We start from the raw sequence: 56,012 nt of genomic DNA, 5'->3' as shown, positions 1-56,012 counted from the left end.
GGTGCACCGCGCGCACATCACGCAGCGCTCGCGGTCCAACAGCACCTGCGAGGAGACGTTGATCGGCTTGGGGAAGGTCCGCTTGACGTCCTCGAAACGGGTTTCCGGCCGGCCGTTGCTCATGGCCTGGTTCTGCAGCGGGCATTCGCCGCCCTTGTCGCACACCGGGCAGTCCAGCGGGTGGTTGATCAGCAGGAACTCCATGATTCCGTGCTGAGCCTTGTCGGCGACCTCCGACGTGTGCTGGGTGCGTACCACCATGCCGGGTGTGCAGGTGATCGTGCACGACGCCATCGGCTTACGTTGCCCTTCGACGTCGACCAGGCATTGCCTGCACGCCCCCACCGGATCCAGCAGCGGGTGGTCACAGAACCGTGGGATCTGGACGCCGATCAATTCCGCGGCCCGAATCACCAACGTGCCCTTGGGAACGCTGATCTCGACGTCATCGATGGTGAGGTTCACCATCTCGACTTGATCGGCGCCGATACCTGAGTCAGCTGTCTGCGTCATCTACCGACCTTTACCGCTGGGTGAGTTCTTGTGTGCACGTTTCTCACACGCCCGCCCCTTCGGTGGCCATCAACGTCGAGGCGTGCGGGTCGAACGGGCAGCCGCCGTTCAGATGGGCGACGTATTCGTCGCGGAAGTACTGGATCGAAGACGTGATCGGAGCCGTCGCACCGTCGCCCAACGCGCAGAACGCTCGTCCGTAGATGTTGTCGGAGATGTCGAGAAGCTTCTCGATGTCGGCGGCCGTACCGGCACCTGTCTCCAGACGCTCGTAGACCTGGGCGAGCCAGTAGGTGCCCTCGCGGCACGGTGTGCACTTGCCGCACGACTCGTGTGCATAGAAGTCGGTCCAACGGCGAACCGCCCGCACCACGCATGTGGTCTCGTCGAAGATCTGCAGCGCCTTGGTGCCGAGCATGGTGCCTGCACCGGCCATGCCCTCGTAATCCAGTGGCACGTCGAGGTGTTCATCGGTCAACAGCGGGGTCGACGAACCGCCGGGGGTCCAGAACTTCAGCTTGTGGCCCGCGCGCACGCCCCCGGCGTACTCGAGCAGTTCACGCAGAGTGATGCCGAGCGGCGCCTCGTACTGCCCGGGGTTGGTGACGTGCCCGGACAGCGAATACAGCGTGAAGCCAGGAGATTTCTCCGTGCCCATCGACCGGAACCAGTCCACGCCGTTGAGCACGATCGGTGGCACGCTGGCGATGGACTCCACGTTGTTGACCACGGTCGGGCAGGCGTACAACCCGGCCACCGCGGGGAACGGCGGACGCAGCCGCGGCTGACCGCGTCGGCCCTCCAACGAGTCGAGCAACGCGGTCTCCTCACCGCAGATGTACGCGCCCGCGCCGGCGTGCACGATCAACTGCAGATCGAATCCCGAACCCCCGACATCGTCGCCTAGGTAGCCGGCCTCGTACGCCTCGGCCACCGCGGCATTGAGCCGGCGCAGCACCGGAACCACCTCACCGCGCAGATAGATGAACGCGTGGTGCGCCCGGATGGCATACGACGCGATGATCGCACCCTCGATCAAGAAGTGCGGTGTCGTCAGCATCAGCGGAATGTCTTTGCAGGTACCGGGTTCTGACTCGTCGGCGTTGATGACGAGGTAGTGCGGCTTGGCACCCGCCCCGGTGTCGTCCCCGGCCGTCTGGTCGCTCGGCAAGCCTCGCTCCTGCGGAATGAACGACCACTTGGTGCCGGTCGGGAAGCCCGCGCCGCCGCGACCGCGCAGGCCGGAGTCCTTCACCAGCGCGATGACGTCGTCGGGGGGCATGGCCAACGCCTTTTCGAGGGCGCGGTAACCGCCGTGCCGTCGATAGGTGTCCAGTGACCATGGCTCCGGTTCGTCCCAGTACTTGCTGAGCACGGGTGTCAGTGCGGTCATTTCTGCGAATCCGTTGCGTCTGGGTTGGTTTCAGCGGTGTCCGGCTTGGGTGGGACCGTCGCTGCCGGAGCCGGCGCCGGAGCGTCTTGCGTCGCTTCGGCAGCCGCCTTCTCGTCGTCGGGTGCGCCGCCGGGTGCGGCCGCGGTGTCGGGGTCGGGGGCGGCCATGCCGCGTTCGTGCGCCACGCGCAGACCCACGAGCGTGGCGTCGCCGGTCCGGTCGCCGCCGGTCCGCGAATCGGGCAGGCCGGCCAGCGTGCGTGCGGTCTCGCGGAACGTGCACAGCGGTGCGCCGCGGGTGGGCTCCGGCGGATCTCCCGCGCGTAACCCGTCGACCAGGTCGCGGGCCGAAGCCGGTGTTTGGTTGTCGAAGAACTCCCAGTTGACCATCACGACCGGCGCGTAGTCGCAGGCGGCGTTGCATTCGATGTGATCCAGCGTGACGCGGCCGTCTTCGGTCGTCTCGCCGGCGTGCACGCCCAGATGATCTTGCAGCGCATCCAGAATCGCGTCACCGCCCATGACCGCGCACAACGTGTTGGTGCAGACGCCGACCAGATACTCACCCGTCGGCGTACGCCGGTACATCGTGTAAAACGTGGCCACTGCGGTGACTTCGGCGTCGGTGAGCCCTAACTGATTGGCGCAGAAAGTGATGCCCGCCGAGGTGAGGCAGCCGTCCTCGGACTGCACCAGGTGCAGCAGCGGCAACAGGGCCGAGCGCGACTGCGGGTAGCGCGCGATGATCTTCTCGGCGTCAGCGGCCAACCGCGCCGTGACGTCGTCGGGATATGTGGCAGGACCGTGGATCGGTGGGCCAGGTTCGTCGGGTCGCTGACCTAGCTCGAGAAACACGCTCACCTATCCACCCCGCCCATCACCGGATCGATCGATGCCACCGCGGTGATCAAATCGGCGACCATGCCGCCTTCGCACATCGCCGCTACGGCCTGCAGGTTGTTGAACGACGGGTCGCGGTAGTGCACCCGATAGGGGCGGGTGCCGCCGTCGGACACCATGTGGACACCCAGTTCACCGCGGGGCGACTCGATTGCGGTGTACACCTGGCCGGCGGGGACCCGGATCCCTTCCGTCACGAGCTTGAAGTGGTGGATCAGCCCCTCCATGGAATGTCCCATGATCTTCGCGATGTGCTCGGGGGAGTTGCCAAGGCCGTCGGGGCCGACTTTGAGATCGGCCGGCCACGCCAACTTCTTGTCTTCCAGCATCACCGGGCCCGGCTTGAGCCGGTCCAGACACTGCTCGACGATCTTGAGCGACTCGTGCATCTCCTTGACCCTGATGATGTAGCGGCCGTAGGAGTCGCACCCGTCATCGGTGATGACGTCGAAATCGTAAGTCTCGTAACCGCAATAGGGTTGGGACTTCCGCAGGTCGTGGGGCAGGCCGGTCGAGCGCAGGCAGGGGCCGGTGATGCCCAGCGCCATACACCCGGTCAGGTCCAGGTAGCCGATGCCCTGGGTGCGCGCCTTCCAGATGTAGTTCTCGTTGAGCAGGTTCTCGAGGTCCTTCAGCCGCTTCGGCATCAACTCGAGCAGATCGCGGATCTGGGGAATCGCGTCGTCGGGAAGGTCCACGGCCACCCCGCCGGGACGAACGTAGGCGCTGTTCATCCGCAGCCCGCTCACCGCTTCGAAGATGTTCAGCACCAGCTCGCGCTCGCGGAAGCCGTAGAACATCGCGCTCATCGCGCCCAGTTCCATACCGCCGGTGGCCAACGCCACCAGATGCGACGAGATCCGGTTGAGCTCCATCATCATCACCCGGATGACGCTGGCCCGCTCCGGGATGTCGCCGGTGACGCCCAGCAGCCGTTCGACGCCGAGGCAGTACGCCGTCTCGTTGAAAAACGGTGCGAGGTAGTCCATCCGGGTCACGAACGTGACCCCCTGAGTCCAGTTGCGGAACTCCAGGTTCTTCTCGATCCCGGTGTGCAGGTAGCCGATTCCGCAGCGGGCCTGGATGATCGTCTCACCCTCGATCTCGAGGATGAGCCGCAGCACGCCGTGGGTCGAGGGGTGCTGCGGCCCCATGTTGACGACGACCCGTTCGCCCGCGTGCGTCGCGGCCGCGTCCCTGGCCGCCTGCACGACCTGGTCCCAATCCTGGCCGCCGACAATGACAACCGGTCCGTCACCGGATGCGCCCGAAGGGGTAACTCCGCCCTGTCCGGGCGGGGTGGGGGATGCGCTCATCAGTTGTAGGCCCTCCGCTGATCGGGCGGCGGGATCTCGGCGCCGTGGTATTCCACCGGGATGCCGCCCAACGGGTAGTCCTTGCGTTGCGGGTGCCCGACCCAGTCGTCGGGCATCTCGATGCGGGTCAGCGCCGGATGGCCGTCGAAGATGATCCCGAAGAAGTCGTAGGTCTCACGTTCGTGCCAGTCGACGGTCGGATACACCCCGAACAGCGACGGAATGTGCGGGTCGCTGTCCGGTGCCGCCACCTCCAGATGGATCCGCCGGTTGTGGGTGATCGACATCAGCGGGTAGAAGGCGTGCAGTTCGCGTCCGGCATCGTCGGGATAGTGCACCCCGCTGACGCCAAGAGACAGCTCGAAGCGCAGCCCGGGATCGTCACGCAACGCCTGCGCCACCGTGGGCAACTGCCCGCGGAACACCTCCAGCGTCAGCTGCTCGCGGTACACCACCACCCGCTCGATCGACTCCGCGTAGCCGTCATCGCCCAGCACGGCCTGCAGTTTGTCGACGACGTCGTCGAAATATCCGCCGTAGGGGCGCGGTGTGCCGCCCGGCAGCGCGACGGGCTGGACCAGGCGGCCGTAGCCCGAGGTGTCGCCGGTGCCTTCCACGCCGAACATGCCGCGGCGCACGCCGATGATCTCGGGTACGTCGGCTGAGGCGTCGCTTCCGTTCTCGCTCACCGCAACAAACCTTTGAGCTCGATGGTGGGGGGAATCGCCAGCGCCGCCCGTTCGGCTTCGCGGACCGCTTCCTCGCGGTTGACGCCGAGCGGCATCTCCTGAATCTTGTCGTGCAGCTTGAGGATCGCGTGCAGCAACATCTCGGGCCGGGGTGGGCAGCCGGGCAGGTAGATGTCGACCGGAACGACGTGGTCGACGCCCTGCACGATCGCGTAGTTGTTGAACATTCCGCCTGAGGACGCGCAGACCCCCATCGCCAGCACCCACTTGGGTTCGACCATCTGGTCGTAGATCTGCCGCAGCACCGGCGCCATCTTCTGGCTGACCCGACCTGCGACGATCATCAGATCGGCCTGCCGCGGCGTCGCCGAGAACCGCTCCATGCCGAAGCGGGAGATGTCGAACCGCGGACCGGCCGTGGCCATCATCTCGATGGCGCAGCAGGCCAGGCCGAAGGTGGCCGGCCACAACGAGCCCTTGCGGATATAGCCGGCCACCGTCTCGACGGTGGACAGCAAAATTCCGGCGGGCAGCTTTTCCTCTAGTCCCATGTCAGGCCTCCTCGCCGCCACACGTAGGCGTAGGCCACGAACACCGTCGCCATGAACAGCAGCATCTCTACCAGTGCAAACAGGCCCAGGCTGTCGAATGCGACCGCCCACGGGTACAGGAACACGATCTCGATGTCGAAGATGATGAACAACATCGCGGTCAGGTAGTACTTGATCGGAAAGCGTTGTCCGATTCCGTGGCGCGACGGATCGTCCTGCGGCAGCGGTTCGATCCCGCATTCGTAGGCCTCGAGTTTCGACCGGTTGTAGCGGCGGGGACCGACAAGCAACGCAATGCCTACCGAGCCGACCGCGAACGCAGCCGCAATAGCGCCAAGCACCAGGATTGGCGTGTATAAATCCATACCGCGAAATCGCTCCCTACGTGGGCTGTCGATGTGAGCTTACCCACACCCTAGCGGGCTTTGCGATCAGCGCCACGCCTTTTGGTTAGTATCGCTATTGGCCGCGACCGGCTATGTTGTCGTGCCTTGAATAGGCAAGTGGGACAGCATATTTCGCCGATTCTGGCTACCGCACCGGCGTGCGCAGCAGCGAGGTCACGGCATCGCCCAAACGGATCGGATCGATCGGGTGGGGGACCGCTGCCTCCGCGCGTGACCACCGGGCCAGCCACGCGTCGTCGGCGCGTCCGGTCAGCACCAGGATCGGTGGGCAGTCGGCGATCTCATCCTTGAGTTGTTTGGCGATTCCCATGCCGCCGACGGGGGCGGCCTCGCCGTCGAGGATCACGAGGTCGAACCCGCCCTTGTCCATCTGCCGGATCACCATCGGGCCGGTGGCGATCTCGACATAGGTCAACTCGGGCAGATCGGGGTGCACCCGCTTGCCGAGTGCCAGTTTGACCTGCTCCCTGACCCGTGGATTGTCGCTGTAAACCAGGATCCGCAACGGACGCGATGACTCGACCATGCGCCGATGGTACGGCTAGCCCACGCGCCGGAACACGATGTCGCCCGAGATCGTCGCAATGTCAACGATCATCCCCATCATGTTGCCGTCGACGCCGAACTCCTGGCGGTCGACACGGCTCGACGTGATGAACCGCACCGCCTGCTCGTCGAGCACCGTGACATGAGCGGTCAGCGACAGCGGTTTGACGGTGTCTTTGACCGTGAGTTGTCCGCGCAGGTCGACGGTGTCGCCGCCGGCGGCCGTCAGCTCGTTGATTTCTACGGTGATATCGGGGTATTTCTGCGCGTCGAAGAAGTCGCCGGAGTGCAGATGGGTGTCACGCTTGCGGATACCGGTTCGCAGCGACGCGGCCTTGATGTCGACGCGCCCGAAAATCGTTGGTCCGCCCCCGAGTTGAGCCTCACCGCTGAGCTCGGTGAACCGGCCCTTGACCGGCACCAGACCCCACATCGATTTGACGTTGACAGCGACGGTGGACTTGTCGGGCACGAGGCGCCATTCGCCGGCCGCTGTCGGGTCGCTGAGAAGTTCCTGAACGCGTGTCATGTCAGGTCGCCCTTTCCGGGGTAGGCGTCGCATCGAGCAGCGGGGCGATCTGCGCGGGATCGAAGTACTCATCGATGCGGCGGATCAGGCCGTCGGTGTCCACTTTGATCACGATGCAGACCCGCATGGCGATCGTTGCCCCGTTGCGACCGTTGGCGTGCAGGACGTGCTGCTGCACGAACCCGCCGTCGAACAGCCTGCGCTCGAGGATCTCGTAGCGACGGTCGGTCGTCGTATCCAGGAACCACGTGATGATCCGCAGCGCCCGGTCCTTGTCGCGGTCGCGGTCGGCGACCTTCCAGACCACCACGTCGTCGCTCCACAGCTGCCCGACGGTCGCGGCGTCGCCCTTTTCGATGGCGTCGAAAAGGCGGTTGGCGACCTCGGTGACGACCTTGGAGTCGGCGGCCATATCGATCCTCCCTTGACCTCAACAGCCGTTGAGGTCGAACACTGGCGGCATGGACGTGACACCCACTCTCTCGCTATTCGACGACGCCTACAAGGCCGGGTCCGCATCCGGCGGCTTTGAGGGATTTGTGTGCGTTTAGGCGCGCTCATCGCTCCTTGACGCACACAAATCACCCGTCGGCGTAGCCGGGATGCGCGGCGTCGAGGCGGTGGCGGACCAGGGTGCGCAGCACCGGCAGCACTTCCTCGGCGCGGCCGTCCAACTCGCCGGCGCGGATCGCGGCGGCCAGCTGCGGTTCGTCTTGGTATCCCAGTCCGGCCAGCGCGGCGGTGACTTCGCCGGCGGAGGTGTCGAGCAGTTCGCGTTCGACGATGCGCAGCACATTGGCCGCCACCCGGGCGTGGAAGTTGAGCTGGGCGGCGTCGGGCAGCGCACTGTCCGGACCGGTGGCGCCGCGCACGTCGTTCTCCAGGAACCCGGCTACGGCGGCGACGAGTTCGGCCGCGGTCGGCCGGCCGTACAGCCAATTCATCGCGGGCCACCGCCTTCCAGCAGATCGAGGACATCCCATTCGGTTTCGCTGACCCGACGTCCGATCGCGGCGAGCTCCACCGACTCCGTCATCCCCGACAGGTGGCGTTCGGCCTGGTAGCGGCAGATGACGCCCCAGCGCAGGGTGGCCACGGTCAGCCACCACCGGAACGTGTCCCGGTCCAGCGTCACCCCCGCTGCCGACTCGTAGGCGCACAGCAGGCTCTCCACACTGCCCAGGCCGCCGGCGCCGCGTTCCTCGGGGGCGCCGAAGCGCCACGCCCGGATGCAGAACCAGGCCAGGTCCTCGTAAATCTCGCCGACGTGCACGAGTTCCCAGTCCAGCACCGCGGCCAGCCCGTCGTCGTCGACGATCAGGTTGCCCATCCGGAAGTCACCGTGCACCAACACCTGTGGCGTCGGTGCGGGCCGGTTGCGCTCCAGCCATCGAAACGCCCACTCGAATGTCGCTGTGGTGTCGCCCATCTCGTCGAGGCGGTCGCGCCACTCGGAGAGTTGGTCCGACGGCGGCACGCCGATGTCCTGGTAGTCGGCGCGGTGGATCGCGGCCAGTGCGTGGGCGCACTGGTTCAGCAGCCGCTCGCGTCCGGCGTCGTCCAGAGTGCGGTAGATCCTGCGCACGATCGTCTCGCCGCCGATGGCGTCGCAGATCAGGTAGGGATTGCCCAGCCCCGCAGCGGAGTTGTCGGCGGCCAGAATGTGCGGCACCGGCGCTCCCGCGGCCGCGGCCCGCTGTTGAACAGCGGCTTCCAACTCCATGCTGGCGTGCACGTCATCGGGTGGTCCGGTGCGCAGGATCAGGGCCCGGCGGCGGTCGGTGACCGCGTCGAACGCCCATGTCGTGCGGCTGGCTCCGCCGGTCAGCGGGTGCAGGTTCTCGACGACGACGCCGGTGCCGAGCACCGGCGCGAGCACCTCGGCCAGTGCGCCGGCCAGCTTCGCGCTCAACGCTTACCGAATCCGAACAGCCGCTGGGCAACCCGGCGGATCTGGATCTCCTCGGCGCCCTCGGTGATGCGGTAGCGGCGATGATGCCGGTAGATGTGTTCGAACGGCTCGTGCCTGCTGTAACCGACGCCGCCGAACACCTGCATCGCACGGTCGGCGGCCTCGCACACCAGCCGGTTGGCGCGGTAGTTGGCCATCGACACCTTGTCGGACACCTCCATGTGGTGGTTGCGGTCCAACTCGGTGGCGGCGTAGCGGACCAGCAGCCGCACCATCTGCGCCTCGGTCTGCAGCTCGACCAGCGGCCACTGCACCGCCTGGTTCACCGAAAGCGGTTTGCCGAAGACCTTGCGCTCGCTGGCGTAGGCCACCGCCCGGTCGATGCAGTACTGGGCGGCGCCCAGGCTGCTGGCGGCCTGCCGAATCCTGTTCTCGTGCAAGAACGTCTGACCGACTTCCAGTCCCCGGTCCACCTCGCCGAGTACGGCGTCGCCGGGCACGCGGACATCCTTGAGCTCGACCTCGCCGTGGTCGGTCGGCATGTTGAACGTCCACCAGTAGTACGGCACGGTGAAGCCCGGTGTGTCGGTCGGGACGAGGAACGCCGTGATGCCGCGCCCCTGACCGTCTTCACCCGAGGTGCGGGCGAACACCAGGTCGTGGGTGGCGCGATGGACACCGGTGTTGAACCGCTTGGCGCCGTTGATGATCCAGCTGTCACCGTCGCGCACCGCGCGGGTTTCCATCCAGGTGGCGTCCGAGCCGTGGTTCGGCTCGGTGAGCCCGAACGCCATCGACCGCTCACCGGTGATCAATGCGTCGGTCCAGTCCCTCTTCTGGTCCTCGGTGCCGAACCGATCCATCATGATGACCTGCGGGAAGTTGCCGACGATCGACGACTCGTCCTGTAGGTCGTTGTGCAGCCCAAGCCCCTTGTGCGCCAGATGTTCCCGGATCACCGCCATGTCCAGATTGGTGCCGTCGCGGCCGCCGAACTGCGAGGGCAGGCCGTAGCGCAACCAGCCGGCCTTGTCGGCGCGGCGCCGCATCTCAGAAAGCAGGTCCTCCCACTCGCGCCTGGGGATGCCGCCGTTGTCCCAGTCGGTGCGCGCGTGCTCGCGGCGATGGTCGAAGTACTGGATGTGCTCGCGTTCCAGCGGCTTGATCTCGGCCTCGATGAACGCATCCATCTCGTCGAGCAGCGTCTGAAGGTGGTGGGGGAGGGTGAAATCCACGATGATTCCTTTCCGGTATCTCGTCGAGCGCGCGGTTGTTCACGGGTCTACCCGCGGACCGCGCGCTGGGCAGCCTTGAGCTAGGTGCCATACAGCGTCTTCTTCCAGATCTTCGACAGGGTGGCGATCGCGTCCTCGTCGCCGATCTCGAGGTCCAGACCCGATGTGCCGACGAAGACGGTGGTGAAGTTCTCGAACAGCAGCGCGATGGCCGCGGCGGTGTGTTCGGGGTTGAGGTCCTCGCCGTAGCCCTGCGTTTGGGCGCGCCGCACGGAGGCGGCGACGATGTCCATCCCGAGCCGGCGAAACTCGTTCTGCACGACGGCGAACCGCGGCTGGGTGGCGGCCAGCTGGGCCACCGCGATCATGATGCCGATGTTCTGCTTGAACATGTTCCAGTAGCCGGTCACCACGGAGCGGAAGAACGCGTCGTCATCCGGTGATTCGGGCAGCGCCAGGGTGGACCCCGACGGGGCCACCACGTCATGCAGGAAAGACTCGGCCAGCGTGGCCAACAGGTCTTCCTTGTCGGTGAAGTAGCGGTAGAACACCGCCGGTGACTTGCCTGCCGCCGACGTGATATCGCTCAGCGTCGTGCCGTGAAACCCGCGTTCGGCGAACAACTTCCGGGCCGCCAGCTCGATGGCCTCGCGCGTCTGGCGGCCCTTGGCGCTGAGCGTGGCAGACGGTCCCGTGGGCACGTCGGCCTCAGCCCAGTATCCGGTCGCCGGCGCGCAGCAGGGAGCTGGGCAGCTCATGGCCGACGACGCGCTGCGCCACACCCGCGGCGGCGATCGCGGCCGGCAGGTCGATGTCGACGTGGATCCCGCTGTCGCGCAACAGGTACACCAGATCCTCGGTGGCGATGTTCCCGCTCGCGCCAGGGGCGAAGGGGCAGCCGCCGAGCCCGCCGGAGGACGCGTCGAGCCTGCTCACCCCGGCGCTGACGGCGGCGTACGCGCTGGCCAGCCCGGCGCCGCGGGTGTTGTGGAAGTGCGCGCCGAGGGGGCGGTCACCGACCAGGGGGCGGATCCGGTCGATGAGCTCGCTGACCCGCCGCGGGGTGGTGGTGCCGATGGTGTCGGCGATCGCAAGCCGATCCACCCCGGCTTCGCCGGCCGCGCTGACGATGTCGACGACGCGCTGCGGCGGGGTCGGACCGTCGAACGGGCAGTCCCACGCGGTGGCGATGATGACCTCGACGGACACCGCGCTGTCGTGGGCGATCGCGACGATCTCCGAAATCTGCGCGGTGGCCTCGGCCGTACTGCGTCCGACGTTGGCGCGGCTGTGCCCGTCGGCAGCTGACACCACGTATTCGATGGACGACAGCCCGGCCGCGATCGCCCGCTTGGCGCCGTTGGGGCTGGCGACCAGGGCGGAGAACTCGATGCCGGGGAAGTTGTGCAACTCCGCGGCGAGTTCGGCCGCATCCGCCAGCGCGGGGACTTTGGTCGGCGACACGAACGCCGTGGCCTCCATTTCCCGGACACCGGTCGCTGCCACGGCGGCCAGCAGTTCGAGCTTGGCCGCCAACGGAATCGGTGCTTCGATTTGCAGGCCGTCGCGCAGTGAGACGTCGCGGATGTCGACATGTGCAGGTAGCTTGCTCACAGCACTCCTTCCGACCGCAGCGCGTCGAGTTCGTCGGCGGACTTACCCAGCAGGCCGCGGTAGATCTCGTCGTTGTGCTGACCGGGGGCGGCCGGGCCGGCGCTGCGCACGGTGCCCGGGGTCTGCGACAGCACCGGCACCACGCCGGGCCCCAGCACGGAACGCTCGACCCGTTCGTCCCAGTGCTCGACCAGCATTCCGCGCGCCCGCAGCTGCGGGTCCTCGACAACCTCGGCGACGGTGTTGATGGGTCCGGCGATCACCCCTGCCGCGCTGAGGGTTTCGATGATGTCCTGGGGTGCTCTGTCCGCCGCCCAGTCGCCGATGATCTTGTCCAGCTCGTCCTGGTTGCGGCCGCGGGCCCCGTGGTCGGCGAACCGGTCGTCGGTGGCCAGTTCGGGACGGCCCATCGCCGCGCACAGCCGGCGGAACACGGTGTCCTGGTTCGCGGCAATCACGACCCAGCTGCCGTCGGCGCTGCGGTAGATGTTCGACGGCGCGATGCCCTCCAGCCGGGTCCCCGACGGGCCACGCACCACGCCGCCGACGTCGTAGTCGGGGATGGTGGATTCCTGAACGGCCAGACACGCCTCGGTCAGCGCGGCATCGACGACCTGGCCTTCGCCGGTGACCGAGCGGCGGTACAGCGCGGCCAGCGCGCCCTGCGCGGCGAACATGCCCGCCAGGCTGTCACCGAGCGAGAGCGCCAGCCGCGGCGGCGGACCGCCGGGAAAGCCGTTCATGTGCCGCAGGCCGCTGGCCGCCTCGGCCACCGAGGCGTAGCCGGCCTTGTGGGCTTCGGGACCGGTCTGCCCGTAGCCGGAGACGCGGACCAGGATGATGCCGCGGTTACGTTCGCGCAGGACGTCGTAGCCGAGGTCCCACTTCTCCAGCGTGCCGGGCCGGAAATTCTCCACGATGACGTCGGAGCGCTCGACCAGGTCGAGAAACAGCGCCCGGCCGGCCGGCACCCGCAGGTTCAGCGTCACCGCTTTCTTGTTGCGCGCGTGCACCGTCCAGAAGAAGTGGTGCCCGTCGAGCTCGGCCTGTCCCCAGGTGCGCAGTGGGTCCGGCGCGCCCGGCGGTTCGATTTTGACCACCTCGGCGCCCATGTCGCCGAGCAGGCGCCCGGCGAACGGCCCGGAGATCAGCGTGCCGACCTCGATGACGCGGATGCCGTACAGCGGACCAGTCACGCTCATAGCGAGAAGCCGTGCCTGTGCAGCCAGTCGGTCACGACGCCGACCGCCTCGCGCAGCTTGTCGCGCTGGTCGGCGCCGGCGTAGTAGTGGTTCGCGCCCGGGATCTCGTGCATCTCCTTGTCATGATGCCCGATCGCCTCGTAGAGCCTGTGGGTGTGGCTCGGTGTGCAGGCGTCGTCGGCGAGGTTGCCGATGACCAGCGTCGGCACCGCGACGTCGGGCCCGCACTGCACGGCGTCGCCGTTGGCGTCGTCGTAGCTCCACTGCGACAGCCAGCTGCGCAGGGTGCAGAACCGGGCCAGGCCGACGGGGGAGTTGTTCACCACCTGCGGGTCACCCAGGTAGCAGGTTCCGGGTTTGCGTTCGTTGGGGTCGACGGCCGGGTCCAGCCAGCGCGGGTCTGCCATGGTGCCGTGCACGACGAACGCGAACTCGTCATCGGGCCGCCCGGCCGCCTTGAGCTCGGCGAGTTTTTCTTTGACCCACTTGGTGATTCGACGGTTGCGGTCGATCTGCGCCTGCCGGTAGCGGGCCAGGAACTCCTCGGTGTAGGGCGGTTGGTTCGGGTTGTCCGGGTTGTACAGGTCCAGTTCTGGATCGCGCTTGGATGGATCGGACTCGTCGAGGATCGACGCGTCGAGCCACTCGGTCATGGTGCCGTGGCGGCTGATATGGGCGGCCAGCAGCATCAGCCCGTCGGCGGGGATCAGGCCGAGCTTCGTCAGGTCAGGACCGTCACCTGACGGGCTGGCCGTCACCGTGGGGTGCTGGGCCTGCTGCTGGTAGAAAACCGACAGCGAACCGCCGCCGCTCCAGCCGGCCAGCACCACCTTCTCGTAGCCCAGCCGGTTCTTGGCATCCTTGATGCACTCGCCGAGGTCCTCGATGACCTTTTCCATCAGCAGCGCCGAGTCGGTGCCGCGGAACCGGCTGTTGCAGTAGATGACGTGGTGACCGGCGCGAGCCAACGCGTTCATCATCGGCAGGTACGCGCCGCCGCCGATCGGGTGCATGAACACCAGCACGGTGTCGGAAGGCTTGTCCTTGGGTCGCAGCAGGTGGCTTTCCAGCACCACCAGCTCCGCCACACCACCGTAGACGTCACGTACACCCGAAGTGTTCTGGTAGGCAACGAGATAGGGGATGCGGTCATACTCGTGCTTCACGGCGGTCGTCATCAGTGCCCTCGCTTCTTCGCGCAAGCGCTCATCAGTGCTGCCCGAGGTCGTTGGCGAGAACTTCGGCCGACGGGACCAGCCGGCGCCTGGTATCCACGGCGATCACCGACCAGTCCACCCTGTCGTAGTCGTCGAACTTGCGCCGCGCGCGTTCGCGGGCCTTCTCTGGCGCGCCGTGGTGAACACCTTGTGGCGCATGCGAAATCAGCCCCGGCGGCATCGGGGTACCGTACAGCGACCCGCCGTGGAAGAACGCGATCTCGTCGTAGTCGACGTTGCGGTGATACCACGGCGTGCGTTCGGTGCCTGGCACGCTCTCGGCCGGTTTGGGCAGGAAGTTCATCACGTAGACACCGGTGGCCTCCATGAACAGATGCACGGTCGGCGGCAGGTGCACGCTGTCGGAGGTGACCACGTTGTAGTCCTCGATGTTGAAGGTGAACGCGAAGTTGTCACCGCGCCACCCTTCGACGTCGATCGGATGATGTTGGTAGAAAAGCGATGTCGGGCCGCCGGGAACTGACGGGTGGATCAGCCGAACCTCGTACTGGCCGTCGACCGTCGGGCCGGCCCCGTCGTCCATCGGCGCGGGCTCGGGGAGAGTGGCCTGGGATGGGTCGAACGGAAAGTGACGTCCGAGCTGACCCGGTGGCGGGACGCGGAATTCGTCGGTGGCCTCCACCATCAGCATGGTGGTCTCGGCGTCGGGGACGTGCCGCCATGTGCACGCCTTGGGCAGATACACCCAGTCGCCGCTGCGATAGGCCAGCGGCCCGAACTCGGTCTCCAGCAGCCCGCTTCCGGCGTGCACGAAGCACAGCAGATCGCCGTCGACGTGGCGGGTGTAGAACGGCATGGCCTCGGCGCGCCGGCTCAGCGAGACCCGGCAGTCGGGGTTGGAGAACAACAGCAGCGGCCCGCCCGCCGCGTCGGTGGCGTCGCTGGGTTTGAGCTCGCTGGACAGCACGTCGAGGGGTCGCAGCGGCCCGTTGCTGCGGTAGGCGGTGGGATCGTTGCGGCGATACATGTTCGCCGTGCGGCCGGTGAACCCGCCACGGCCGAGCTCGTCGTCCTTCAGCCCGTCCAGGTCGGCGTGCAACCGCCGCGGTGTTCGGCCTTTGCGCAGGTGGACGAATGATTCCATGGCGACTCCCTCGACGTGGACCGAATAGAACTAAAACTGACTTTAGTTTTACTTCTGGCCGTTGGTCAATCGGTCAGGTCGACGCGCACGGTGAGCAGGTTCGTGCCGAACGTGCGCACGCCCATGCTGTTGAACTGGGGCAGCGACCGCAGCCGCTCATGCGGGTCGTCGTCGGGCATCAGGTGCGCAACGCCGTTGTGCCAGCGGCCATTCAGCCGCACCCGCACGTTGGGGTTGGCTTTGATGTTGCGGATGTAGTGCGACTTCTCGCCGAACTCCGAGACGAACCAGAACTCGTCGCCGACCCGACTGCCGCCCAACGGGGTGCGCCGCGGCTCACCGGTCTTGCGTCCGGTGGTCTCCAGCATGGTTTGGAAGGGCAGCAGTCGGGTCAACCGGTTGGCGACGTTCTTCTGGAACAGTTTGGTGATCCGGTCGCGTAGGTCATCAGACATGGCTTTCCTTCGTTTAGACCATTGCGGTGCGTGACACTTTCATACCAAGTCTGAGGGCCCCGGCGAGTTCGCGGCTGGTGTCATAGTCGAACACCACGTGTCCAGCGATCACGTCGACGTCGCGACGGATGCGCTGCAGCGGGTTGTCGACGAAGTGGGCGCTGGCGCCCGACGCCTCCAGGAGCAGGCCGACCACCGCCCGCGATTCGGCCACGATGTGCGCGGCGGCCAGGCGCGCCGCTGCCCGCTTCGGTCGCGCGATCTCGTCGCCGGCGGCGACGGCGGCCTGGATCTCGCCGACCGTGTCGGCCAGCAGCGCGCGCAGTGCGCGCAACCGCACCTCGGCCTCGGCGAGGCGGGCCTGCGCGATCGGCTTGTCCTTCTGCACCAGGCCCTCGTAGGCCAACACGCGTTCCGACAGCCGCGCGGCGTAGATCTCGGCGGCACGTTCGGCGCTGCCCAGTGCGGGCATCGCCGCCAGCAGGGCCAGCGCGGGCACCATGGGCCACCGGTAGGTGTCGGCGTCGTGCAGGGCGGCGCCGGGTGCGGTGCCGGTGTAGATGTCGACCACCCGCACGAGGCGGTGCTCGGGCACGAACGCGTCGGCGATCAGAACGTCATTGGAGCCGGTGGCGCGCATGCCGTCGGTGTGCCAGACGTCCTCGATGGTCACCGCATCGATGGGCAGCAGCGCCAGCGCGGGATAGATCGCGTCGTCGGGTCCGCACAGTGCGCCGACGATGATCCAGTTGCCGTCCATCACGCCTGTCGCCCACGACCATCGGCCGGTCAGGCGCACGCCCCCTGGCGCGGGCACGCCGCGTCCGGTGGGGGCCAGGGGAGCGGGCGCCAGGAACGGGCGCGTCGCGAAGGCCTCCTGTTGCGCGCGCTCGTCGAACAGCGCCAGCATCCAGTTGTGCAGGGCGTAGAAGCCGATCGTCCACGCGCTCGAGGCGCATCCGTGCGCCATCCGCCGGACCGGGTCCAGGATCGACGGAAACGCCGCTTGTTCGCCGCCGAAGCGCGCGGGCACCAGCAACTCGGTGAATCCCGACGAGGTGAACTCGCTGACCGTCTGCGCGGGCAGCCGCCGCAGCCGCTCGGCCTCCCCGGCGCGGTCGGCGAGTTTGGCGACGAAGTCGCTGGTGATGGCGTCGGCGGCGGAAACCGGTGGCATGCCGCCGGACGCTACCATACTTTTTTGTATGGTCAGTCAGGGTCCTCGGCGCGAACGTTCCTTACCACTCGAAGATCGCCCAGATTCCGCGCGGAAGGAACGTTCGACCGAACGCGGGTCAACTCCGCAACATGATTTCGAGGAACCGTTCCCGCTGGTCGGCGGCCCGGGGGCTGGGCTGGCGACCGGACAGGTGCAGAAACCCGATACCGGCGGCGAAGGTGGCGTTGGCGCGCAGGTCGGCTTCTTCGGGATCGAACCCGTAGTCGAGAAACGCCTGGCGCACCGCGTCCACCACACGCTGATCAGATGCGCGCACACTGGCCGCCACCGCCGGGTCGGTGCGGGCCCACTCCCGCATGGCCCGCTCCAGCGTCCAGTGCCGCGCTGTCAGCAGTGACGTCATCATTTGCGAGAGCCGTGCCCGCGGCGGCATGTCGCCGGCCTCGGCGAAGAACCGGCGGTCCTCGTCGCGCAACTCGCCCCACGCTTGCACCAGCGCTGCGCGATAGCTGGCCATATCCGCGAAATGCCAGTAGAAGCTGCCTTTCGTGGCCCCGACACGCTCGCACAACCGGTCCAGCTTCAGCGCCTTGATCCCTTCTTCGGCCAGGATCGTGTAGCCGGTCTCGATCCAGCTGTCCACCGACAGCCGCGGCGCGCGCTCCTTTGCCATGAAGCGCAGCCTACGGCCCGCACCGCAGGCTCGCGGTCACGTCGAGCACGTCCTTGCCCTCGCCGCGCGGACGGTGTCGGTTCGCGCACGAAACCGGCCGTCGCGGCCGGTCGGGCTTTATCACATCCGGGTCGCGTGTTTTACTGCACACGCGACAACTGAAGTTTCTCGGTCCGCTCGACGGCCCCGGGTCAGTCGAGCGGGCACGACGACGCAGTCAAGACATCGCTGCGCCGTCGATGGCGATCGCTCGATCGCGGGGAATGGCGTGTTAACCGGCATACCGGAAATGGATGGAATTGCAGTATGAGCTTCATTGACAAGATCCGTGGCCCCTGGGCCCGTCGATTTGCGGTGGCCGCCGTAACTGCGGCTGTGCTGCCCGGCGTGGTCGGCCTCACCGGAAACTCCGCCACCGCTGGGGCATTCTCCCGGCCGGGCTTGCCGGTCGAATATCTGATGGTGCCGTCACCATCGATGGGGCGGGACATCAAGGTCCAGTTCCAGCCCGGCGGACCGCATGCGGTGTACATGCTCGACGGTCTGCGCGCCCGCGACGACTACAACGGTTGGGACATGGAGACCCAGGCGTTCGAGTGGTACTACGACTCGGGCCTCGCGGTCGTCATGCCGGTCGGCGGGCAGTCCAGCTTCTACAGCGACTGGTACCGCCCGGCCTGCGGTAACAACGGCTGCCAGACCTACAAGTGGGAAACCTTCCTGACCAATGAGCTGCCGCAGTGGCTGTCGGCCAACCGGGGCATCTCGACCACCGGCAACGCCGCAGTCGGGCTGTCGATGTCGGGCAACTCGGCGATCATCCTCTCGGTCTACCACCCCGACCAGTTCATCTACGCCGGGGCGTTGTCGGCGTTCCTCAACCCGTCCGAGGGGCAGTGGCCGTTCCTGATCAACATGGCGATGGGCGACGCCGGTGGCTTCAAGGCCAACGACATGTGGGGCCCCACCGAAGATCCCAACAGCGCGTGGAAGCGCAACGACCCGATGGTGCAGATCCCCAAGATCGTCGCCAACGGCACCCGGCTCTGGGTGTACTGCGGTAACGGCACCCCCAACGAGCTGGGCGGCGCGAACCTGCCTGCCGAGTTCCTCGAGGGTTTGACGATCCGTACCAACATCACGTTCCGCGACAACTACATCGCCGCGGGCGGCAACAACGGCGTCTTCAACTTCCCGCCGTACGGCACCCACAGCTGGGAGTACTGGGGTCAGCAGCTGCAGGCGATGAAGCCTGACCTGCAGAGCCACCTCGGCGCCGCCTAGCAGTTCGACACGCGAAGGTCCCCGGCAGCTCGGTCTCCGAGCGCCGGGGATCTTTACGTCTGGGCCAAACCCCTGCCGATCGTCAAATTGTGCGACGGGCGTCAGAACCCGTCGGCCACCCGCACCACCGCGCGCCCGGAATACCGCCCGGCACGCACCTCGTCGAGCACACCGCCGACGTCCTTGACGTCGACATCGTGTGCGACGTCGGAGAGGTGCCGGGGCTTCAGCGGACCGGCCAGCTGCTCCCACAGCGCCCGCCGCGGCCCGATCGGCAGCTGCTACCGAGTCGATGCCCAGCAGCGCCACCCCGCGCAGGATGAAGGGCATCACGGTGGTGTTCAGCGCGGCGCCACCGGTCAACCCGCTGGCCGCGACGGCGCCGGCGTAGCTCATCGCGCTCAGCACATCGGCCAGGGTGGCACCGCCGACGCAGTCGACCGCCCCGGCCCAGCGGGCTCTGCCCAGCGGCCGCGGTTTGGCGTCCGGGTCCTCCGGTAGTCGGCCGATCACCTCGGCGGCGCCCAGCGCTTTGAGGAGGTCGGCGGCGTCGGGTTTGCCGGTCGAAGCCACCACGTGGTAGCCGGCGGCGGCCAGCAGATCGACGCTGACCGATCCGACGCCGCCCGACGCGCCCGTCACCACCACCGGCCCGTCCCCGGGTGTGACGCCGTAGCGCTGCAATGCCTGCACGCTCATCGCGGCGGTGAAACCGGCCGTCCCGATGGCGGCCCCCTCGCGTGGGCTCAATCCGCCGAGGTGGACGACCCAGCCGGCGGGCAGGCGGGCATACTCGGCGTAGCCGCCGTGGCGCCCGGTCCCGATGTCGTAGCCGTGGGCCAGCACCGCGTCGCCGACCGCGAACTCATCCGACGTCGACGCCACCACTTCGCCGGCCAGGTCGATGCCCGGCACGATCGGATAGTCGCGCACCACGCCGCCTTTCGGCGTGAGCGCCAACGCGTCCTTGTAGTTCACGCTGGAATAGAGCACCCGGACCGTCACGTCGCCGGGCGGCAAGCCCGACTCGTCCAACGTCTCGACTGCCGCCTCGATCCGATCGTCGACCTGCCGCGCGACCAGCGCCTGAAAGCTCTCCATGGCTCTCGACGCTAGTCGCCGCGCCGGGGCGCTACTTGAGTTCGGCGGACGACAGGCCCAACAGGCGGCGCGCCACCACCAGAAGCTGGATCTGCTGGGTGCCCTCGAAGATGTCCAGGATCTTGCTGTCGCGGGCCCACTTCTCCAGCAGGGTGTGCTCCGAATAGCCTGCGGTGCCTGCCAATTCGACGGCCTTGAGGGTGATATCGCTGGCGACGCGGCCAGCCTTGGCCTTGCCCATCGAGGCTTCCTTGGAGTTCGGAATGCCGTTGTCGGCCTGCCATGCCGATCGCACCATCAACAGGTAGGCGGCCTCCCAGTCCGACTCCATTCGCAGGAACTCGGCGGCCGGTGCACTCTGGGCGTGGGACGGCTTGTCGTAGGAGATCTCTACGCCCGCCTCGGTGAGAATCTTGCGGAGTTCCTCCAGCGCGGCGCGGGCGATACCGACGGCCATCGCCGCCACGACCGGGCGGGTGTTGTCGAAGGTCTCCATGACCCCGGCAAAACCCTTGTCCACGTGGATCTCCGGGCTGCCGAGCAGGTTGTCTTTGGGGATCCGCACGTTGTCGAACCGGATCACCGCGGTGTCGGAGGCCCTGATGCCCAGTTTGTCCTCGAGGCGTTCGACGGTGACACCGGGATGCTCGCGCGGAACGATGAACGACTTGATCGCCGCGCGGCCCAGCGACTTGTCCAGCGTCGCCCACACCACGATGTGGGTGGCGCGCGAACCGGCGGTGACGAAGATCTTCTCGCCGTTGATCACGTACTCGTCGCCGTCGAGGGTCGCCGTGGTCGACACCGCCGCCGAGTCCGAGCCGAAACCTGGCTCGGTGATGGCCATCGCCGCCCAGACGTCCTTGCCGAGCCGCTCCAACTGCTCGGGGGTGGCCACGCTGCTGATCGCGGCGTTGCCGAGCCCCTGGCGCGGCACCGACAGCATCAAAGCTACGTCGCCCCAACTGATCTCCATCACGTTGAGCACCGCGGACATGTTGGCGCCGTTGTTGTTGGCGGCCTTGGGTGAGTCGCCGTCACGGAACGCTTCGGCGCCGGCGAACGCGATGGTCTTGGCCTCCGAGATGCCCTCGAACAGGGTGGCCAACGTATCGAGTTCGACGGGATATTCGTGCTCGCGCAGGTCCCACTTGCGGGAGATCGGGCGCAGCATCTCGGCGGCACCCTGGTGCGCCTTCTCGATGACTGCCTCGAGTTTCTTCGGCAGTTCCAGATTGATTGCCATGGTTAGTCTTTCGTTATGAGGAATGACGGCACGGATGACTCCGGCTAGATGACGACGACGCCCTCGGCGACGCCGATCGCGCGCAGGTCGCGATACCACCGTTCGACGGGGTGTTCCTTGATGTAGCCGTGGCCGCCGAGAAGCTGCACGCCGTCGAGGCCGATCCGCATGCCTTTGTCGGTGCCGAGACGTTTGGCCAGCGCGGCCTCCCGCGCGAAGGGCAGCCCCTGATCGGCACGTGAGGCGCCGCGCCAGGTGATCAACCGCAGCCCGTCGAACTCGATCGCCATGTCGGCGCACATGAACGCCACCGCTTGGCGGTGGGCGATCGGCTCACCGAATGCGTGCCGCTCCTTGACATACGGCACCACATAGTCGAGCACCGCATGCGCGGTGCCGACCGCCAGCGCCGCCCAGCCCAGCCGCGACAGCGCGACGGCCTCCGAGTAATCCTGGTCGGTGGCACCCTCCTCGCCGAGCCTGGCCGAGAGCGGCACACGCACCCCGTCGAGGGTGACCTGGCCGAGGGCCGCGGCGCGGATCCCCATGCTGGGATCGGCGGTCACGCTGATCCCGGCAGAGGCCGACTCGACGACGAACAGTGCCGGTTTACCGTTGAGTTGTGCTGCCACGATGAATATTTCGGCGTTCGCAGCGGCGGGGACCAGTGACTTGACGCCGTCGAGGCGGTAGCCGCTCGGCGTGCGAACCGCCGTCGTCTTCAGCGCCGTCGGGTCGAAAAGCGGCTGCGGTTCGGCGATCGCCACGCAGCCCTGGGGAACGTTCTCGCCGGCGAACTCCTTGAGGTAGGTCGCCTGCTGATCGGCGCTACCCCAATGGGTGAGCGCCGACGCGACACCGGCGGGCGCCAGGATCGGCAGCGCCAACCCCATATCGCCGTAGGACAGCGCTTCGGCGACCAGCACGTTGGTGACCGCAGCCCGGTGACCGGCGATGCCCTCGAATTCCTCGGGCACGTTGATCGCGGTGATCCCGAGTTCGGCGGCCTTACCGACCAGATCCTCGGGATACGACGCCGAATCGTCGGCCTCGCGGGCCGCCGGCCGCATCACCTCGGCGGCGAACTCGTTGACCGTCTCGACGATCATCTTCTGTTCGTCGTCGGGGGTGAGGTCGAAGTAGTCCGAGCCGCTCGTCTTCAGCCGGGTGGGGCCGCTGGCGCTGCCCGACACCCGCTTGAACTGCCGGGTGGCCGCGCCCGCGGCCGAGAACGCCTGTTTGACGCCGTATTTCAGCCCGCGGTTGAGCGGGTCGCGCAACTTGTAGCGGTCGAGGAACTCCTGGCCGACCAGCGGCGTCACCAGGGCCAGACCCAGATCGGTCGCGGTGCGCTTGTGTTTGTGCAGGCCGACGGCGCTCTCCTTGCCGGTGCGCTTGGGCCGTGATCCGTTTTTCGACGGCAGGGTGTTGGTCATTGTCAACTGCCTCGCTATGGGAATTGTCGTTCGCGCTTGCCGAACTGACTCCAGAGTAAGGTATTGGAACTGACTCTTGAGTAAGATCGCTGGCTTTGTCGCGCAACTCACACCGTGCGAAGCCCTCAGGAGGGCGGCGAAAGCCTGGCCAGCACCGCCTTCTGAAGCAACCCGTTGGTGGCCACCGCGCTGCCGCCGTGCGGTCCGGGCTGTCCGGCCAGGTTGGTGAACGTGCCGCCGGCTTCGCGGACCAGGATGTCGAGGGCGGCCAGATCCCACAGCGACACCTCGGGTTCGGCGGCGATGTCGACGGACCCTTCGGCCAGCAGACAGTAGGACAGGAAGTCGCCGTAGCCACGCACCCGCCACACCTCGTCGGTCAACCCGATGAAGTTCTCGCGCAACCCGAGCACCGCCCACCCCGACAGGCTGGAGAACGACAGGCTCGCCGATCCCAGGTTGTCGACCTTGGACACCGACAGCCGTCGCTCGGGCTGTGCGCCCGCCCGCGCGTAGGCACCGCGCCCGGCGGACGCCCACCAACGTCGCTGCAGCGCAGGCGCGCTCACCACCCCCAGCACCGGAATCCCGTCGTCCAGCAGCGCGAGCAGCGTCGCCCACACCGGCACTCCGCGCACGAAGTTCTTGGTGCCGTCGATGGGGTCGACGACCCACTGGCGCCCGGTGAACTCCGCGGTCCCGCCGAACTCTTCGCCGAGCACCGCATCGTCGGGTCGGTGTTCGCCCAGCCGGCGGCGAATCGTCGATTCGACATCGAGGTCGGCGTCGGTGGCGGGCGTGAGGTCCGGTTTGGTCTCGACGACCAGGTCGACCGCGCCGAAGCGCGCCGTCGTCAACGCGTCGGCCTCATCGGCCAACCGCAACGCCAGCGTCAGGTCGTCGGCCTCGGAGTTCATGCTTCGACTCCTCCTCGTTCCGGTCCCCGCCCGTTCCTCGTCCCCTGCCCTTCGGGCGTGGGCCCAGCGATCCTCACTCGTTGTCGTCTTCAGAAATCATGCTGTGGTCCTACCATGTCGGTGTGTGGGAATTCCTGGCGATGCTGCTCATCATCGGTGCGATCGTCGTCATCGCCGGGCCGATGATCATGCGTCGCCGCGGCGCCGGGACGGACTGGCCCGCGGGCACCCTGCTGGTGACCGGGGTCAGCCCGCGGCCCACCGACGTTTCCGGAGAGCAGTACGCGACGATCACCGGCGTCATCAACGGCCCCACCGTCAACGAGCACGTGGTGTATCAGCGGCTCGCGCTCGACGTCGACAACTGGCCGACGATGGGCGCCCTGTTTCCGGTGGTGTATTCGCCGAAGAACCCGGACAACTGGCGGTTCGCCCCGCAGGAGGGCCTCCCGGCGCAGGACCCGCCGCCGTACGCCTGAACCGACCTCAGCCGTGCCCGATGCGCAGCAGCTCGGCGACGCTGGTCAGCTTGACCCGCGGCCGGCCGTGGGGTTCACCCGCTGAGCGCTCGTGCTCGTCGATCAGCTTCCAGTGGTCGTCGGTGACCACCTTGGGCTGGCACTCCACCAGCCACCGCGCCAGCTGATCGGAGTGATCGGCGGCGCGTTCGGCCAACTCCGCCTCGCGCAGATCGGCGATCAGCGTGTCGACGGTCTCCTGTGAGTCGCTCTTGTTGGAGCCGATCACCCCGGTGGGGCCGCGTTTGATCCAGCCGACGACGTACTCGTTGCGGCTGCCGTCGATGCGCCCGGCGGTGTGCGGGATGGTGCCGCTGCGGTCGTCGAACGGCAGCCCCGGGGTGGGCACGCCGCGGTAGCCGACGGCGCGCACCACCAGCTGGGCCGGCAGCTCCTCGCGTTCCCCGGTGTCCTTGGCGACGACGCGGCCGTTGTCGGTGACCAGCTCGTTGCGCCCCAACACGATGGATTCGACCTTGCCGTCGCCCTTGATCTCGATCGGGGAGGTGCGGAACCGGAACACGATGCGCCGCTTGGCGCCGCGGGGTGGCCGCTCGGCGTAGCCGCGCAGCACCTTGATGTTGTTGCGCACGGTCTTGCCTGCCGCGCCGAGGTCCTCGTCGGTGATGTCGGCGAAGTCGGCGGGATCGAGGATGACGTCGACGTCGGCCAGGCCTTCGAGATCGCCGAGCTCGCGTAGCTCCAGCGTGGTGAACGGCGCCTGCAGCGGGCCGCGCCTGCCGATGATCAGGACCTCCTCCACCCCGCAGTCATGCAGCGCCTGCAACGCGTGGTCGGAGATGTCGGTGGTGGCCAGCGCATCGGGGTCGGTGACCAGGATGCGGGCCACGTCCAGCGCGACGTTGCCGTTGCCGACGACCACCGCGCGCCCGGTCGACAGGTCCGGTGCCATCTCCCCGAAGTGCGGGTGGGCGTTGTACCAGCCGACGAAGTCGACGGCGGCGACGCTGCCGGGCAGCTCTTCGCCGGGGATGCCCAGCGGCCGGTCGGACTGGGCGCCGACGGCGTAGATGACGGCGTCGTAGCGTTCGGCCAGGTCAGCGGCGTGCACGTGTTGGCCGACGGCGATGTTGCCGAAGAACCGGAACCGCGGATCGGCTGCGGTCTTGTCGAACTGGGCGCTGATCGACTTGATCTTCGGATGGTCCGGGGCCACGCCGGAGCGCACCAACCCCCACGGGGTGGGCAGCATCTCGAGCATGTCGACGCGCACGTCTGGTCGCTGCCCGGCGTCGTCCTGGGCGTCGGCGAACTTCAGCAGCGAGGCCGCGGCAAAATAACCCGAGGGGCCCGAGCCGACGATCGCCACATGATATGGACGCATACTCAACCTTCTGTAGGCCGTATCGCTGCCCTGGCGACGGGCAAGGGGCTGTCGCGTCGTCGCCGGGCCGGTTACCCACCCGATGCTAAACGTGGAGCAGGCCCGTTGCCGCCAGTGAGGCGGAACCGACACGCCGGTACGCTGATTTCCTGTGGATACCGACCGTCAAGCCGATATTGCAGCACTGGACTCCACCCTGACCACGGTGGAGCGGGTGCTCGACATCGAAGGGCTGCGCGGTCGCATCGAGAAGTTGGAGCACGAGGCCTCCGACCCCAACCTGTGGGACGACCAGGTTCGCGCGCAGAAGGTCACCAGCGAGCTCTCGCACACCCAGGGTGAGCTCCGCCGGGTCGAAGAGCTCCGCCAGCGCCTCGACGACCTGCCGGTGCTGTATGAACTGGCTGACGAAGAGGGCGGTGCCGACGAGCTGGCGGAGGCCGACGCCGAACTCACGAAGCTGCGCGACGACATCGAAGCGATGGAAGTGCGCACCCTGTTGTCCGGTGAGTACGACGAACGCGAGGCGGTTGTCACGATCCGGTCGGGCGCCGGCGGGGTGGACGCGGCGGACTGGGCCGAGATGTTGATGCGGATGTACATCCGCTGGGCCGAGAAGCACGGCTACCCCGTGGAGGTATTCGACACCTCCTACGCCGAAGAGGCGGGTATCAAGAGCGCGACGTTCGCGGTGCACGCCCCGTTCGCCTACGGCACCTTGTCGGTCGAGCAGGGCACCCATCGGCTGGTGCGGATCAGCCCCTTTGACAACCAGAGCCGCCGCCAGACGTCGTTCGCCGACGTCGAGGTGCTGCCCGTGGTGGACACCACCGACCACATCGACATTCCGGAAAGCGATGTGCGCGTTGACGTGTACCGGTCCAGCGGCCCGGGCGGTCAGTCGGTCAACACCACCGACTCCGCGGTTCGCCTCACCCACATCCCGACGGGTATCGTGGTGACTTGCCAGAACGAGAAGTCGCAACTGCAGAACAAGGTGTCTGCGATGCGCGTGCTTCAGGCGAAGTTGTTGGAGCGCAAGCGATTAGAGGAACGTGCTGAGCTCGATGCGCTGAAGGGCGACGGCGGCAGTTCGTGGGGCAACCAGATGCGCTCCTATGTGTTGCACCCCTATCAGATGGTGAAGGACCTGCGTACCGAGTACGAGGTCGGCAACCCGGCCGCCGTTCTGGACGGAGACATCGACGGGTTCCTGGAAGCAGGAATTCGGTGGCGTAACAGACGAGATGACGAATAGCAGCTATATAGCGTTCTCGCCGGCCCAGGGCTGGCATGACTTCTGGCACGGCAACATCGGCGAATGGATCCTCACCAAGGGGCTCCGAATCACCGTGTTGCTGATCGCCGCCGTGCTGATCGCGCGGTTCATCAACTGGACTGCGCACAAGGTCACCCGGCGACTCGAGGTGGGCTTCGAGAGCGGTGACGCGCTGGTGCGCTCGGAGGCGTCCAAGCACCGGCAGGCTGTCGCGTCGGTGATCTCCTGGGTCTCCATCGTGCTGCTCGGTGTGGTGGTCGCGGTGCAGATCACCAACATCGTCAACGTGCCGGTCGGCTCGCTGGTGGCGCCGGCCGCGGTGCTCGGTGCCGCGCTGGGCTTCGGCGCGCAGAAATTGGTCCAGGACCTGCTCAGCGGATTTTTCATCATCACCGAAAAGCAGTACGGCTTCGGTGATCTGGTGCAGCTGAGCATGGTCGGCGCCCCCGAGGACGCCCAGGGCACCGTGGAAGACGTCACGTTGCGGGTCACCAAGCTGCGCACCGCCGACGGCGAGGTGTTCACCATCCCCAACGGCAACATCGTCCGCTCGTTGAACCTGTCCAAGGACTGGGCGCGTGCCGTCGTCGACATCCCCGTGCCGGTCACCGCGGACCTCAACCGCGTCAACGACGTTCTGCACGACGTGTGCGAGGCGTCGATGGAAGACCGACTGCTCAAAGATCTGCTGCTCGATGCGCCGTCGCTGATGGGGGTGGAAAGCATCGGCCTGGACAACGTCAACGTCCGGATGGTGGCGCGCACGCTGCCCGGTAAGCAGTTCGAGGCCGGCAGGCGATTGCGCATGCTGGTGGTCCGGGCGTTGAGCCGTGCCGGTGTCGTCACCCATACCGAAGCGGCACCGGCGGTGGACGCCCTGCCCCGTTCGGCGGCCACGGCGGAACGATCCGATGGCTGAGCGCAGATTTACCATTCCGAGCCACCTGTTCGGTGGGCGGATCCGCACGTCGACGCTCGCGCTGATCGCCGCGTTCGTCGCGGTGCTGTGGCTGCAGCAGACCTACGAGCCGAAGCCGGAGCCACCGGTGCCGGCGACGCAGTTCGTGCCGCCGGGTTTTGTTCCCGACCCCAACTACACGTGGGTGCCGCGCACGAACGTGCGCCGGCCGGTCGAACCGTCGTACCCGACGACCACGACCACGACGACCCCGACGACCACCACCACCACGGCGCCGCCGACGTCGCCTACCGAAGTCACCCCGACCACGACGGTGGAGGATCCCGACGGTCCGGGTCCGCTGGCCCCGCAGACCGAGACCGTCGAGCCGCCGCCGGAAACCTCTGCGCCGTTCGCGCCCTTCGGGCCGCCGGTGACGACGACGGCTCCGCCCAGCTAGTCCCGCTACACTGGCCACCCGTGATCACCCTGGATCGAGTCTCCAAGCAGTACAAGTCGTCGGCGCGCCCTGCGCTCGACAACATCTCGGTCAAGATCGAGAAAGGCGAGTTCGTCTTTTTGATCGGACCGTCGGGATCGGGCAAGTCGACGTTCATGCGGCTGCTGCTGGGGGAGGAGACGCCGACCACCGGCGACATCCGCGTCTCGAAATTCCACGTCAACAAGCTTCCCGGCCGTCACATCCCCGGCCTGCGCCAGGTGATCGGCTGCGTTTTCCAGGACTTCCGGCTGCTGCAGCAGAAGACCGTGTTCGAGAATGTCGCGTTTGCGCTGGAGGTGATCGGTAAGCGCGCCGAGGTGATCAACCGGGTGGTGCCCGACGTGCTGGAGATGGTTGGACTGTCGGGCAAGGCCAACCGGCTGCCGGCCGAACTGTCCGGCGGCGAGCAGCAACGTGTGGCGATCGCCAGGGCGTTCGTCAACCGGCCGCTGGTCCTGCTGGCCGACGAGCCGACCGGCAACCTCGACCCCGAGACCAGTAAGGACATCATGGATCTGCTTGAGCGCATCAACCGCACGGGCACGACGGTGCTGATGGCTACCCACGATCATCACATCGTCGACTCGATGCGTCAGCGCGTCGTCGAACTCGAACTCGGCAGGCTGGTTCGTGACGAGCAGCGCGGCGTCTACGGAATGGACCGCTAGTGCGCTTCGGCTTCCTGATCAACGAGGTCCTCACCGGATTTCGTCGCAACGTCACCATGACGGTGGCGATGATCCTGACCACCGCCATCTCGATCGGCCTGTTCGGTGGCGGCCTGCTGGTGCTGCGGCTGGCCGACCAGTCGCGCGACATCTATCTCGACCGGGTGGAGAGCCAGGTCTTTTTGACCAACGACGTCTCGGCCAACGACCCGACCTGCGACGCCGACCCCTGCAAGGCGCTGCGCGAGCAGATCGAGAACAGGGACGACGTGCGCTCGGTGCGGTTTCTCAACCGTGACCAGGCCTACGACGACGCCATCAAGAAGTTCCCGCAGTACAAGGACGTCGCCGGCCGCGACGCGTTTCCGGCGTCGTTCATCGTCAAGCTGGAGGATCCCGAACAGCACACCGAATTCGACGAAGCGATGGTCGGCCAACCCGGCGTGCTCAACGTGCTTAACCAGAAGGACTTGATCGACCGGCTGTTCGCGGTGCTCGACGGCATCAGCAACGCCGCGTTCGCCATCGCGTTGGTGCAGGCGGTGGGCGCCGTGCTGCTGATCGCCAACATGGTCCAAGTCGCGGCGTACACCCGTCGCACCGAGATCGGCATCATGCGACTGGTCGGTGCGAGCCGCTGGTACACCCAGCTGCCGTTCCTGGTGGAGGCGATGCTGGCCGCGTTCATCGGCGTGGTCATCGCGATCGTCGGGCTGATACTGGTGCGGGCGTTGTTCCTGGAAAACGCACTCAACCAGTTCTATCAAGCCAACCTCATCGCGAAGGTCGACTACGCCGACGTGCTGTACTTCAGCGCGCCGTTCATGTTGTTCCTGGGGTTGGCGATGTCGGGTGTCACCGCCTACGTCACGCTGCGCCTCTACATCCGGCGCTGACATGGCCAAGAAAGCCGACCCGTCCAGGTCCAGCAACAACAAGGTTGTCGCGACGAACCGTAAAGCGCGCCACAACTATTCGATACTGGAAACCTTCGAGGCCGGGATCCAACTGGTCGGCACCGAGGTGAAGAGCCTGCGTGAGGGGCAGGCGTCGCTCGCCGACGCGTTCGCCACCGTCGACGACGGCGAGGTGTGGTTGCGCAACCTGCACATCCCCGAATATCACCACGGCAGCTGGACCAACCACACGCCGCGGCGCAACCGCAAACTGCTGATGCACCGCAGAGAGATCGACCGGCTGATCGGGCGGATCCGTGACGGCAACCTCACGTTGGTGCCGTTGTCGCTGTATTTCTCCGACGGCAAGGTGAAAGTGGAACTGGCGTTGGCGCGCGGCAAGGAGGCCCGCGACAAGCGCCAGGACTTGGCCCGTCGCGACGCGGACCGGGAGATCATCCGCGAACTGGGTCGCCGCGCCAAAGGCATGACCTAACTCTCTTTCGCTTCTGGCGCGAGCGTGCGTAGTAAGAGAGCTATGTCGCGTGTTGTTGGAGAATTTGAAGAAATTGAAGACGTCCTCCTGATGTCGTTGACGGGTTCTAGTCCCAAAGACACCAAGGAGGACGTCATGGCCAAGAGTAATCGTTTGTCGCGCGGTGACAAGCGTCGTAATACCAGGTTAGCTGCGTTGCGGCGACTGGTGCCGGCCGATCACGCGATCGTGGGCATTGACCTGGCTGATAAGAAGCAGGCAGTGGTGGTTTGTGATCATGATTCGCAGGTGCTGGCCCGCACGACAGTGCGGGTGCGGGCCTGGGATATGGGCCCGGTGCTGGACTGGGTGCACAGACAGGCCGCTAAGTATGGTTTTGCTGGTGTGACGGTGGGGTGTGAGCCGACCGGGCACCGGTGGATGGTACTTAATGAGCTTGCCGCCCAGCGGGATATGACGTTGATGTGTGTCAATCCGATGCTGGTGGGCAAGGCTCGGGAGGCCGAGGATTACACCCGCGATAAAAGCGATGACAAGGACGCGATGTTGATCGCGCGGCTGGTGGCCCAACTGCACTGCTATCGCCCTGAGCGTGCTGAGGAAACCTGGGCGCGGCTGCGCCAACTGGGAGCGCGCCGGGCGCGGCTGGTCACTGAGGCCGCCGCCTGTATCCAGCAGCTGCGCGATCTGCTGGAGTGCGCCTGGCCCGGCGTGCTGGAGGCGGCCGCTTCGCCGTTTGATTCCGCGAACTGGTGTGCGGCGCTGGCGGTGGTGCTGGATCGCTGTGATGGCCGCCCAGAACGGCTCAACAAAGGGGGGCTGGCGCGGTTTGAGGCCGCGGTCGGGCGTGAGCTGCCGCGCTGGGGTGGATCGCGGCGCCGACGCGCCATCATCGAGGCGGTATTTGTCGCGCTGGTCGACCCCACCGGGGTGATGGCCCAGCGCCGCGGGGCCCTGGAGCGCGCCCGCTGGGTATTGGGTGACTGGCGCTTGACGAGGGCCCGGCGGGTGCAGGTCGAAGAGCGCATGGTCGAGGTGCTCGACGAGCTGGAATTGACCCAGCTGCTCACCAGCATCGCTGGTCTGAGCGCGGTCGGGGCGGCGGCGATCTTGGCTGAAACCGGTGACCCCGCCCGTTTTGACAGTCCTCGCGCGCTGGTCAAACACGCCGGGCTGTGCCCACGCGACAACAACAGCGGCACGTTTCAGGGCCGGGCACGGATTTCGCGGCGGGGCCGGCCCGGGCTGCGGCTGGCCGCCTGGCGTGCGACCTGGGGGGCGTTGCACCATAACCCGGCGATGGCCGCGCGTTACCGGTATTTGACTGGGCGCCAACATAATCAGCTCACCGACGGGCAAGCTCGCGCCGCTATCGCCGCCGCGCTATTGCGCTGGATCCATGTCGTCGTCACCAAACAGGTGAGCTGGGATGCCGCTATCGCCGGCGCGGAGGTGGTGCCCACAGCCGCCTGAGCAAAGCCACTCGAATAAACACAGTTGGGCCAAGCTCCACGCGTGCCTGAGGCACCACGCACGGTGACCTCGCCAAACACCATGAGCAGGCCCCGCCCCGTCCTGACCAAACTCGGTTGCACGCAGTTGGGTACCAACCCGCTTGACGAACTACGTAGAGACCAGGACCCGGGGCAGGCCCCCAACCCCCTTGACAAAAACCACTTACGAAGGTGTCTGCGGGCAACATGCCGGGCAGCAGCGGCATTTTGCGCACGCTCACCGATGGTCAGCGCTGCCGCGTGTCTGAGGCCGACGGGGGCCAGGAGGGCAGCCCGCCGACCGCCGCAAGGGTTAGGTGATACTGATGACGATTAGTTAGCCGGTCGAATTGTAGGAGCGCCATCGTTGACAGAAGCGACGAGTTCGGCCGAGATGCTTACCCCCGCGTTTTTCGAACGTCGCGGTGAGAGCTTTCACCCGCGACCGATCGCCAGGGGCGGCTGGGGTCCGCTCATCAGCGGTCACGTGGTCGGCGGCCTGTTGGGGTGGGCCGTCGAACAGGTTGTCGACGACCCGGACTTTTTGCCCGCGCGGTTGACGGTCGACCTGCCCAGGCCGGCGGCCATCGCGCCCGTCGAGCTACAGACCCGCGAGATCCGTAGCGGAAAGCGTCTGCGTCTCGTCGAAGCGGTTCTTCGCCAAGACGAGAAGGTCGTTGCCCAGGCGAGTGGTCTGTTCCTGCGTCGCGGCGAGCAGCCGACCGGAAAGATCTGGTCGCCGCAAATCGAAATGCCGCCGATTCCAACGCAATCGGGACCGACTGACAACCCGCTGTTCCTTCGCACCTACGGCTGGGGGTTGTCGGTACAAAATCCCGACGAAACCTGGCCGGGGGAGGGCGGTCCGAAGTACACGTGGTTGAAAATGGTGAAACCGCTGTTCGACGACGAGCCGCTGACCCCCTTCACCCGTGTAGCGATGGCCGCGGATGTGACTGCGTCGCTCGTCAATTGGAGCTCGGAGGGTTTGAAGTTCATCAACGCCGACTACACCCTCACGCTGAGCCGCTTGCCGGCGGGGTCGGTGATCGGGTTGGCATCGCAGAGCCATTCGACCCAGGACGGTATCGCGACCGGTTCGGCGGTCATTTTCGACGAGAACGGCGAGATCGGCAGCAGCATCTCCGTGTCGGTGGCACAGTCCGGATTCGCTCCGCCGTCTCGCTGACCAGCACCTCCTTGGCGCGCGAAGTGCGCGGTCCCCTCGCTTCGCGGTGGGCCCAGAGGGCGACACGCCGGGCAGCAGCGGCATTTTGCGCACGCTCACCGATGGACAGCGCTACGTTTTGCCCCGTGAACACCTCGCGTCCCGTGACCATCCTCGACAAATCCACCGTACTAGCCGGGCTGTTCGCGGTGTGGGACGACATCGCCGCGCTCGCCGCGGGTCTGGACGACCCGCAGTGGCAGGCGCCGACAGCGCTGCCCGGGTGGACCGTGCATGACGTCACCGCGCACATGGTCGGCACCGAGTCGATGTTGCGCGGACTGCCCACACCGGAGACCGATGTCGACGTCTCGACGCTGACCCATGTGCGCAACGACATCGGGGCGATGAACGAACGCTGGGTGCGCGACATGCGCCGGATCAGCCCCGGGCAGCTGCTCGAGGAGTTCCGCGCGGTCACGGCCGACCGACGCGAGGCGCTGACGGCGCTCTCCGACGACGACTGGAACGCCGCCACCATGACACCGGCCGGCCCGGACAGCTACGGGCGTTTCATGCGGGTGCGGGTGTTCGACTGCTGGATGCACGAACACGACATCCGCGACGCGGTCGGACAACCCGCGAGCAACGAGGAGCTGACCGGACCCGCGGCCGACCTGGCGCTGGATGAGATGTCGGCCAGCATGGGCTTCGTTGTCGGCAAACTGGGCGGCGCGCCCGACGGGTCGTGGGTGTCGATCGAGCTGACCGGGCCGCTGGCCCGCACGATCAACGTGGCGGTCACGGGCCGGGCACAGGTGGTCGACGACTTCGGCGACGAGCAGCCCACCTCGACGATCCGGCTCGACGGGCTGCTGTTCACCCGGCTGGCGGGCGGGCGCACCCCGTTGGACCACGACGCCGTCACCTACGGCGGAGACGTGGCCGTCGGCCGGCGGATCGTCGAGCACCTCAACTACGTGATCTGACGCCTCTGGTGCGGTAACCAGCCAGCCGGGAAGATATCGGTGGAGTGCGTCGTTGATCAGGGCGTATCATGAACAGTCCTGCCGAGATGGCGGGGTGATGTTTCGACAACTACACAGGGGCTGAACGGTTTCGACTTCGAGTGTCGAATCAAGGGAAGCGTGCCGGTGCAGGCAAGAGACCACCGTAAGCGTCGTTGCAACCAATTAAGCGCCGATTCCAATCAGCGCGACTACGCTCTCGCTGCCTAAGCGACAGCTAGTCTGTCAGCCCGGGAGAGCCCTCGACCCGGTGTCTGGCATCAGCTAGAGGGATCCACCGGTGAGTCCGGTCGCGGGACTCATCGGGACACCAACAGCGACTGGGATCGTCATCTCGGCTTGTTCGCGTGACCGAGAGATCCAAGTAGAGACATAGCGAACTGCGCACGGAGAAGCCTTGAGGGAACACCGTAGGACCCGGGTTCGATTCCCGGCAGCTCCACAACAGAACAGCAGGTCAGGCCCCGAAGGCGGGGCCTTTCTTGTGTCACCACTCCGTCGACCGGCTGAGTCACAGCTGAACACGGGCATAATCCCCGGCGCCGACGACGACGTGCGGGCCGCCTGGCGACGTTCAAGAACACCAGCACGCAAACCGCGACCGACACCGCGCCCGCACCTGCCCCAGGCGCGAGTTGTCCACAACGGATGGAGGAGTCGGATGATCGGCATTCGACTGCCTGCCGCTGACCGGGCCTGATGGCCGGATGAAGCCCGACAACATCGACAAGGCGCTGACGATGAATCCGAAACTGGCGGACCGTGGTCCGACGACTGCGGCGAGCTGACCGAGGACACGCTATACCGCGCATCGGGCCTATCCCGAGGTCGGTGCGGGGTGCGCTTGCGTGGCGCATGGGTGCGGCGACCCCTAGCCAACGTCACCCGTGCTTTGTGCACCTGCAATTGCATGCTGGGAGACAACCAAGGCGCGGCGTCGGAGGGAATGAAACGCCGAGCCCCTAGCACTCAGGGTCGGTCGAGTCGTTTCCGAACTTTACGTAAGTGTATTGGTACGACTGCAACATCTGGATGTAGGTCACACTGCCGTCTTGCGGGATCTGCCATCTGAATTCAGACTCAGTCGAACTGGGACACCATCTCCAGTCTCGGCGAGGCTGTCCCGGCTTAAACAAATGCGCCATATCGCTTTTCAGCTGCGCCCAGTGTGCCGAGGCGTCGGAAATGTCGACTGTGGCACCCCACACTTCGACGTCGTCCTCCCAACCCTTCTTAGTCAGGTAGGACGGCAGGGAGACGGTCGAGAAGTAGGACGAGGAATTCGGCGCTGCGGTGGTCGTCGGCGCGGCGGACGACTGCGAGCCCTTGGCATCGTCGATGGCTTGATCTACGCCGCTCTCGATAGCGTCCTGAGCGTTGAAGCAACCTGTCACAGTAAGGGCTATGGCGACGGCATACGCCTTCAAGTGAAAGCGCCACGGTCATGGGACCACCTGATTGCCAGTTATGGGACCACCGGCGTGTCGCGTCGGGGGCCGCTCGATAGCTGGATCGGATCGCTTCACATCGAAGTCATGTGAAGGGGTCCGCGGATGTTTCGGGAGGTTTCTGTGGTCGAGATTCGTGAAGTGCTTCGGACGTGGCTGGCTGGCCACGGACTGCGGGTGGTGGCCAGCCAGGCTGGGGTGGATCGCAAAACTGCGCGGCGCTATGTCGAGGCCGCGGTGGCTGCTGGCTTGGACCGGGCCGGTGGGGTCGATCAGCTCGATGACGCGTTGATCGGCGCGGTGGTCACCGTGGTGCGCCCGGACCGGCCGCAAGGGCACGGATCGGTGTGGGAAGTGCTGTGCGCCAACCATAGTCAGATCAACCAGTGGGTTGACAAGGGCCTGACGGTGGTCAAGATCGGTGACCTGCTGGCCCGCCAGGGCGTGATCGTTCCGCAGCGCACGTTGCACCGCTACTGCCAGGAACACACCAAGTATCAGGGTCGGCGCCGCGGTGGGACGGTGCCGGTCGTCGACGGCGAACCCGGGATGGAATGCCAGATCGACTTCGCCCGGATGGGCATGCTGTTTGACACTGCGACGGGCAGGCGTCGGGTGGTGCATGCGCTGATCTTCACCGCGGTGTATTCGCGGCACATGTTCGTATGGCTGACGTTTTCCCAAACCCTGACCGCGGTCATCGACGGCTGCGAAGCAGCCTGGGATTTCTTCGGCGGTGTCTTCAAAGTCCTCATTCCCGACAACATGGGAACGGTTGTTGCCCATGCAGATTCAGTGAACCCCAGGTTCACCGTGGGGTGGCTGGAATACTCCCAGGCCCGCGGCTTCGCCACCGACCCGGCTCGGGTGGCCCACCCGCAAGACAAACCGCGTGTGGAGCGGATGGTGCAGTACGTGCGCAACAACTTCTTCGCCGGCGAAGAGTTCAGCGACCTCGCTGACGCCCAACACCGAGCCCACGTGTGGTGCGCTCAGAAGGCGGGTCTGCGTATCCATGGCACCACCTGCGCCCAGCCGGCGGTGGTGTTCGCCGACCGGGAGGCGCCGGCACTGTTGGCTGCTCCGACGCTGCGGTATGTGGTGCCGGTATATGCCGAGGTCAAAGTGGCCCGCGACTATCACGTGCAGCTGGCCAAGGCGTTGTATTCGATCCCGCACCACCTGCGCGGCCAGACGCTATCGGCGCGGGCCGATGGCGAGTTGGCCAAGTTCTACCATCGCGGACAGCTGGTGAAGACTCACCCACGTCAACCCGCCGGGACCCGCTCTACTGACCCCGCTGATCTGCCCGCAGACAAGACCGGCTACGCGATGCGCGATCTGCACCGGCTCATCGCCACCGCGGCCGGTCACGGCCCGAATATCGGCATCTACGCCGAACGCCTGCTCGATCACGACCTGCCCTGGACCAGGATGCGTCAGGTGTATCGGCTGCTCGGGCTGGTCAAACGCTACGGCCCCGCCCCGGTGGACACCGCCTGCGCGCGCGCCCTGGATCTCGATGTCGTCTCGATGACCAAGATCGCCGCCATGCTGGAGCAGGCCATCGAGAACAGCCCCGTCCCGCCGCCGCGGGCTGCCTCCGGGTTGGCTGCAGCCCGGTTCGCCCGCGATCCCCGCGACTACCGCCCCACACCGCGGCCGGAATGGTTGCAGGTCATCGACGGCGGCACCACCGACGATCAGAAGGGGCTGTGATGACCAAGCCTGCCAAAGAGGTTGTCACTGACCCGATCTCACCCGATTTGAAGAAGGCGATGCGCCAACTCAAACTCTCACCGATACTCGACACCCTGCCCGACCGACTCGCCCTGGCCCGCCAACAGCACCTCTCCCACGCCGCGTTCCTCGAACTGGTCCTCGCCGACGAAGCCACCCGCCGCGACACCAGCTCCGCCGCGCGGCGAGCACGCGTCGCCGGCCTCGATCCCAGCATGCGTCTAGACACCTGGGACGAAGATGCTTCGGTGCGCTACGACCGGACCCTGTGGACCGACCTGACCAGTCTGCGGTTCCTCGACGCCGCCCACGGTGCAGTGGTCCTCGGGGCGGTCGGCGTCGGCAAAACTCACCTCGCGACCGCGCTGGGCCACATTGCGGTGCGTCGACGAGTCCCGACCCTGATGCTGCGTGCTGATGCAATGTTCAAGCGGCTCAGAGCTTCTCGACTCGACAACAGCACCGAAGCCGAGATACGGCGACTCGCGCAAGTGCGCCTGCTGATTATCGATGACTTCGCACTGCAACCGCTCGACGCTACAGCCACCGCCGACTTCTACGAACTGGTTGTCGCCAGACATCAACGCAGCGCGACCATTGTGACCTCAAATCGTGGACCCGATGAATGGTTGTCGGTCATGACCGACGCGATGCTCGCCGAATCCGCCGTCGACCGACTTACCTCCACCGCGCACGAACTCATCATCGAGGGGCCGTCCTACCGGCAACGCCAGAAGCCCTCAGTTGACAGCTCGCCGTCAACCACAGATCATCGCCGTTGAGCCAAACAGGTGGTCCCTACCTCGTGGCTAAACGGTGGTCCCATCACCCTGGCGAATGACATTTTAGCCACGTACTTGATGGATCTCCGCCTGATTTGCTTCGCAAAGGTTCAAGAAAACAAAGCACCTGATGATCCTCTCAGCGGGTATCCGGCAAGCCGTCTTGCGGCGCCACGCGGACAGGGCAAGTCCACGCTTCGAGCAGCGTTGGTCGTCTGGAGAACTTTCGACCGCTAGGGGAACGGCGCCCAACAGGTGCGGGTGATGGCCACAACCGTGGGACGGGCGAAGAGGTTGGTTTACGACGTCGTCGTGGCAATGATCAACGCCGAGCTCGGCCTGCAGGGGGTTGGACGGCGAGCCTCAGATCCTCGCACGGGTCCGGCAGCCCGCCAACGACGAGAGCATTGACATCAGTGAGCGATTCAGTTCCCGCGAGTTGGATCGCATTTACCGCCCCGTTTGAGGTGGTCGCTACCATCCTCAGCTGTTTGAGTTGTCCGGTGTGATGCTCACTGACGAGGATCTGGTCCGAGTCCGCGCAAGTAAACTTGAGTATGTACTGGCCAGGATGACAAGCCCTGGCCTGTTTCGTTTCGCCGGTGCCGACGATCTGTAACTGGCCACGCGACGCTGTCAATTTTGGCCGTTTCGCTGGGAGCCTCGTGTGCGTGGACATAAGCTTTGCGCGTCCTGCGGAGGCAACTGCCCCTGATCACCCTGCCGCCCGAGGATTTCCCATTTCCGGATCGCGCGACCGCGAGGTCGTGCCTGGCATCGAGCGCGTCGGCAAGATCGGCGAACCAAGGAGGCTGAGGACGTTGGTGACCAAGGTGATGAGCAAGCCATGACCCATGAACCAGGGCGTCTTTACGGAAAGTCGGCTGTGATCACCGGGGCGGCGTTCGGCATCGGCCGGGCGACGGCCGTGCTCTTCGCGCGTGAAGGCGCACGGCTGGTCGTGACCGACATTCAAAGCGAACCGCTGCTTGCGCTGGCCGATGAACTGAGCGATGCCGGGGCGCAGGTCGAGACGGTCATCGGTGACGTCTCGGTGGAGGACGACGCGCGACGGATGATCACGGCGGCAGCCGATCGCTACGGACGGCTCGACGTGCTGGTCGCCAACGCCGGGATCATCCCGCTCGGCGACGCGCTGGAGGTCTCCGCCGCCGACTGGGACGAGGTAATGGCCATCGACGGGCGTGGCATGTTCCTGACGTGCAAGTTCGCGATCGAGGCGATGGTGGCGACCGGGGGTGGCGCCATCGTCTGCCTCTCCTCGATCTCCGGGCTGGCGGGCCAGAAGCGCCAGGCGGCGTACGGGCCCGCCAAGTTCATCGCTACCGGCATGACCAAGCACTTGGCGGTCGAGTGGGCCGACCAGGGCATCAGGGTCAATGCCGTGGCGCCCGGGACGATTCGAACCGAGAGAGTCAAGCGGCTTCCTGAGGAGCCGGGCGGCTCGGAGTATCTGGCGGCAATCGAGAGCATGCACCCGATGGGCCGTCTCGGCGAACCGGCCGAAGTCGCCAGCGCCATCGTCTTCCTCGCGTCCGACGACGCCTCCTTCATCACCGGTGCCGTGCTGCCCGTCGATGGGGGATACCTAGCGCAATAGCGACGAGTCCCGGCGACATTCAGCTTCGGTCGAGATCCCACTGCCCGAAGTCAGGCGCGAGCACCTCGTCCTCATCGACATGGGTACCGCCCATGGCGATCCCGGTATCCGGTCCGCTGACCACCACGGCTTGATACAGCACCGCCCGTGGCTCGCGCTTACCACCCGACCACGCCTTCGTCTGCCATGCCCACCAGTGCCCGGGCGATGTCGACCGCCCGATCACCGCATCGTCAATCGCCCATGCGCACACCCGGGCGTGCCCGTAGACACCGGTGCGCTGTACCCCCAGCACGGAGTTGATCCCACGGAGCCACTGCGCGGCAACGCTTTTCCAGGTTTCGAGGTCGACGTCTTCGTCGATGCTGAAAAAGATCGGTGCGGACTCCGCTCCGCCGGCCGCGGCGTGCAACCGAAGCGCGGTCTGTGCGTCGGCCACCCCGCCGTCATATCCGCGGGTGTAATCCGACGGCGTCGGCCAACCCGGCTTGCCGTACTGATAGCAGCTGACGACATGCAGACCGGCGGTACGCAGCGAATCCGCGTACGCGCGGGTGACCGGCTTGAAGTCGAAGTCGGCGCCCGGGCGCAACTCGGACACGTACACCAGTGCCCCGTCATAGCCCGCCGCCTTGATCTGGTCGGCGGGTACCAACCGGTGCGTGAAGTCGACCAGCCGCAAGGGACGCGCCGACGCTATCGGCCTACCAGCCGACGCCCCCGCCACACCGAGTAACAGCAGCACCGGTGTCGACACGCCGTATCTGAGGACGTCGCGCCGCGACCACGATCGCGGTCCGTCACCGGGGCCCTGCACGGCGCGATGGTAACAACGGTTCTCGCGCCCGACTTCGGTACTCGGCCTGCCCGCTCAGTGCAGATGCACCACGTCGTTCAGTGGACGTCCGCCAGGGCAGCATCCGGGGCACCGTTGCGGCGCGTCGCCCGCACGTCGAGTTTGGTCAGTCCCCGCAGCGTGGGATTGGCCCGCCAGCTCGGGTCACCCACGATCTCGATGCGGTCCACGTGAGCGACGATCTCGCGCAATACCGACTGACCTTCCAACCCGGCGAGCTGCGCGCCCAGGCACAGATGGACTCCTGAACCAAACGAGACGTGCCCTGTGGGATTGCGCTCAACCCGAAACGCGTCCGGATCCTCAAACTGACGTGGATCTCGGTTGGCTGCGCCCCAGAGCAGCAGTACCCGTGCGCCCGCGGGAATGGTCGCTGATCCCACGACATAGTCAGAGCGCGCTGTGCGGTACAAGCCCTGGATCGGCGCGTAGTAGCGCAGCTGCTCCTCGATGGCACTGGGAATCAGGTCGGGGCGCTTCTGCAGGAGCCGGAGCTGGTCAGGGTTGTCCGACAGCGTCAAGAACAGGGTGCCGAGCATGTTCGTGGTGGTCTCGTTGCCGGCAAGCAACAGCAGAAAGGCAAAGAAGAACAGCTCGTCGTCGCTGAGTTTGCCGTCGTGGGCATTGGCTACCAGTCGGCCTAATACGGTGTCCGCCTCGAGGAACCGACCCCGGCGCAACTTGTCGGTGAAGTAATGATGGAAATGGCCGATCGCCCGCATTCCCGCGAACCCCTGCTTCATCCCCGAGGGCGACATGTTCGCGTTGGCCAGTCGAACCGTTTCGTTCGACCATTCCTTGAAGGCCACCAGGTCGTCGTCGGCGATGCCGAGGATGTGGGCGATCACGGCGGTCGGAAGGGGCTCGGCAAGCGCAACTGGACGATGTCGACGGGCGGGTTGTCGAACAACCGGGCGGTATGGTCGCGAGCCAGTTGCACCACCGTCGACTGCCACGACTCCAGCGCCCCGCGGGTGAACGCCGGTTGAGCTTGCTTGCGCATCTGGGTGTGTCTGGGCGGGTCTACCGTCAGCAGGGAGGGCGCACGCATGCGGTTGTAGGAGATGCCGTCGGCGCTTGAGAACACTTCATGGGTGCGGGCACCGGCCCGCACGTCTTCATATCTGCTCAGGATGAAGATGTCCCGCTTGGGGTTGTAGTGGACGGGACCGCTCTGCAAGAGCTGACGGTAGTGAGGATATGGGTCTGCCGCCGTCTGTGGATCCAGCGGATCGAAGTCGGTGACCTCGACACCGGGCGGGACCGGAGCCCTGCGAACCTTGCGCATGACGAGGTGGGACACGTCGTGAGCGAATCCGACGGCAAGGCTCGGGCCGTACATCTTGAGGAATCGCATCTGCGACCGGATCGGCATGGCGCCGAGCCTAAACCGCTGCGATGGCCTGCGAGGTAATACGCGTCGTCGAGGTCGCCCTATGAGTCACGTCGGCGGACCTTGACGGGACCTATTCTGATTTCTGGTACGTGGCCACGGACGGCGCGTCGCAGGCACCCTCAATGGATTGAGGTGGCAATGGTCAGGTTCGTTGCATTGGCCGTACTTATCCTCGTCGCGGTCACGTCGTGTAACCGTGCGTATCCAACTGATGTGCACGACGGCCCACGCACCACCCAGGCGCCGGCAGCGGCGAACGCGCCTACGCAGACACCGATCAACCCGTCCACGCCCGACATTCCCGCAGTCTCCACGTTGATCAACGATGCGATCGCCGCACGACGGCTGCCCGGCGCCGTGGTCGCGGTCGGACACGGCGGCAAGATCGTCTTCGAGCGGGCCTACGGTGTGCGCAAGCTCGACGGTGAACAAGGGCTCGACGGCGCGCCCGCGCCCGCCGAACCGATGACCATGGACACGATCTTCGATATCGCGTCGCTGACGAAGCCCATCGGCACGGCAACCGCCGTTCTGCAGCTCTACGAACAGGGCAAGGTCTTCTTCGACAAGCCCGTCCAGGCGTACCTGCCCGAATTCAACCCGGCCAACGACCCGCAGCGCGCGAAGGTGACCGTGCGCATGTTGCTCACCCACACATCAGGCGAACCCGGCGACCTCGACCTACGAGAGCCCTGGGGGCTTGACCGCGCCGACAAAACCGGAGGCGTCCATCGCGCTCTCAACGCCCCGTTGCTTTCGGAGCCCGGTGAGGTGTTCCGTTACTCCGACATCGGATTCATCCTGCTTGGCGCGTTGGTCGAAAAGGTCACGGGCCAGACGTTAGACGTATACGTCCAGCGAAATGTCTTCGCGCCGCTCAGCATGCACGACACCCGCTACCTGCCACCGGCGAAAGCTTGTGGGCCGCACAAGATCAGGGGAGTGGCGCTGGCGTGGACGCAGGGTCAAGGCCCGGACAGGTGCGCGGAGGGCACCTGGAACACGGACCTGTTGCCGCGGATCGCCCCGACGGCACTCGACGAGGAGAACAGGGCCGACCCGCACAGGAATCCCGACTTCGGGCGCCTACTTCGCGGCACCGTGCACGACCCGACAGCGCGTCGCATGGGTGGGGTGGCCGGATCCGCCGGCGTGTTCTCGACCGTGCTCGACGTCAGCCGCTATGCACAGGCACTGCTTGATCGGCTGGCGGGCCGTCCGAGCCCATTTCCTTTGCAGCAGGCGACCTTGCAGCTGATGACGACCCCTCAACAGCCCGGCCATTCGACCGACCAGCTACAAGCGGCCAACGCCGCCGCCCGCGATGTCGCTCCGAGATATCCAGCGATCCGGGGCCAAAACCTGCGCGGCCTCGGTTGGGACATCGACACCGGACACTCCCGGCCGAGAGGAACGATCTTCCCGATCGGCAGCTTCGGCCACACCGGCTTCACCGGAACCTCGCTCTGGCTCGACCCAGGGTCAAATACCTACGTGGTGCTGTTCACCAACGCAATCCACCTGCGCGGCAGCCGACCCGTGTCGGATCTACAGGGTGCGGTGGCGACGGCCGCCGCCCGGGCTCTGGGTATCTAAGGGCTCGGCCGGTCGCGGTGTCATGGCCCAGGCCGCCGAACCGACTGCGACAGCGGAAAGCACGTGCCAGGCGCCGCTATCCCGACAACGACGTAGGCCAGGCTGGTGACCGCCAGCACCGGCTGCGCCAGCGCGACCCCGGCGATGCGCTCGCAGTCGGTGTGCCCCAGACGCGTCGGAACGGCGGAGACCATCATTGGCGGCCACCGTAACCCGCCCGCAACCGACGCGTGCCGTGAGAACATCGCATGGTGACGGTGGTGCTGGCGCTGCGCTGCGCCGACGGGTTGGTGATGGGGTCGGATTCCCAGATCACCGATCCGGGTCGCGGGTTGAGCTATCCGGCGCAGAAGCTGCACATGATGGGCAAGCACGCGGCGTGGGGCGGCAGCGGATCGCGGGCGGTGCTCTACGACCTGGAAGAGATCTTCCGTGCCGAGCCCGAGGCGATCTTGGAGGCCGACGACATCGGCCGCGCGCTGCAGCGACGTACGGTGCCGGTGCTCAAACATCACTACGACAACTTCATCGAAGACGTGCCCGCCGCGAAGGCCAGCGGCGCGACGCCGGCTACCTACGTCTTAGCGGCGGGATTCGCGGGGGACCGGCCGTTCATCGTCGACATCGACCCGCACGGGCTGATCGGCCATTACGAGGAGACCGGATTTCAGGCGGTGGGCAGCGGCGCGCCGATGGCGCAGCAGGCATACGCCCTGCTGTCGAACTTTCGGATGACCGAACGCAGCGTCGACTACGGTCTGGTCGCCGCTCTTCGAGTGCTCGACGCGCTGGACGTGTCGTCGCCCAGCGTCGGAGGTCCGATGGACCTGTGCCGCATCACCCCGGATGGGGCCCATCACCTTGACCCAGACGAAGTCGACGCCATCCGCGAGCAAGTCGGTCGGTGGCTCGGTATCGAGGAAACCGCGCTCGACGGATTGTTCGACTGAGTACCGCTATTCCGTAACAGCCTGCGCCGCTTGATGTTCCAAATCATCAAGGTGCACAACAGCAATCCGGGCGGCGGTGTGCAGCGCTGTCCACTGCCCGGCGACGGGGTCAGATGCGTCCAGGGCGCTTCGGCTGACGGCCAGCAGCCGGTCGGCTGCATCACGTGCCCGCGCGACGGCCTGATGACAGGCCCACGTGGTGGCGGCAACCTCGCCGTCCCCGAGCGACGCGGCGACCTGAAGTTTGGCGGCATCGACGTCGGATGCCGCCCGGGCCACCTGCGCGGCTGCCGCAGTGGTGACCTGGTCCCCGCCGTACGACGTGGCCAGGCGCCTGCGCATCTGGTCGACGCATCTGCGCCAGACCCCGTCGGCGGTTCCCACCACGACGGCCGCCATGCCCGCTGCCGCCAGCGCCGCGACGCTGTCGCGCGGGCCGGTGAATACATGACGCGGGTCTATCGGCGCCTCGTACACCGACACGTCGCGCGTGCCTTCGGCGTCCAAGGCGGCCGACGTGCGGACCGCATCGATGCGCACCGCGCTGCACGGCAACAGGACACGACGGCCACCGCTCGTCGAGAGCAGCAGCCAGTCGGCGTCCGCGGCACCCAGAACCGATGCCCACCGACCGCTCAGCCGGCCGTTCGCGTCGAGCCGTCCGTCGGCTCGATAGCTGGTGGCGACCAGTGCCGCCGGGTCGGCCGCCCAAATTTCGTCGGCCGTGTCGCCCGGCAGCGCTGCGACCTCGTTGGCGGCCGCGTTGTACGCGGCGATCAGCCAACCCGATGAACCGTCGAGCGCGCTCAGCTCACAGATCGCTGCGATGAACTCGTCGGCGCGCAGCGCCGCGCCGCCGAACCGCACCGGTTGCAGCATCCGGCCGGCAATCGAGCCGCGGAGCGCCGCAACGGATTCAGCCGTCACCGCGTCGACCACCGCGCGCACTGCCTGATGCATACCGGCCGGTTCGGCCATGCCCACCTCCACGGACAGCGACAATGGTAGGCATGCCCGCCGCAGCAGACGTCCCGAGATGGGAATGAGCCCCTCGGAGTCCGTGCTCAGCTCCGTGCGGTCCCTGCTGCCCGAGATCGCAGCGGCCGCGCACACGGTCGACCGTAACGGCGCGGTGGACTCCCAGGTGATCGGGCGTCTGCACGACGCGGGCTACTTTTCGCTTCTGCAACCCGAGCCGTACGGCGGACTGGAGAACGCGCCCGACGTCTACCTGACGGCCACCAGGGAGCTGTCCTCGGCCTGCACGTCCACAGGGTGGTTGGCCGGATGGCTCGCGGTGAACAACTGGGGCCTTTCCGTGCGCGATGAGCGGGTCCTGCACGAGATATGGGGTGCTGACCCGCGCGCGCTGCTGTGTTCGTCCTACGCTCCGACCGGACGGCTCGAGGCAGTCGACGGCGGCTTCTGGCTGTCGGGCCGGTGGACGCGTTGCACGGGAGCCCACCACGCCTCATGGTTGAGCGTTGCGGCGCTGCTGGTCGGATCCGACGGCGCCGCACAGGATTTCGTAGCAGTCCTGGTGCCCCGTTCCGACTATGCCGTCGAGTCGACATGGAACGGCTTGGGGCTGCGCGGAATCGGCGCCGACGACGTCGTGGTCTCCGGCGCGTTTGTGCCCCGATACCGCTCGTTCAGCTGGCTGGACTTCGACCTCGGCGCGACCGTGCCCGCGCTGGACCGGCTCCCACAACCGACGGTCTACACCCTGGCCGGAACCATTCCGCTGATCGGGGCGGCCCAACGCGTGGTCGCGGCTTCTGATACGCGGGCGCCGTCGGACCAGATCTCCATGGCCGGTACCGACTTGGAGTTGTCGGTGCTTCAGATCCACCGCAACGTCGCCGAACTGATGGACTGCGTTCGCGGCGGCGCCCAACCCGATACCGCGTTGGTGCTACGGACGCGGCGCGACCAGGTGATGGCTGCAGAACGTGCCGTGCGGGCGGTCAACACCGTCGTGCACCGCTCGGGTCACCGCGACGACGGCGGCGTGGTCGAACGGGTGTGGCGTGACGTGCAGACCGCGCGCATGCACGTCTCCAGCAACGTCGAGCAGGTGCTGTCAGTGGTGGGCAGGTTCACGCTGGGCCTCGAGGTCGATGACCTCATCTGGTAGGTGCCGGTCACACCCAGTCATCGGACGACAGCGTTCGCAGGACCCGCGACAACATGTCGTCGGTGACGCTCACCGGAGCGGATTGGTTACGAGACGACCCCGATGTGCTGGCAAAGCGCTCGGCGATACCCCGGGAGGAGCGCGTGAGAAACGGTGCCATCCTTTGCAATCGGGCCACCGGCACCGCGCCGGTCAGCGAAAGCGCCGCAACCTCACCGCCGGTGAGCGGGATCGGAGCCGCCACGCTTGCGAGCCCGACGGCCAGCTCCTGGTCGTCGTAGGCGAGGCCGTGGCGTGATCTGATCCGCGCCAACTCCTGATGCAGGGTGGGGACGTCGGCGATCGTCGCCGGAGTGCATTTTCGAAGCGGGGCAACGAGGATGTCGTCCACCTGCTCGGGGGAGAGCTGCGCCAGCATCGCCTTACCCAATGCGCTCGCGTGTGCGGGGGTGTGGCTGGCGACGCGCAGCGGTGCCACCCCGACGCTATCGCCCGAAAGCCGGTCCAGGCAGAGCACGTCGGCCCCGCGCAGCACGCCGAGATGCACCGCCAGCGCGGTATCGGTACGGAGGCGTTCGAGAACGGGGGACGCCACCGCGCGCAGCTGGGAATGATCATCGCCGCGCGGCGCCGACGCGAGGCAGTACCCCGTCGACCGGTGGTGCAGCAGCCCCGCCCCGTGCAGCTGGGTGAGGATCCGATGAGCCGACGAGCGCGGTAACCCGGTCTGGTCGGCAACCTGGTCGAGCGGCAGCGGCTTGTCGGCGGCCTCGAGCGAGTTCAGGATCAGCGCGACCCGATCCACCATCGACGTCGGCGCGTCTCGCTGCACAAACACCTCCGCAGTAGTAGTCGGCACCCGAACGATCTCACCGACAGCGCCGGTGGTGGCCCAAACCGGCCGGATTCGCACAGGAAACCGGCCCCTTCCGCCGATGGGGAAGGGGCCGGCTGTGCTCACCGACTGGCTACCAACTCATGCGGCCGCGCTTTGCTGACCCGAGCTGTCCGTGTCGCCGGTGCTATCGGCGTTTGAGGCGCCCGACGCCGAGGATTCGGCAGCGTCCTGCTCACCGCTGTCACCGACCTTCGGGCCCGGCGCGACGGTGTCATCGCTGACCTCGACGCCGGTGTCCGACACCTGAGCTCCGGGCAGCGACGTGCCGGGCACGGCCTTGTTTCCGTCCTTCAGGTCGGTCGCACCGTTGGCCGTCGCACCCGTCTCGTCCGCCTCGGACTCCGAATCCTCAGCGGCCGCCGTCTCGTCTTCGGTCCCGTCGGCATCGGATGCGACGATCGTCGCGTCATCGTCGACGGCGCTCTCCGCGGCCTCATCATCGACACCGGCCCCTGTGCCCGGCGTGCGGTCCGACGCGCTGGCCGGGCCGTCGTCGTCAGCCGTGAAGCTGGTCGTCGAACTGACGGTTCGAGCGGCGTCGGCGGCCAAAGAAGGGGTGGTCGAATCGACCGTCGATACCTCGACCGATGACGGGGCCGGCGTGTTGGGCTTGACCGCCTTGGCCAGTTCACTGTTCACCTTGGCGACCATCGCGCGCTGGAACTTGACGACCGAATACGCGGCGTCGGCGAAACCGCGGTTGAACGCGGTGGCGATCGTCGCGGGGTCTCTGGTGGCCAATGCTTCGGCAACCTGCCGCGCGGTGGCCACGAGCTGTCGGCTCAACGTCCGGATGTGCAGCCTGGTCGCCCCGGCGAGGGTGAGGTCGGGACTGAACTGCTGGCCGTTCCAGTTCACCAGAATCCAGCCGTCCTCGGGATTCCCTTCGATCACAACGTAATCGGTGTTGTCCAGAGGACTGGTGCGCAGCAGCTCGATCTTCTGCTGCAAGGTGAGGTTCGAAACGTTCATCATCGTCCAGAACATGATGGTGCCGCCGTGGGAGAACACGACGGGGTTCCGGTCGCCGTTGTCGTACATGGTTTGCAGCGCACCGTCGACCCTGGCGTCGAACTCATGGCCGTTGACCGAGCCCGGGATCCGCACGTCGCGCTGCCCGGCAAACGTCCACGCCAACATGGCCTGGGCGTAGCCCTGTTCGGCCTCGCTCTCCGGCGTGCCTTCGAAGACGCCGGCCTCGATCTCCTGCAGACCGGGTAGCACCTGGATCGGCAGGCGCAGGTATTGCGACATCGGCGTAGCGGTCAGCTGCGTGCGCACCATCGTCGATCCGTAGATGGCGTCGTAGTTGTTGTCGCCCAGCGTGCCGACAACGGCCTGCGCCTGCTCCTGACCCTTCTGGGTGAGAACGGGTCCCGGGGTCGACGTGTCGATCAGACCCGAGGCGTTGCCGGCCGACTCGCCGTGACGCACGAACGTCACCCTCATCAACTCGGCGGCCGACGCGGGAATCGCTGCGCCGAACAGGAGCAGCAGCGAGAAGAGGGCGGCGCCGCAATACTTCCACCACACTGATCTGCCTCGTGCGGCCGGCGGTTGAGTCGGCGGACTCGCGACCGCGTCGGGTTCAGGGCCGTCGTTCACTGAGCCTCCTGGTTGATCGGTGATACGGATAGCTCACCGTGAACTCGCCGCCGATCACGGACAACCGCAAGTCCCATTGATCGAGACACCAGCCTGGAGAACCCCTGAGGATCGCAGTCAGGAAATGGTCAACAGGGCGTGGTCGACGCGTGCGCGCGTATCGGCCGCCAGCCCGCCCGTCATCTCCGCGACGAATCGGCGGGCCAGGTCCCGGACTTTGATGTTGGTCTCCTGTGAGCGCCACACCAGGATGTCGAAGGCGCGGTCCGCGCTGATGCCGTAGGCGGACATCAGCAGGCCCTTGGCCTGTTCGATCTCGGCGCGGCCTTCCGCCATCTTGGATACCGCGGCGGAGATGTCGGATTGCATGGTCTCGGTGTAGTCGACATAAAAGCCGGACGTGCCGATGATCTCACCGGCTTCGTCGACCATGCGGTCACCGATGACGATGACCCAGTGGGTGCGCCCGGCGGTGTCGATGATGCGGTGCCGACTGCTGAACGGCTCTCCGTTCACCACCCGCTCCAGGACGGCGGCCACCTGTTGACGGTCGTCGGGATGCTTGTGGCTGAGCAGCAGCTCGGTTGTGGGCATCACGGTTCCCGGCTCGTAGCCGTGCATCCGCTCGATGTTCTCCGACCATTCCCACCGCTGCCCCTCGGTGTAAAAGCGGAACCTGCCTACTCGCTGGGGTTCGCCGGTACCGACCGCAAGCTCGACGGCTTCGTGGCTTTCGTCGAGATCGGCGGGCGCACTGGTCAACGCACCAGGGGCGCGTGTCACCGCCGTCGCGGATCGCGGCGGTACCCCGTCGTGGTTGCAGGTGCCGTCGCGGGGATGCAACACCATGACGTCCCTCCCGTCGCTGCGTTCCCACGTCAACGCAAGACGCTAATCTATGTCTCCACAGATAAGTTTTATATAGCACTACCATTGGACTTCTGCAACAGAATAACTATATATTGCTCGTAGCGCAGCATACATTTCCTAGCTATCGGGACGATTTTGATGATTCACGACGAGATTAGCGACGGGGCCCGGGAAGCTGCCCCGCCCCCGTCGGACCGCGGGGTATACGGAATCTCGGTAACTGCCGAGCTATCGGGTATCAGCGAACAATCACTGCGCCTCTACGAGCGCCACGGTCTGCTGACGCCGGCACGCAGCCCGGGCGGAACCCGGCGCTACAGCGCCGACGACCTCGTCCGGTTGCAGCGGATCAAAGAGCTCGTCGACGCGGGGGTCAACGTTGCAGGCATCGGTCGCATCCTCTCGCTGGAGGACCGCAACGCGGCCCTGGACGAACGCAACGTCACGCTCGAGCGTGACAACGACGCGATGCGCGACGGGAACGTAGGTCGGTAATCCGCTGACCGCGGCCGCCGCAGCCACCAGTTGAGGCTGCGACGTCGAAGGGCCAGGGCGCCGATCGCCCGCAGCCGGTGATGCCTGCCGCGGGTGAGCTTGGCTGTCACCAGGCCGGTCAGGACACCGAGCACGAAGAACCTGCGGGTGCGCCTGTTTTCCCTCAGCACAACGATCGCGGCGATGAACCCGCATACTGCGCCGGCGGCGGCGACCGCGAACAGTAGAAGGACCAGGGCTGCCGCACCCAGCACAGTCAAGTCGCACCTCTAGCCGTCGTTCGCGAGTCGGTGGCCCGATCAAACCACTGGCTCCGCCAAATCAGGCGGTCGTGACCAAACCGAGGATGAAGCGTTAGCGGGCCGCCGCAATGCCATGCGCTGTCCCGTGAATCGGCAGGGCAACCGATCGTCACTATGTTGTAGCGGTGACCGGCGCATCCGCGTCGCGCGCAAACCGAACTTCCAGGAGTAGCCGATGGGTGTCTACGCGGTGACGGGATCGGCCTCAGGGATGGGGCGTGCGGCGGCCGAACAGTTGCGCGCCGACGGTCATACCGTGATCGGTGTCGATCAACGGGACGCTGATGTGGTGGCCGATCTGTCCACCCCGCGGGGCCGTTCGAACGCCGCGGCGGCTGTGCTCGACCGTGCCGACGGCCGTCTCGACGGCGCCGTCCTGGCTGCCGGTGTCGGCCCGTTGCCCGGAGCCGAGAACGTCGGGTTGATTCTGTCGGTCAACTATTTCGGGGTGACCGAACTGCTCGACGCATGGCGGCCGGCGCTGGCCGCAGCCAAGAAAGCCAAAGTAGTTGTGGTGGCGAGCAACTCGACGACCACCATGCCGATGGTGCCCAACCGTGCCGTGCGCGCCCTGCTCGACGGCGACTTGGATCGCGCCGTACGCACCTTGAGGCTTTTCCGTTCGGCCGCAACATCGTTGGCGTACGGTGGCTCGAAGATCGCCGTCGCCCGCTGGCTGCGGCGTAACGCCGTGCGGCCCGAATGGGCCGGTGCGGGCATCCGGCTGAATGCACTGGCGCCCGGTGCGATCTTGACGCCGTTACTCGAAAGGCAGCTGGCAACCCCTCGAGAAGCCAGGACAGTCCGGGCGTTCCCGGTTCCTGTCGGCGGCTTCGGCAGCCCGGACCAACTCGCGCAATGGATGGTTTTCATGCTGTCGGACGCCGCGGATTTCCTCTGTGGCAGCGTGGTTTTCGTCGACGGCGGCTCAGACGCCCACTTCCGGGCCGATGACTGGCCGACGCGGGTACCGACGCGCCGATTGGTCCGGTACGGCCTCCAGTTCTGGAGGGGAAGCCGACGGTGATTGCCGTTTTCGGGTGCGAGGACGGTCTTTTCGATGCGCTTTCTGGGGGACGCTCCGGCCGAATGGCCCAAGACTCTAGGGCAGGATTAGCCCACGTACCCGGGCCAATCGGGGCGTAGCGTCAAGGGTGCAGTCGTCAAGCCGGGAAGGCAGGGTGATGATGACCACCTCTAGAGGTCAACGCATCTACGTCGCAGGTGCCACCGGGGTCATCGGTAGCCGCCTCGTACCGGCGCTCATCGACGCCGGTCACACCGTCGGCGCCATGACGCGATCGCCGGGCAAGGCGAGCCAACTCGCGTCGATCGGCGCCGAGCCGATCATCTGCGATGTATTCGATCGCTCGGCCCTGAGGACCGCCGTGCGCTCGTTCTCGCCCGACGTCGTTCTTCACGAGCTGACGGACCTACCCGACGCGCTGGCCGATCTCCCCGAGATATCGCTACTCAACGCGCGCATCCGCGTCGAGGGCACCCGCAATCTCATCGAGGCGATGAACGGCGCAGGCCCGACGAAGATTGTGGCTCAAAGCGTCGCGTGGACAATGCCGCCCGGCGCGGAGGCCGACGCGGTTGCCTCGCTGGAGCAAGCCGTGCTCGCGGCCGACGGTGTCGTACTTCGGTACGGGTTCTTCTACGGTCCCGGCACCTACTTCGAAAACGAATTACCCGCGGCGCCAAGGGTGCACATCGATACCGCGGCGGCGCGGACGATTGCGGCCATCGGCGCCCCTTCGGGCATCCTCACCGTTGTCGATGGCCAAGCCGAATGAGGATATGCGTCTTTCTGTCGGCCGCCGACCTTGACGAGCGCTACACACACGCCGCCCGCGAGTTCGCAGAGCTCATCGGCAAAGGTGGGCACACCCTGGTCTGGGGCGGATCCGATACCGGGCTGATGAAGGTGCTCGCAGATGGAGTACGTGAGGCCGGGGGCGAACTCGTCGGGGTCTCAGTGGAATTCCTACGGCAATTCGCCAAGAAGGACGCCGATGAGATGGTGTTCGCCGACGACCTCGCCCAGCGCAAGGAGCTGTTGCTCGCGCGTTCTGACGCCGTCGTAGTGATGGTGGGCGGCCTCGGCACGTTGGACGAGGCAACCGACATCCTCGAGCGGCGCAAACACGGGCTGCACCGAAAACCGGTGGTGCTGTTGAACACCGAAGGCTTCTACGATGGTTTGACCGTTCAGCTTCGCCGGATGGCCGACGACGGGCTCCTTCCGGCACCGCTGGACGACCTGGTCTTCGTCACCGACGACAGCGCGCGGGCCCTGGCCCATCTGCAGGACGCGGCCGGGATGCGTCGACCCTAACCCGCTGCCTGCAAGGTGATCTCCGAGATTTCCGTGCGGCTCTGGCCGTTGGTCGTGCCCAACTTCGCGATCCACACCAGCACGTTGGATGTCTTCGTCGCATTGTCCACCTCAATGCGGTTGTGCCCCGGTTGAAGTGACGTGGTGGGGGTCAGCACGCTGGTATCGGACAACTCGGCGGGGTTTTCGGTGGGTGACGAGCGGATCTGCACCTCGGTGCCCGTACTCGTCAAGTCGATCGTGACGGCGCTGAGTTCGGTGGGTGCGGACAGGTGCAGCACCAGCCCCATCCCTTCGATGAAATTCGGGAACGGCACGGGATCCTTGTAGGTGACGGTCGACCACGACGTGTCCGGGTTGCCGTCGATCGCCAAGTCGGCGTCCTGCGGATTGTCCGGGGCCCCGCCGGGTGCGAACACCGTCGCGCTCACCGGCTTGACGATCGGTCCGGGGCGAGCCCACATACCGAAGCCATCGCTGAAGTAGGCGACCGTAGCCGCGGTCAACACGATCACCCCGACCACTGCCGCGAGCGCGACGAGTGCGCCTTTGCGATTCCGTTGCCGTGCCGGTGCCTTGTCCCCTGGGAGTTTGTTTCGGGGCTGAGCCGATCCTCTCTTGGGTCGAACGCCGGCCGACACGTTGACGATGGTGTCGGCGTCCAGAGTGTCGCCATCCCAGACACCGCCGACCTCGACCTCGTCCCCTTCGGCGAGTTGCCCCGAGACGAGTTGGGTTTGTATCTCGACTGGAATCGGTGCGCGCCGGTTGTCCACGGGGTTGTGGGGGACCACCTGAAACGACAACGTCCCCACGCCGTGGCCGGTATCGACGACGCTTTGCGCGACACCGCGTGCGGTCCCGCGCACCACCAGACGCTCGAGCCGCTGCGTGGACGCCGGACCCGACGATGGTGAACCCGAGTGGGCGCCCACACCAGGCGCCGCGAGCGCCTGAGCAAAGTCGAGACAGGTCCGGTATCGCTGGGCCGGGTCCTTGGCCAACGCCCTCATCAGCACCGCGTCGAGATGGCGGAGTTCGGGTCGATGATCTGACACCCGCGGGGGCGGTGTGTTCAGCTGGTGGCTGATCACCACCGCGGGGTTCGAATCTTCAAACGGGGGCTTGCCGGTGAGCAGATGGAAGGCCGTGGCGGCCAGCGCATACTGATCGGCCCGACCGTCGAGCGGCCTGCCCAAAAGCTGTTCGGGCGCCACGTAATTGATCGTTCCCATCGCGACGTTGTCTTTGGTGAGGTTGCTGACATCGTCGATCCTGCGTGCGATACCGAAGTCGGTCAGCAGCACCCTGCGACGCTGGCCGTTGGACGCGGTGACGAGGATGTTCTCCGGCTTGATGTCACGATGCAGCAGACGACGCTCGTGACCGAAGTCGAGCGCATCGGCCACCGCTGTCACGATTTCTGAGACCTCGGGTTCGGGCATACCGCGCGAATAGTGCTCACGGATCAGTCGTCCTGCGTCGGTGCCGTCCACGTAGTCCATCGAGATCCACAGCCGGCCGTCGAACTCACCCCGGTCGAGTACACCGACGATGTGTGGGTGCCAGAGTGTCGCGGCCAACTCGGCTTCGCGGATGAAGCGGGCCCGAAACTCCTCGTCACCTCCGGAGGCTGCGGACAAGATCTTCAGCGCATCGTGACGAGGCAGCCGGGGGTGCTGGGCGAGGTAGACCTCGCCCATTCCGCCACTGCCGAGCAATCTCTGGATGACATATCCAGCGAAGACCTCACCGTGGTTCAACGGCATGCCCGAAAGCCTACAAACCGGCGCCCGTGAACCGAACACACCGCCGCTGACAAGGCGATTCACCTCGGCAGGCCAGAAAAGTCCCGGTCAGCAGAAAATCTTGGCGGTAGGTCTTGCCATGCTTAGGCTCACCTAATAAGCTGCGAGAGAACTTAGGTGAGACTTACTTAGTCTCGTCCGATCATCGAGGTGGCTTAGGTTGTTCGTTTGTCTCTGCACGGGCGCTACCAGCGAGTTGGTCGCTGACGCGGTAGCGAAAGGCGCACTCACCTCCAAGCAGGTGACGGCGGCATGCGGCGCCGGGGCGGACTGCGGACGGTGCCGCCGGACCGTGCGAGCGATCATTGCCAGCGTCAACGGCACGCCGGCGTCCCACACTCGGATCGGATCGGCACTCGGCTCAAGCGGTTGCGCGATGGGGCCGACCCCGTGCGCCGAACACGCGTGCGCGGCGATGGGCAGTTAGCCCAGCGCGACGCTATCTGCTGTCGCGGGTCCGGGACCGCGCCATGCGCCACCTGCTCGGTTTCGGCGTCTGGTGCGCATCCCGGGTCCAGTAGTCCCACATCTCTTCGGGGCTGGCCTGCACCGGGTTATCGGTCACCGACCAGCCATGCTTTTGCACTTCTGTTGTGCTCCAACGAAGTAGCGAGCCATCGTTGCCGATCTGCTGGGCAAGGCGGGCTCGGTCGTCAGAATCCAGCTTGTCGCTGAACGCCTGCATGGTGGTCTTCACCCGCCGGTAGGGCACCGCTCCATCGAACTGCTGACAAAGCTCCAGAAGTTCGGTTCGGGCCTGATCAAGCAGGGATCCGGGCTGCGCATCGGTGTGTCCGGCAGGCGAAGCGCCCTGCGGCGCGCGCTGCCGCTCCGGCCGTGGTGCCGCCCGCGCGGCGCTTCGATCCTCGGCGGATGCGGCCAGCTCGCGGTTCTTGATCCGGAGCTCGTCGTTCTCGGCGAGGGCCGCCAGGGCTTTGTCTCGCCACCACACGAGGTGATATTCGATGAGCCTGGCCTCGCAGTCGGGGCACACCGCGACGGGCCGGGCAGCTCGATCCAGTCTGGTCGGGCCCTCGAACGTGATGCCACACAGTGCGTGGTCGTCGCTGCTGGTGAGGTAGTCCTCGTGGTGCACTACGGAATCAGGGGCATTCCGTATGTAGCTGTGGGGCGGTTCCACATATGGAAACCTAGTTGACCAGCCGTGCCAAGTCGGCGAGATCGAAAGAACCGCTGCGATGCTGTCGTACCTGGGCTGATAGCGCGTTCACATATCGTGGCGCGGTAGGGCCGGCGGTATCCAGCCGGCGTCTGATCTTTCATCCGACAGGGACGTGAATGTTCATCCTCGTTCTGGCGACGATCCTCGGGCTGATGCACCTCTACCTGTGGAAGCGTCTGGTCAAGGACACGACCGGGCCCGGGCGCACCAGGTGGATGCTCACGGGCTTGCTGGTCGCGCTGGCGGTGTTCTTGGTGGCGGCGCTGGTGCTGC

The 56,012-nt window shown here is 66.4% G+C and carries 58 protein-coding genes, 1 other RNA gene and 2 pseudogenes (2 of these 61 running past the window's edge); 24 read left to right on the top strand and 37 right to left on the bottom strand.

The genetic code is table 11. The features are described 5' to 3' along the window. The 21 genes from K3U96_RS18560 to K3U96_RS18460 form a co-directional block, all read right to left on the bottom strand. On the bottom strand, nt 1–513 hold the start of the coding sequence (locus tag K3U96_RS18560; RefSeq protein WP_220690686.1) for an NADH-quinone oxidoreductase subunit G. It extends 1,881 nt beyond the left edge of the window; 513 of the gene's 2,394 nt are visible here — the first part of the coding sequence; it begins with the start codon at nt 511–513; its stop codon lies beyond the left edge, outside the window. A 43-nt stretch (nt 514–556) separates the two neighbouring features. Then, nucleotides 557–1,906, bottom strand: a complete 1,350-nt coding sequence (nuoF, locus tag K3U96_RS18555; protein ID WP_220690685.1) for an NADH-quinone oxidoreductase subunit NuoF — start codon at nt 1,904–1,906, stop codon at nt 557–559. Further along, the gene (nuoE, locus tag K3U96_RS18550) at nt 1,903–2,766 is read right to left on the bottom strand and encodes an NADH-quinone oxidoreductase subunit NuoE (RefSeq protein ID WP_220690684.1); all 864 of its coding nucleotides are present in this window, start codon (nt 2,764–2,766) and stop codon (nt 1,903–1,905) included. The genes nuoF and nuoE overlap by 4 nt, the downstream gene beginning before the upstream one ends. After that, nucleotides 2,763–4,121, bottom strand: coding sequence for an NADH dehydrogenase (quinone) subunit D (gene nuoD / locus K3U96_RS18545; protein ID WP_220690683.1), 1,359 nt, complete (start codon nt 4,119–4,121; stop codon nt 2,763–2,765). Before nuoD ends, nuoE begins: the two co-directional genes overlap by 4 nt. Further along, the gene (locus K3U96_RS18540) at nt 4,121–4,810 is read right to left on the bottom strand and encodes an NADH-quinone oxidoreductase subunit C (protein WP_084223274.1); all 690 of its coding nucleotides are present in this window, start codon (nt 4,808–4,810) and stop codon (nt 4,121–4,123) included. Before K3U96_RS18540 ends, nuoD begins: the two co-directional genes overlap by 1 nt. Continuing rightward, nucleotides 4,807–5,361 (bottom strand): NuoB/complex I 20 kDa subunit family protein, encoded by a 555-nt coding sequence (locus tag K3U96_RS18535; protein ID WP_069405782.1) that lies wholly within the window; start codon nt 5,359–5,361, stop codon nt 4,807–4,809. Before K3U96_RS18535 ends, K3U96_RS18540 begins: the two co-directional genes overlap by 4 nt. After that, complete coding sequence (locus K3U96_RS18530; protein ID WP_069405781.1) at nt 5,352–5,726, bottom strand: NADH-quinone oxidoreductase subunit A; 375 nt, start codon at nt 5,724–5,726, stop codon at nt 5,352–5,354. The genes K3U96_RS18535 and K3U96_RS18530 overlap by 10 nt, the downstream gene beginning before the upstream one ends. A gap of 166 nt (nt 5,727–5,892) precedes the next feature. Then, entirely contained in the window at nt 5,893–6,294 is a 402-nt protein-coding gene (locus K3U96_RS18525) for an Rv3143 family two-component system response regulator (RefSeq protein WP_220690682.1), read from the bottom strand. Nucleotides 6,295–6,309: 15 nt separating this feature from the next. Continuing rightward, entirely contained in the window at nt 6,310–6,843 is a 534-nt protein-coding gene (locus tag K3U96_RS18520; RefSeq protein WP_220690681.1) for a YceI family protein, read from the bottom strand. A 1-nt stretch (nt 6,844) separates the two neighbouring features. Beyond that, nucleotides 6,845–7,255: a nuclear transport factor 2 family protein gene (locus K3U96_RS18515; protein ID WP_220690680.1), complete on the bottom strand. Its 411-nt coding sequence runs from the start codon at nt 7,253–7,255 to the stop codon at nt 6,845–6,847. Nucleotides 7,256–7,424: 169 nt separating this feature from the next. Then, entirely contained in the window at nt 7,425–7,787 is a 363-nt protein-coding gene (locus tag K3U96_RS18510) for a DUF6285 domain-containing protein (RefSeq protein ID WP_069403559.1), read from the bottom strand. Continuing rightward, entirely contained in the window at nt 7,784–8,755 is a 972-nt protein-coding gene (locus K3U96_RS18505; protein WP_220690679.1) for a phosphotransferase family protein, read from the bottom strand. Before K3U96_RS18505 ends, K3U96_RS18510 begins: the two co-directional genes overlap by 4 nt. Continuing rightward, a complete protein-coding gene (locus tag K3U96_RS18500; RefSeq protein WP_220690678.1) occupies nt 8,752–9,990 on the bottom strand; it encodes an acyl-CoA dehydrogenase family protein in 1,239 nt (412 codons plus the stop codon). Before K3U96_RS18500 ends, K3U96_RS18505 begins: the two co-directional genes overlap by 4 nt. 80 nt (nt 9,991–10,070) lie before the next feature. After that, nucleotides 10,071–10,691 (bottom strand): TetR/AcrR family transcriptional regulator, encoded by a 621-nt coding sequence (locus K3U96_RS18495; protein ID WP_230982194.1) that lies wholly within the window; start codon nt 10,689–10,691, stop codon nt 10,071–10,073. A gap of 7 nt (nt 10,692–10,698) precedes the next feature. Further along, entirely contained in the window at nt 10,699–11,604 is a 906-nt protein-coding gene (locus K3U96_RS18490) for a hydroxymethylglutaryl-CoA lyase (protein WP_069403556.1), read from the bottom strand. Continuing rightward, nucleotides 11,601–12,806 carry a CaiB/BaiF CoA transferase family protein gene (locus K3U96_RS18485; RefSeq protein ID WP_220690676.1) on the bottom strand — a complete coding sequence of 402 codons (1,206 nt, stop codon included), beginning with the start codon at nt 12,804–12,806 and terminating at the stop codon, nt 11,601–11,603. Before K3U96_RS18485 ends, K3U96_RS18490 begins: the two co-directional genes overlap by 4 nt. Next, the gene (locus tag K3U96_RS18480; RefSeq protein WP_069403554.1) at nt 12,803–13,984 is read right to left on the bottom strand and encodes an alpha/beta hydrolase family protein; all 1,182 of its coding nucleotides are present in this window, start codon (nt 13,982–13,984) and stop codon (nt 12,803–12,805) included. The genes K3U96_RS18485 and K3U96_RS18480 overlap by 4 nt, the downstream gene beginning before the upstream one ends. Before the next feature lie 31 nt (nt 13,985–14,015). After that, the gene (locus K3U96_RS18475) at nt 14,016–15,128 is read right to left on the bottom strand and encodes a homogentisate 1,2-dioxygenase (RefSeq protein ID WP_220690675.1); all 1,113 of its coding nucleotides are present in this window, start codon (nt 15,126–15,128) and stop codon (nt 14,016–14,018) included. Between the two features lie 65 nt (nt 15,129–15,193). Beyond that, a complete protein-coding gene (locus K3U96_RS18470) occupies nt 15,194–15,583 on the bottom strand; it encodes a nitroreductase/quinone reductase family protein (RefSeq protein ID WP_220690674.1) in 390 nt (129 codons plus the stop codon). Nucleotides 15,584–15,596: 13 nt separating this feature from the next. Next, nucleotides 15,597–16,760, bottom strand: coding sequence for an acyl-CoA dehydrogenase family protein (locus tag K3U96_RS18465; RefSeq protein WP_069403551.1), 1,164 nt, complete (start codon nt 16,758–16,760; stop codon nt 15,597–15,599). A 118-nt stretch (nt 16,761–16,878) separates the two neighbouring features. Beyond that, nucleotides 16,879–17,436: a TetR/AcrR family transcriptional regulator gene (locus K3U96_RS18460; RefSeq protein WP_220690673.1), complete on the bottom strand. Its 558-nt coding sequence runs from the start codon at nt 17,434–17,436 to the stop codon at nt 16,879–16,881. 306 nt (nt 17,437–17,742) lie between these two features. On the opposite strand from K3U96_RS18460, the gene K3U96_RS18455 reads away from it, so the two are divergent. Then, nucleotides 17,743–18,720 carry an esterase family protein gene (locus K3U96_RS18455; protein ID WP_069403549.1) on the top strand — a complete coding sequence of 326 codons (978 nt, stop codon included), beginning with the start codon at nt 17,743–17,745 and terminating at the stop codon, nt 18,718–18,720. A gap of 101 nt (nt 18,721–18,821) precedes the next feature. Here K3U96_RS18455 and K3U96_RS18450 read toward each other — a convergent pair. From K3U96_RS18450 to hisN, 4 genes and pseudogenes are all read right to left on the bottom strand, one after another. Then, nucleotides 18,822–19,821 (bottom strand): annotated as a pseudogene (locus K3U96_RS18450) (oxidoreductase). 31 nt (nt 19,822–19,852) lie between these two features. Continuing rightward, on the bottom strand, nt 19,853–21,067 hold the full coding sequence (locus K3U96_RS18445) for an acyl-CoA dehydrogenase family protein (RefSeq protein ID WP_069403547.1): 1,215 nt from the start codon (nt 21,065–21,067) through the stop codon (nt 19,853–19,855). Nucleotides 21,068–21,111: 44 nt separating this feature from the next. Further along, nucleotides 21,112–22,503: an acyl-CoA dehydrogenase family protein gene (locus tag K3U96_RS18440; protein ID WP_220690672.1), complete on the bottom strand. Its 1,392-nt coding sequence runs from the start codon at nt 22,501–22,503 to the stop codon at nt 21,112–21,114. A gap of 125 nt (nt 22,504–22,628) precedes the next feature. Next, the gene (gene hisN, locus K3U96_RS18435) at nt 22,629–23,420 is read right to left on the bottom strand and encodes a histidinol-phosphatase (RefSeq protein ID WP_220690671.1); all 792 of its coding nucleotides are present in this window, start codon (nt 23,418–23,420) and stop codon (nt 22,629–22,631) included. A 122-nt stretch (nt 23,421–23,542) separates the two neighbouring features. On the opposite strand from hisN, the gene K3U96_RS18430 reads away from it, so the two are divergent. Next, entirely contained in the window at nt 23,543–23,899 is a 357-nt protein-coding gene (locus tag K3U96_RS18430; RefSeq protein ID WP_220693583.1) for a hypothetical protein, read from the top strand. Nucleotides 23,900–23,906: 7 nt separating this feature from the next. On the opposite strand, the gene K3U96_RS18425 is transcribed toward K3U96_RS18430, so the two are convergent. Next, nucleotides 23,907–25,283: an FAD-dependent oxidoreductase gene (locus K3U96_RS18425; RefSeq protein ID WP_220690670.1), complete on the bottom strand. Its 1,377-nt coding sequence runs from the start codon at nt 25,281–25,283 to the stop codon at nt 23,907–23,909. A 151-nt stretch (nt 25,284–25,434) separates the two neighbouring features. Here K3U96_RS18425 and prfB point away from each other — a divergent pair, with 151 nt between their 5' ends. The 10 genes from prfB to ssrA all read left to right on the top strand — a co-directional run bounded on the left by prfB (nt 25,435) and on the right by ssrA (nt 34,156). Then, nucleotides 25,435–26,541, top strand: coding sequence for a peptide chain release factor 2 (gene prfB, locus K3U96_RS18420; RefSeq protein WP_220690669.1), 1,107 nt, complete (start codon nt 25,435–25,437; stop codon nt 26,539–26,541). Beyond that, entirely contained in the window at nt 26,531–27,481 is a 951-nt protein-coding gene (locus K3U96_RS18415) for a mechanosensitive ion channel family protein (RefSeq protein ID WP_069403542.1), read from the top strand. The genes prfB and K3U96_RS18415 overlap by 11 nt, the downstream gene beginning before the upstream one ends. Beyond that, on the top strand, nt 27,474–27,920 hold the full coding sequence (locus K3U96_RS18410) for an Rv3103c family proline-rich protein (protein ID WP_069403541.1): 447 nt from the start codon (nt 27,474–27,476) through the stop codon (nt 27,918–27,920). The genes K3U96_RS18415 and K3U96_RS18410 overlap by 8 nt, the downstream gene beginning before the upstream one ends. A gap of 20 nt (nt 27,921–27,940) precedes the next feature. Then, nucleotides 27,941–28,630 (top strand): cell division ATP-binding protein FtsE, encoded by a 690-nt coding sequence (ftsE, locus tag K3U96_RS18405; protein WP_220690668.1) that lies wholly within the window; start codon nt 27,941–27,943, stop codon nt 28,628–28,630. Further along, nucleotides 28,630–29,526 (top strand): permease-like cell division protein FtsX, encoded by an 897-nt coding sequence (ftsX, locus tag K3U96_RS18400; protein ID WP_069403539.1) that lies wholly within the window; start codon nt 28,630–28,632, stop codon nt 29,524–29,526. Before ftsE ends, ftsX begins: the two co-directional genes overlap by 1 nt. Before the next feature lies 1 nt (nt 29,527). Further along, nucleotides 29,528–30,022: an SsrA-binding protein SmpB gene (smpB, locus tag K3U96_RS18395; protein WP_220690667.1), complete on the top strand. Its 495-nt coding sequence runs from the start codon at nt 29,528–29,530 to the stop codon at nt 30,020–30,022. Between the two features lie 42 nt (nt 30,023–30,064). Beyond that, entirely contained in the window at nt 30,065–31,495 is a 1,431-nt protein-coding gene (locus K3U96_RS18390; RefSeq protein ID WP_220690666.1) for an IS110 family RNA-guided transposase, read from the top strand. Nucleotides 31,496–31,909: 414 nt separating this feature from the next. Next, nucleotides 31,910–32,704: a thioesterase family protein gene (locus K3U96_RS18385; RefSeq protein ID WP_220693582.1), complete on the top strand. Its 795-nt coding sequence runs from the start codon at nt 31,910–31,912 to the stop codon at nt 32,702–32,704. A 125-nt stretch (nt 32,705–32,829) separates the two neighbouring features. Beyond that, a complete protein-coding gene (locus tag K3U96_RS18380; protein WP_230982193.1) occupies nt 32,830–33,672 on the top strand; it encodes a maleylpyruvate isomerase family mycothiol-dependent enzyme in 843 nt (280 codons plus the stop codon). A 116-nt stretch (nt 33,673–33,788) separates the two neighbouring features. Next, nucleotides 33,789–34,156: a transfer-messenger RNA gene (gene ssrA / locus K3U96_RS18375) on the top strand. A gap of 517 nt (nt 34,157–34,673) precedes the next feature. Here the strand turns inward: ssrA and K3U96_RS18370 are convergent. After that, complete coding sequence (locus K3U96_RS18370) at nt 34,674–35,138, bottom strand: hypothetical protein (protein ID WP_220690664.1); 465 nt, start codon at nt 35,136–35,138, stop codon at nt 34,674–34,676. A gap of 126 nt (nt 35,139–35,264) precedes the next feature. On the opposite strand from K3U96_RS18370, the gene istA reads away from it, so the two are divergent. The 3 genes from istA (at nt 35,265) to K3U96_RS18355 (ending at nt 39,302) form a co-directional block, all read left to right on the top strand. Beyond that, nucleotides 35,265–36,878, top strand: coding sequence for an IS21 family transposase (gene istA / locus K3U96_RS18365; RefSeq protein ID WP_220690663.1), 1,614 nt, complete (start codon nt 35,265–35,267; stop codon nt 36,876–36,878). After that, nucleotides 36,878–37,681: an IS21-like element helper ATPase IstB gene (gene istB / locus K3U96_RS18360; RefSeq protein WP_220690662.1), complete on the top strand. Its 804-nt coding sequence runs from the start codon at nt 36,878–36,880 to the stop codon at nt 37,679–37,681. The genes istA and istB overlap by 1 nt, the downstream gene beginning before the upstream one ends. A gap of 847 nt (nt 37,682–38,528) precedes the next feature. Beyond that, nucleotides 38,529–39,302 (top strand): SDR family NAD(P)-dependent oxidoreductase, encoded by a 774-nt coding sequence (locus K3U96_RS18355; RefSeq protein ID WP_220690661.1) that lies wholly within the window; start codon nt 38,529–38,531, stop codon nt 39,300–39,302. Nucleotides 39,303–39,321: 19 nt separating this feature from the next. Here the strand turns inward: K3U96_RS18355 and K3U96_RS18350 are convergent, their stop codons facing one another. The 3 genes from K3U96_RS18350 to K3U96_RS26935 all read right to left on the bottom strand — a co-directional run bounded on the left by K3U96_RS18350 (nt 39,322) and on the right by K3U96_RS26935 (nt 41,533). Further along, the gene (locus K3U96_RS18350; RefSeq protein ID WP_220690660.1) at nt 39,322–40,119 is read right to left on the bottom strand and encodes a DUF1906 domain-containing protein; all 798 of its coding nucleotides are present in this window, start codon (nt 40,117–40,119) and stop codon (nt 39,322–39,324) included. A gap of 77 nt (nt 40,120–40,196) precedes the next feature. Then, nucleotides 40,197–41,006 (bottom strand): cytochrome P450, encoded by an 810-nt coding sequence (locus K3U96_RS26940; protein ID WP_230982191.1) that lies wholly within the window; start codon nt 41,004–41,006, stop codon nt 40,197–40,199. Next, nucleotides 41,003–41,533, bottom strand: coding sequence for a cytochrome P450 family protein (locus tag K3U96_RS26935; RefSeq protein WP_230982190.1), 531 nt, complete (start codon nt 41,531–41,533; stop codon nt 41,003–41,005). Before K3U96_RS26935 ends, K3U96_RS26940 begins: the two co-directional genes overlap by 4 nt. A gap of 159 nt (nt 41,534–41,692) precedes the next feature. On the opposite strand from K3U96_RS26935, the gene K3U96_RS18340 reads away from it, so the two are divergent. Continuing rightward, a complete protein-coding gene (locus tag K3U96_RS18340) occupies nt 41,693–43,150 on the top strand; it encodes a serine hydrolase domain-containing protein (protein ID WP_220690659.1) in 1,458 nt (485 codons plus the stop codon). A gap of 20 nt (nt 43,151–43,170) precedes the next feature. Here K3U96_RS18340 and K3U96_RS18335 read toward each other — a convergent pair whose 3' ends face one another. After that, nucleotides 43,171–43,347 (bottom strand): hypothetical protein, encoded by a 177-nt coding sequence (locus K3U96_RS18335; RefSeq protein WP_220693710.1) that lies wholly within the window; start codon nt 43,345–43,347, stop codon nt 43,171–43,173. Nucleotides 43,348–43,401: 54 nt separating this feature from the next. Here K3U96_RS18335 and K3U96_RS18330 point away from each other — a divergent pair, with 54 nt between their 5' ends. Beyond that, nucleotides 43,402–44,100: an Ntn hydrolase family protein gene (locus K3U96_RS18330; protein ID WP_069404884.1), complete on the top strand. Its 699-nt coding sequence runs from the start codon at nt 43,402–43,404 to the stop codon at nt 44,098–44,100. A gap of 6 nt (nt 44,101–44,106) precedes the next feature. On the opposite strand, the gene K3U96_RS18325 is transcribed toward K3U96_RS18330, so the two are convergent. Continuing rightward, complete coding sequence (locus K3U96_RS18325; RefSeq protein WP_220690658.1) at nt 44,107–45,078, bottom strand: acyl-CoA dehydrogenase family protein; 972 nt, start codon at nt 45,076–45,078, stop codon at nt 44,107–44,109. Between K3U96_RS18325 and K3U96_RS18320 the strand changes: the two genes are divergently transcribed. Then, complete coding sequence (locus K3U96_RS18320) at nt 45,077–46,237, top strand: acyl-CoA dehydrogenase family protein (protein ID WP_230982189.1); 1,161 nt, start codon at nt 45,077–45,079, stop codon at nt 46,235–46,237. The genes K3U96_RS18325 and K3U96_RS18320 overlap by 2 nt on opposite strands. 7 nt (nt 46,238–46,244) lie before the next feature. Here the strand turns inward: K3U96_RS18320 and K3U96_RS18315 are convergent, their stop codons facing one another. From K3U96_RS18315 to K3U96_RS18305, 3 genes are all read right to left on the bottom strand, one after another. Further along, on the bottom strand, nt 46,245–47,075 hold the full coding sequence (locus K3U96_RS18315; RefSeq protein ID WP_230982188.1) for an IclR family transcriptional regulator: 831 nt from the start codon (nt 47,073–47,075) through the stop codon (nt 46,245–46,247). Between the two features lie 138 nt (nt 47,076–47,213). Further along, nucleotides 47,214–48,668: a histidine phosphatase family protein gene (locus tag K3U96_RS18310; RefSeq protein WP_230982187.1), complete on the bottom strand. Its 1,455-nt coding sequence runs from the start codon at nt 48,666–48,668 to the stop codon at nt 47,214–47,216. A 189-nt stretch (nt 48,669–48,857) separates the two neighbouring features. Further along, nucleotides 48,858–49,622 (bottom strand): PAS and ANTAR domain-containing protein, encoded by a 765-nt coding sequence (locus K3U96_RS18305; RefSeq protein ID WP_230982186.1) that lies wholly within the window; start codon nt 49,620–49,622, stop codon nt 48,858–48,860. Nucleotides 49,623–49,763: 141 nt separating this feature from the next. On the opposite strand from K3U96_RS18305, the gene K3U96_RS18300 reads away from it, so the two are divergent. The 4 genes from K3U96_RS18300 to K3U96_RS18285 all read left to right on the top strand — a co-directional run bounded on the left by K3U96_RS18300 (nt 49,764) and on the right by K3U96_RS18285 (nt 52,748). Further along, the gene (locus K3U96_RS18300; protein ID WP_372514943.1) at nt 49,764–50,105 is read left to right on the top strand and encodes a MerR family transcriptional regulator; all 342 of its coding nucleotides are present in this window, start codon (nt 49,764–49,766) and stop codon (nt 50,103–50,105) included. 477 nt (nt 50,106–50,582) lie between these two features. After that, nucleotides 50,583–51,434, top strand: coding sequence for an SDR family oxidoreductase (locus tag K3U96_RS18295; RefSeq protein WP_220690657.1), 852 nt, complete (start codon nt 50,583–50,585; stop codon nt 51,432–51,434). Between the two features lie 160 nt (nt 51,435–51,594). After that, a complete protein-coding gene (locus tag K3U96_RS18290; protein ID WP_220690656.1) occupies nt 51,595–52,206 on the top strand; it encodes an SDR family oxidoreductase in 612 nt (203 codons plus the stop codon). Then, entirely contained in the window at nt 52,203–52,748 is a 546-nt protein-coding gene (locus K3U96_RS18285; RefSeq protein WP_220690655.1) for an LOG family protein, read from the top strand. The genes K3U96_RS18290 and K3U96_RS18285 overlap by 4 nt, the downstream gene beginning before the upstream one ends. On the opposite strand, the gene K3U96_RS18280 is transcribed toward K3U96_RS18285, so the two are convergent. Further along, on the bottom strand, nt 52,745–54,517 hold the full coding sequence (locus K3U96_RS18280) for a serine/threonine-protein kinase (protein WP_220693578.1): 1,773 nt from the start codon (nt 54,515–54,517) through the stop codon (nt 52,745–52,747). The two genes, K3U96_RS18285 and K3U96_RS18280, sit on opposite strands and share 4 nt — an antisense overlap. 199 nt (nt 54,518–54,716) lie before the next feature. Here K3U96_RS18280 and K3U96_RS27215 point away from each other — a divergent pair. Then, nucleotides 54,717–54,884: pseudogene (locus K3U96_RS27215) on the top strand ((2Fe-2S)-binding protein); the annotation flags it as partial. A gap of 111 nt (nt 54,885–54,995) precedes the next feature. Here K3U96_RS27215 and K3U96_RS18270 read toward each other — a convergent pair. Then, nucleotides 54,996–55,652 carry a hypothetical protein gene (locus tag K3U96_RS18270; RefSeq protein ID WP_220690653.1) on the bottom strand — a complete coding sequence of 219 codons (657 nt, stop codon included), beginning with the start codon at nt 55,650–55,652 and terminating at the stop codon, nt 54,996–54,998. Between the two features lie 203 nt (nt 55,653–55,855). On the opposite strand from K3U96_RS18270, the gene K3U96_RS18265 reads away from it, so the two are divergent. Continuing rightward, on the top strand, nt 55,856–56,012 hold the beginning of the coding sequence (locus K3U96_RS18265; RefSeq protein WP_220690652.1) for a metallophosphoesterase. It continues 1,013 nt past the right edge of the window; the window shows 157 of its 1,170 coding nt (coding positions 1–157); its start codon is at nt 55,856–55,858; its stop codon lies beyond the right edge, outside the window.

This window comes from Mycolicibacterium holsaticum DSM 44478 = JCM 12374 (assembly GCF_019645835.1).
In the GTDB taxonomy this organism is placed as follows: domain Bacteria; phylum Actinomycetota; class Actinomycetes; order Mycobacteriales; family Mycobacteriaceae; genus Mycobacterium; species Mycobacterium holsaticum.
Note: the sequence above shows the minus strand (reverse complement) of the source record. Positions and strands in the feature narration are given on the sequence as shown.

Coding starts and splice junctions, on each gene's coding strand:
- nuoD (WP_220690683.1), bottom strand. CDS start 4,121: ATGAGCGCATCCCCCACCCCGCCCGGACAGGGCGGAGTTACCCCTTCG.
- K3U96_RS18485 (WP_220690676.1), bottom strand. CDS start 12,806: ATGAGCGTGACTGGTCCGCTGTACGGCATCCGCGTCATCGAGGTCGGC.
- K3U96_RS18290 (WP_220690656.1), top strand. CDS start 51,595: ATGACCACCTCTAGAGGTCAACGCATCTACGTCGCAGGTGCCACCGGG.
- K3U96_RS18325 (WP_220690658.1), bottom strand. CDS start 45,078: ATGGCCGAACCGGCCGGTATGCATCAGGCAGTGCGCGCGGTGGTCGAC.
- K3U96_RS18445 (WP_069403547.1), bottom strand. CDS start 21,067: ATGGCAATCAATCTGGAACTGCCGAAGAAACTCGAGGCAGTCATCGAG.
- K3U96_RS18475 (WP_220690675.1), bottom strand. CDS start 15,128: ATGGAATCATTCGTCCACCTGCGCAAAGGCCGAACACCGCGGCGGTTG.
- K3U96_RS18480 (WP_069403554.1), bottom strand. CDS start 13,984: ATGACGACCGCCGTGAAGCACGAGTATGACCGCATCCCCTATCTCGTT.
- K3U96_RS18295 (WP_220690657.1), top strand. CDS start 50,583: ATGGGTGTCTACGCGGTGACGGGATCGGCCTCAGGGATGGGGCGTGCG.
- K3U96_RS18470 (WP_220690674.1), bottom strand. CDS start 15,583: ATGTCTGATGACCTACGCGACCGGATCACCAAACTGTTCCAGAAGAAC.
- K3U96_RS18530 (WP_069405781.1), bottom strand. CDS start 5,726: ATGGATTTATACACGCCAATCCTGGTGCTTGGCGCTATTGCGGCTGCG.
- K3U96_RS18515 (WP_220690680.1), bottom strand. CDS start 7,255: ATGGCCGCCGACTCCAAGGTCGTCACCGAGGTCGCCAACCGCCTTTTC.
- K3U96_RS18335 (WP_220693710.1), bottom strand. CDS start 43,347: ATGATGGTCTCCGCCGTTCCGACGCGTCTGGGGCACACCGACTGCGAG.
- K3U96_RS18285 (WP_220690655.1), top strand. CDS start 52,203: ATGAGGATATGCGTCTTTCTGTCGGCCGCCGACCTTGACGAGCGCTAC.
- K3U96_RS18320 (WP_230982189.1), top strand. CDS start 45,077: ATGCCCACCTCCACGGACAGCGACAATGGTAGGCATGCCCGCCGCAGC.
- K3U96_RS18465 (WP_069403551.1), bottom strand. CDS start 16,760: ATGCCACCGGTTTCCGCCGCCGACGCCATCACCAGCGACTTCGTCGCC.
- K3U96_RS26935 (WP_230982190.1), bottom strand. CDS start 41,533: ATGCCGATCCGGTCGCAGATGCGATTCCTCAAGATGTACGGCCCGAGC.
- K3U96_RS18455 (WP_069403549.1), top strand. CDS start 17,743: ATGAGCTTCATTGACAAGATCCGTGGCCCCTGGGCCCGTCGATTTGCG.
- K3U96_RS18390 (WP_220690666.1), top strand. CDS start 30,065: ATGTCGCGTGTTGTTGGAGAATTTGAAGAAATTGAAGACGTCCTCCTG.
- K3U96_RS18280 (WP_220693578.1), bottom strand. CDS start 54,517: ATGCCGTTGAACCACGGTGAGGTCTTCGCTGGATATGTCATCCAGAGA.
- smpB (WP_220690667.1), top strand. CDS start 29,528: ATGGCCAAGAAAGCCGACCCGTCCAGGTCCAGCAACAACAAGGTTGTC.
- K3U96_RS18340 (WP_220690659.1), top strand. CDS start 41,693: ATGGTCAGGTTCGTTGCATTGGCCGTACTTATCCTCGTCGCGGTCACG.
- K3U96_RS18425 (WP_220690670.1), bottom strand. CDS start 25,283: ATGCGTCCATATCATGTGGCGATCGTCGGCTCGGGCCCCTCGGGTTAT.
- K3U96_RS18410 (WP_069403541.1), top strand. CDS start 27,474: ATGGCTGAGCGCAGATTTACCATTCCGAGCCACCTGTTCGGTGGGCGG.
- istB (WP_220690662.1), top strand. CDS start 36,878: ATGACCAAGCCTGCCAAAGAGGTTGTCACTGACCCGATCTCACCCGAT.
- K3U96_RS18525 (WP_220690682.1), bottom strand. CDS start 6,294: ATGGTCGAGTCATCGCGTCCGTTGCGGATCCTGGTTTACAGCGACAAT.
- nuoF (WP_220690685.1), bottom strand. CDS start 1,906: ATGACCGCACTGACACCCGTGCTCAGCAAGTACTGGGACGAACCGGAG.
- K3U96_RS18415 (WP_069403542.1), top strand. CDS start 26,531: ATGACGAATAGCAGCTATATAGCGTTCTCGCCGGCCCAGGGCTGGCAT.
- K3U96_RS18385 (WP_220693582.1), top strand. CDS start 31,910: ATGCTTACCCCCGCGTTTTTCGAACGTCGCGGTGAGAGCTTTCACCCG.
- K3U96_RS18535 (WP_069405782.1), bottom strand. CDS start 5,361: ATGGGACTAGAGGAAAAGCTGCCCGCCGGAATTTTGCTGTCCACCGTC.
- K3U96_RS18355 (WP_220690661.1), top strand. CDS start 38,529: ATGACCCATGAACCAGGGCGTCTTTACGGAAAGTCGGCTGTGATCACC.
- K3U96_RS18460 (WP_220690673.1), bottom strand. CDS start 17,436: ATGGCAAAGGAGCGCGCGCCGCGGCTGTCGGTGGACAGCTGGATCGAG.
- istA (WP_220690663.1), top strand. CDS start 35,265: ATGTTTCGGGAGGTTTCTGTGGTCGAGATTCGTGAAGTGCTTCGGACG.
- K3U96_RS18510 (WP_069403559.1), bottom strand. CDS start 7,787: ATGAATTGGCTGTACGGCCGGCCGACCGCGGCCGAACTCGTCGCCGCC.
- K3U96_RS18440 (WP_220690672.1), bottom strand. CDS start 22,503: ATGACCAACACCCTGCCGTCGAAAAACGGATCACGGCCCAAGCGCACC.
- hisN (WP_220690671.1), bottom strand. CDS start 23,420: ATGAACTCCGAGGCCGACGACCTGACGCTGGCGTTGCGGTTGGCCGAT.
- K3U96_RS18520 (WP_220690681.1), bottom strand. CDS start 6,843: ATGACACGCGTTCAGGAACTTCTCAGCGACCCGACAGCGGCCGGCGAA.